Origin of the sequence: Ornatilinea apprima, assembly GCF_001306115.1 — a bacterium.
GTDB classification, from domain to species: Bacteria; Chloroflexota; Anaerolineae; order Anaerolineales; family Anaerolineaceae; genus Ornatilinea; species Ornatilinea apprima.
On sequence record NZ_LGCL01000023.1, the window covers coordinates 57,672 to 115,342 of the forward strand.

The 57,671-nt window shown below is 52.2% G+C and carries 47 protein-coding genes (2 of these 47 cut by a window edge); 12 read left to right on the top strand and 35 right to left on the bottom strand.

What is annotated here, in order from left to right; translation table 11 throughout:
* Positions 1–698: the 3' portion of a pyruvate, water dikinase regulatory protein gene (locus ADN00_RS09220; RefSeq protein WP_082390017.1), read on the top strand. 166 nt of this gene lie to the left of the window's left edge; only the last 698 of its 864 coding nucleotides appear in the window; its start codon lies beyond the left edge, outside the window; its stop codon occupies positions 696–698.
* A gap of 26 nt (positions 699–724) precedes the next feature.
* Here ADN00_RS09220 and ADN00_RS09225 read toward each other — a convergent pair whose 3' ends face one another.
* The 10 genes from ADN00_RS09225 to ADN00_RS09270 all read right to left on the bottom strand — a co-directional run bounded on the left by ADN00_RS09225 (position 725) and on the right by ADN00_RS09270 (position 13,767).
* Positions 725–2,329 (bottom strand): glycoside hydrolase family 3 protein, encoded by a 1,605-nt coding sequence (locus ADN00_RS09225; protein WP_082390018.1) that lies wholly within the window; start codon positions 2,327–2,329, stop codon positions 725–727.
* An 18-nt stretch (positions 2,330–2,347) separates the two neighbouring features.
* On the bottom strand, positions 2,348–3,190 hold the full coding sequence (locus ADN00_RS09230) for a carbohydrate ABC transporter permease (RefSeq protein ID WP_075062684.1): 843 nt from the start codon (positions 3,188–3,190) through the stop codon (positions 2,348–2,350).
* Between the two features lie 9 nt (positions 3,191–3,199).
* Complete coding sequence (locus ADN00_RS09235; protein ID WP_075062685.1) at positions 3,200–4,354, bottom strand: carbohydrate ABC transporter permease; 1,155 nt, start codon at positions 4,352–4,354, stop codon at positions 3,200–3,202.
* An 80-nt stretch (positions 4,355–4,434) separates the two neighbouring features.
* A complete protein-coding gene (locus ADN00_RS09240; protein WP_075062686.1) occupies positions 4,435–5,820 on the bottom strand; it encodes an ABC transporter substrate-binding protein in 1,386 nt (461 codons plus the stop codon).
* Between the two features lie 138 nt (positions 5,821–5,958).
* Positions 5,959–6,804 carry a PIG-L deacetylase family protein gene (locus ADN00_RS09245; RefSeq protein WP_075062687.1) on the bottom strand — a complete coding sequence of 282 codons (846 nt, stop codon included), beginning with the start codon at positions 6,802–6,804 and terminating at the stop codon, positions 5,959–5,961.
* A 12-nt stretch (positions 6,805–6,816) separates the two neighbouring features.
* Positions 6,817–8,211, bottom strand: a complete 1,395-nt coding sequence (locus ADN00_RS09250; RefSeq protein WP_075062688.1) for an ROK family protein — start codon at positions 8,209–8,211, stop codon at positions 6,817–6,819.
* A gap of 13 nt (positions 8,212–8,224) precedes the next feature.
* Positions 8,225–9,430: an ROK family transcriptional regulator gene (locus ADN00_RS09255; RefSeq protein WP_075062689.1), complete on the bottom strand. Its 1,206-nt coding sequence runs from the start codon at positions 9,428–9,430 to the stop codon at positions 8,225–8,227.
* 248 nt (positions 9,431–9,678) lie between these two features.
* A complete protein-coding gene (locus ADN00_RS09260) occupies positions 9,679–11,070 on the bottom strand; it encodes a DUF3828 domain-containing protein (protein ID WP_075062690.1) in 1,392 nt (463 codons plus the stop codon).
* Positions 11,071–11,200: 130 nt separating this feature from the next.
* A complete protein-coding gene (locus ADN00_RS09265) occupies positions 11,201–12,715 on the bottom strand; it encodes a phytoene desaturase family protein (RefSeq protein ID WP_075062691.1) in 1,515 nt (504 codons plus the stop codon).
* Between the two features lie 14 nt (positions 12,716–12,729).
* Entirely contained in the window at positions 12,730–13,767 is a 1,038-nt protein-coding gene (locus tag ADN00_RS09270) for an SIS domain-containing protein (protein ID WP_075062692.1), read from the bottom strand.
* Between the two features lie 212 nt (positions 13,768–13,979).
* On the opposite strand from ADN00_RS09270, the gene ADN00_RS09275 reads away from it, so the two are divergent.
* The 6 genes from ADN00_RS09275 (at position 13,980) to ADN00_RS09300 (ending at position 22,464) form a co-directional block, all read left to right on the top strand.
* Entirely contained in the window at positions 13,980–14,723 is a 744-nt protein-coding gene (locus tag ADN00_RS09275) for a TetR/AcrR family transcriptional regulator (RefSeq protein ID WP_075062693.1), read from the top strand.
* 27 nt (positions 14,724–14,750) lie between these two features.
* Positions 14,751–15,980 carry an ABC transporter permease gene (locus tag ADN00_RS09280; protein ID WP_075062694.1) on the top strand — a complete coding sequence of 410 codons (1,230 nt, stop codon included), beginning with the start codon at positions 14,751–14,753 and terminating at the stop codon, positions 15,978–15,980.
* Positions 15,981–15,988: 8 nt separating this feature from the next.
* Positions 15,989–17,206 carry an ABC transporter permease gene (locus tag ADN00_RS09285; RefSeq protein ID WP_160317501.1) on the top strand — a complete coding sequence of 406 codons (1,218 nt, stop codon included), beginning with the start codon at positions 15,989–15,991 and terminating at the stop codon, positions 17,204–17,206.
* Positions 17,207–17,256: 50 nt separating this feature from the next.
* Positions 17,257–17,979 carry an ABC transporter ATP-binding protein gene (locus tag ADN00_RS09290; RefSeq protein WP_075062696.1) on the top strand — a complete coding sequence of 241 codons (723 nt, stop codon included), beginning with the start codon at positions 17,257–17,259 and terminating at the stop codon, positions 17,977–17,979.
* A 44-nt stretch (positions 17,980–18,023) separates the two neighbouring features.
* A complete protein-coding gene (locus tag ADN00_RS09295; RefSeq protein ID WP_075062697.1) occupies positions 18,024–19,250 on the top strand; it encodes an HlyD family secretion protein in 1,227 nt (408 codons plus the stop codon).
* Positions 19,251–19,719: 469 nt separating this feature from the next.
* Positions 19,720–22,464, top strand: coding sequence for an SBBP repeat-containing protein (locus tag ADN00_RS09300; protein ID WP_075062698.1), 2,745 nt, complete (start codon positions 19,720–19,722; stop codon positions 22,462–22,464).
* A gap of 240 nt (positions 22,465–22,704) precedes the next feature.
* Here ADN00_RS09300 and mglC read toward each other — a convergent pair whose 3' ends face one another.
* The 9 genes from mglC to pflB form a co-directional block, all read right to left on the bottom strand.
* Positions 22,705–23,718 (bottom strand): galactose/methyl galactoside ABC transporter permease MglC, encoded by a 1,014-nt coding sequence (gene mglC, locus ADN00_RS09305; RefSeq protein ID WP_075062772.1) that lies wholly within the window; start codon positions 23,716–23,718, stop codon positions 22,705–22,707.
* Positions 23,719–23,751: 33 nt separating this feature from the next.
* Positions 23,752–25,254 (bottom strand): galactose/methyl galactoside ABC transporter ATP-binding protein MglA, encoded by a 1,503-nt coding sequence (mglA, locus tag ADN00_RS09310; protein ID WP_075062699.1) that lies wholly within the window; start codon positions 25,252–25,254, stop codon positions 23,752–23,754.
* Between the two features lie 119 nt (positions 25,255–25,373).
* Complete coding sequence (gene mglB / locus ADN00_RS09315; protein ID WP_075062700.1) at positions 25,374–26,498, bottom strand: galactose/glucose ABC transporter substrate-binding protein MglB; 1,125 nt, start codon at positions 26,496–26,498, stop codon at positions 25,374–25,376.
* A gap of 184 nt (positions 26,499–26,682) precedes the next feature.
* Positions 26,683–27,720: a LacI family DNA-binding transcriptional regulator gene (locus ADN00_RS09320; protein ID WP_075062701.1), complete on the bottom strand. Its 1,038-nt coding sequence runs from the start codon at positions 27,718–27,720 to the stop codon at positions 26,683–26,685.
* 413 nt (positions 27,721–28,133) lie between these two features.
* Positions 28,134–28,634, bottom strand: a complete 501-nt coding sequence (locus tag ADN00_RS09325; RefSeq protein ID WP_075062702.1) for a gluconokinase — start codon at positions 28,632–28,634, stop codon at positions 28,134–28,136.
* A 97-nt stretch (positions 28,635–28,731) separates the two neighbouring features.
* On the bottom strand, positions 28,732–29,544 hold the full coding sequence (locus ADN00_RS09330; protein WP_201781174.1) for an SDR family oxidoreductase: 813 nt from the start codon (positions 29,542–29,544) through the stop codon (positions 28,732–28,734).
* A 26-nt stretch (positions 29,545–29,570) separates the two neighbouring features.
* Positions 29,571–30,974, bottom strand: coding sequence for a glucuronate isomerase (gene uxaC, locus ADN00_RS09335; protein ID WP_075062704.1), 1,404 nt, complete (start codon positions 30,972–30,974; stop codon positions 29,571–29,573).
* A gap of 312 nt (positions 30,975–31,286) precedes the next feature.
* Positions 31,287–32,027 (bottom strand): pyruvate formate-lyase-activating protein, encoded by a 741-nt coding sequence (gene pflA, locus ADN00_RS09340; protein WP_075062705.1) that lies wholly within the window; start codon positions 32,025–32,027, stop codon positions 31,287–31,289.
* Positions 32,028–32,044: 17 nt separating this feature from the next.
* Complete coding sequence (gene pflB / locus ADN00_RS09345) at positions 32,045–34,273, bottom strand: formate C-acetyltransferase (protein WP_075062706.1); 2,229 nt, start codon at positions 34,271–34,273, stop codon at positions 32,045–32,047.
* A 528-nt stretch (positions 34,274–34,801) separates the two neighbouring features.
* Here pflB and istA (ADN00_RS09350) point away from each other — a divergent pair.
* From istA (ADN00_RS09350) to ADN00_RS09360, 3 genes are all read left to right on the top strand, one after another.
* Positions 34,802–36,307 carry an IS21 family transposase gene (istA, locus tag ADN00_RS09350; RefSeq protein ID WP_152966317.1) on the top strand — a complete coding sequence of 502 codons (1,506 nt, stop codon included), beginning with the start codon at positions 34,802–34,804 and terminating at the stop codon, positions 36,305–36,307.
* A 134-nt stretch (positions 36,308–36,441) separates the two neighbouring features.
* Positions 36,442–37,062 (top strand): IS21-like element helper ATPase IstB, encoded by a 621-nt coding sequence (gene istB / locus ADN00_RS09355; protein WP_236691502.1) that lies wholly within the window; start codon positions 36,442–36,444, stop codon positions 37,060–37,062.
* Between the two features lie 77 nt (positions 37,063–37,139).
* Positions 37,140–37,553 (top strand): VanZ family protein, encoded by a 414-nt coding sequence (locus ADN00_RS09360; protein ID WP_152966312.1) that lies wholly within the window; start codon positions 37,140–37,142, stop codon positions 37,551–37,553.
* A 133-nt stretch (positions 37,554–37,686) separates the two neighbouring features.
* Here the strand turns inward: ADN00_RS09360 and ADN00_RS09365 are convergent, their stop codons facing one another.
* Positions 37,687–38,679 carry an LCP family protein gene (locus ADN00_RS09365; RefSeq protein WP_075062709.1) on the bottom strand — a complete coding sequence of 331 codons (993 nt, stop codon included), beginning with the start codon at positions 38,677–38,679 and terminating at the stop codon, positions 37,687–37,689.
* A gap of 33 nt (positions 38,680–38,712) precedes the next feature.
* Positions 38,713–40,176, bottom strand: a complete 1,464-nt coding sequence (gene wbaP / locus ADN00_RS09370) for an undecaprenyl-phosphate galactose phosphotransferase WbaP (RefSeq protein ID WP_082390020.1) — start codon at positions 40,174–40,176, stop codon at positions 38,713–38,715.
* A 215-nt stretch (positions 40,177–40,391) separates the two neighbouring features.
* Here wbaP and istA (ADN00_RS09375) point away from each other — a divergent pair, with 215 nt between their 5' ends.
* Together istA (ADN00_RS09375) and istB (ADN00_RS09380) are read left to right on the top strand one after the other, a co-directional pair.
* Positions 40,392–41,564, top strand: a complete 1,173-nt coding sequence (istA, locus tag ADN00_RS09375) for an IS21 family transposase (RefSeq protein WP_075062710.1) — start codon at positions 40,392–40,394, stop codon at positions 41,562–41,564.
* Positions 41,561–42,346, top strand: coding sequence for an IS21-like element helper ATPase IstB (istB, locus tag ADN00_RS09380; RefSeq protein ID WP_075062711.1), 786 nt, complete (start codon positions 41,561–41,563; stop codon positions 42,344–42,346). The genes istA (ADN00_RS09375) and istB (ADN00_RS09380) overlap by 4 nt, the downstream gene beginning before the upstream one ends.
* Positions 42,347–42,640: 294 nt before the next feature.
* Here istB (ADN00_RS09380) and ADN00_RS09385 read toward each other — a convergent pair whose 3' ends face one another.
* From ADN00_RS09385 to ADN00_RS09455, 14 genes are all read right to left on the bottom strand, one after another.
* Positions 42,641–43,735, bottom strand: a complete 1,095-nt coding sequence (locus ADN00_RS09385; protein WP_160317503.1) for a glycosyltransferase family 4 protein — start codon at positions 43,733–43,735, stop codon at positions 42,641–42,643.
* Between the two features lie 19 nt (positions 43,736–43,754).
* Positions 43,755–44,435: a class I SAM-dependent methyltransferase gene (locus ADN00_RS09390; protein ID WP_075062713.1), complete on the bottom strand. Its 681-nt coding sequence runs from the start codon at positions 44,433–44,435 to the stop codon at positions 43,755–43,757.
* A 22-nt stretch (positions 44,436–44,457) separates the two neighbouring features.
* Complete coding sequence (locus ADN00_RS09395) at positions 44,458–45,717, bottom strand: glycosyltransferase family 4 protein (RefSeq protein WP_075062714.1); 1,260 nt, start codon at positions 45,715–45,717, stop codon at positions 44,458–44,460.
* Positions 45,717–46,610 carry an ATP-grasp fold amidoligase family protein gene (locus ADN00_RS09400; RefSeq protein ID WP_075062715.1) on the bottom strand — a complete coding sequence of 298 codons (894 nt, stop codon included), beginning with the start codon at positions 46,608–46,610 and terminating at the stop codon, positions 45,717–45,719. Before ADN00_RS09400 ends, ADN00_RS09395 begins: the two co-directional genes overlap by 1 nt.
* Positions 46,607–47,953, bottom strand: coding sequence for an O-antigen ligase family protein (locus ADN00_RS09405; RefSeq protein ID WP_160317504.1), 1,347 nt, complete (start codon positions 47,951–47,953; stop codon positions 46,607–46,609). The genes ADN00_RS09400 and ADN00_RS09405 overlap by 4 nt, the downstream gene beginning before the upstream one ends.
* A 108-nt stretch (positions 47,954–48,061) precedes the next feature.
* Positions 48,062–49,150, bottom strand: coding sequence for a CapA family protein (locus ADN00_RS09415; RefSeq protein ID WP_075062718.1), 1,089 nt, complete (start codon positions 49,148–49,150; stop codon positions 48,062–48,064).
* A complete protein-coding gene (locus ADN00_RS09420) occupies positions 49,147–50,673 on the bottom strand; it encodes a lipopolysaccharide biosynthesis protein (protein WP_075062719.1) in 1,527 nt (508 codons plus the stop codon). The genes ADN00_RS09415 and ADN00_RS09420 overlap by 4 nt, the downstream gene beginning before the upstream one ends.
* Positions 50,664–51,446, bottom strand: coding sequence for a BUD32 family EKC/KEOPS complex subunit (locus ADN00_RS09425; RefSeq protein ID WP_075062720.1), 783 nt, complete (start codon positions 51,444–51,446; stop codon positions 50,664–50,666). The genes ADN00_RS09420 and ADN00_RS09425 overlap by 10 nt, the downstream gene beginning before the upstream one ends.
* The gene (locus ADN00_RS09430) at positions 51,443–52,186 is read right to left on the bottom strand and encodes a class I SAM-dependent DNA methyltransferase (protein ID WP_075062721.1); all 744 of its coding nucleotides are present in this window, start codon (positions 52,184–52,186) and stop codon (positions 51,443–51,445) included. The genes ADN00_RS09425 and ADN00_RS09430 overlap by 4 nt, the downstream gene beginning before the upstream one ends.
* 33 nt (positions 52,187–52,219) lie before the next feature.
* Positions 52,220–53,101, bottom strand: coding sequence for a LysM peptidoglycan-binding domain-containing protein (locus ADN00_RS09435; protein ID WP_075062722.1), 882 nt, complete (start codon positions 53,099–53,101; stop codon positions 52,220–52,222).
* On the bottom strand, positions 53,086–54,741 hold the full coding sequence (locus tag ADN00_RS09440; RefSeq protein WP_075062723.1) for a polysaccharide biosynthesis tyrosine autokinase: 1,656 nt from the start codon (positions 54,739–54,741) through the stop codon (positions 53,086–53,088). The genes ADN00_RS09435 and ADN00_RS09440 overlap by 16 nt, the downstream gene beginning before the upstream one ends.
* A gap of 39 nt (positions 54,742–54,780) precedes the next feature.
* Positions 54,781–55,002 carry a hypothetical protein gene (locus ADN00_RS09445; RefSeq protein ID WP_075062724.1) on the bottom strand — a complete coding sequence of 74 codons (222 nt, stop codon included), beginning with the start codon at positions 55,000–55,002 and terminating at the stop codon, positions 54,781–54,783.
* Positions 55,003–55,959: 957 nt separating this feature from the next.
* Entirely contained in the window at positions 55,960–57,363 is a 1,404-nt protein-coding gene (locus ADN00_RS09450; protein ID WP_075062725.1) for a sensor histidine kinase, read from the bottom strand.
* Between the two features lie 2 nt (positions 57,364–57,365).
* On the bottom strand, positions 57,366–57,671 hold the 3' end of the coding sequence (locus ADN00_RS09455; RefSeq protein WP_075062726.1) for a response regulator transcription factor. Its footprint extends 384 nt past the window's final position; 306 of the gene's 690 nt are visible here — the last part of the coding sequence; the start codon falls outside the window, past its right edge — the gene reads right to left on this strand; it ends in the stop codon at positions 57,366–57,368.

A 57,671-nucleotide genomic window follows, 5' to 3' on the forward strand; every position in this document is an offset into this window, starting at 1 on the left:
GCCAGTCAGAGCAAATTGATGAAGTGCTGCAAAAAGCCCTGCTGTCAGATGGGTTGATCGTCTCCACCCTGGTCGATTCTCATCTTAATAACCATCTCAACCGTGAAGCCGCCCGTTTAAACGTGGCATCTTTCGATCTGATGGGGCCTCTCATTCAATGGGTTTCACAAAAGACGGGAACGGAGCCGCTCGGCCAGCCGGGGCTATACCGCAAACTTCACCGCGTTTACTATGACCGTGTGGCAGCCATCGATTTTGCCATGGCGCATGACGATGGAAAAAACCCGGAGGACTGGCCGCAAGCGGAAGCAGTCATTGTGGGCGTATCGCGGGTGGGCAAAACACCTCTGAGCCTGTATCTGGCGGTTTTGGGTTGGAAGGTGGCGAACTACCCGCTTGTTCCCCAATTAGCCATCCCGTCCACTCTGTTCAGTCTGGAACCCCACCGCGTTTTTGGGCTTACTATCGATCCTCACGCTTTGGTCAATTTTCGCCTGCGGCGTCAGAGACACATCGGCGCGCCCGGTTCTTCTTCGTACACCGACCCGGTCGCTGTGTATGAAGAAATCCAAGACGCGCTGAAATTGTTCCGGCAAAATGGATTTACCGTGATTAACATGACCAACAAAACCATCGAATTGGGGGCGGACGAAATCATCCACCATCTCAGCCAGTCATCCGGCCAAACATCCACCTGACCAAGACAGACCAGATAAATAGGCCTCTATTCAGGCCTGGTTGCCGGATTCTCTCCCATGCCCCACCCCACCGGGTAGAGCCCCTCAATGGAAACGGGTAAGCGCCCGCTGATTTTGATGATCCCAAACAATGCTTTTGCCAGCGCCCGCATGGAAGGCTCTTGAATACCGTAAGTGCATACAAACACAGGCGCTTCGGGGAAAGCGGTGAGATCGTATGGCAGGCGCAGCGCCGCGACCACGGTTGGTAATTCCAGTTTTAATGCCTGGCGCACCAATTCCGATTGCCCCTCAGAAGCAAACGCGTTCAGCGTGCCTATCACCAGCACATCATACGGCCGCAGTCGTTCCAACAAGTCCGTGATTTCGCGCTCATCCGGATTCATCGGCACAATCCACTCATCCACCGCCGGGTGGTACAAGCGCAGCGCGGCGGCCAGACCAGGGGTGATATAAGATGAAGTATCCGCGGGGGTCAGATCGGCCGGTTTGAACTGCATCACCGCCACACGCTGATCAGGTCGCAGCCGCAACGGCAGCAGACGGTGCTGGTCACGAACCAGGGTAATGGATTTTTCCGCGATTGCATCCGCCACTGCCAGGTGATCCGCGCAGCCCACCACGCTCAAGTCGGGCTGCGAAAAACCCGCCAGCCAGCGCTTGAGTGAGAGGATGCGGTCAATGGATTTCATTGTCTCTTCAGCGTCCAGCGCGCCCTCTTGCGCTGCCGTTTGCAGGCTGGTGAACACGCGGCGCTGATCCGCTGGATCGGACGTAAGCAACAACAAATCCACTCCCGCGGCAACCGCGCGCAGCGCGTCTTCGCCCAGCGCCTCGCCCTGGCGGATCGCCTTCATGTCCATCGCGTCGGTTACAATCACACCGTCAAAACCCAACTCTTCGCGGAGAAGCCCCCGCAAAATGCGCTGGGAAAGCGTGGCGGGGGGCGCGTCTGGCCCGTCGAGCGCTGGCAGCGCCAGGTGCGCGCTCATGACCATCTGCACACCGCCCGCGATCGCATTCTTAAAGGGAAGAAACTCAACCCGTCTGAGGCGGTCAAGCGCGTGCGGAACGGAAGAAAGCCCATGATGTGAATCGCTGGCCGTATCACCGTGACCGGGGAAATGCTTGGCGGTGGCGGCAACCCCCTGTGATTGGATGCCGCGAATCATGGCGCTGGCCAGCCGGCCCACCTCTTCCGGGTTTTCCCCAAAAGAGCGGATGCCAATCACCGGGTTGCGCGGGTTAATGTTGACATCGCACACCGGCGCGTAATTAACATTCACACCCATCGCCAGCAGTTCCCGGCCCAGCACTTCACCAGCCTGAACCGCCAGCGCTTCCGATCCACCTCCCCCCAGCGCCATATTGCCCGGCAGCGGGGTGCATTCCCCGCCAATCGCCATTAGCTGGCCGCCTTCCTGGTCTGCCGCGATCAGCAGCGGCGGCAGCCCCCGCGCTCGCGCGATGGATTGCAGTGCGGCGGTCAGCTCGCGCAGTTGAGCAGGGCTATCCACATTCAATGAGCGAAAAAGCGTCAGCCCGGCGGGAGCGTACTCTCGTATCGCTGTTTCCACTTGCGACGTCATGCTCTTGCCTGTGAACGCCAGCAGCAGTTTTTGTCCGATCAATGAAGAAGCTTCCACGCCTTAACCTTTCAATCCAGAAACGACCACCCCTTCCAGAATGAAGCGCTGGGCAAAGAAGAAGACCACCATCAGCGGTACCGTGGTGAGCACCGCGGCGGCCATAATGGTGGGCCACTGCTGGACGGTCAAATTGATGTTATACAGCGTGGATACATACACAGGCAGCGTATACAGGTCCACGGTTTGCAAATACATTAATGGCGCCAGCAGGCTGTTCCACAACCCGACGAACAGAAAAGTAGCCACGGTTGCCAGCGGCGCTTTCACCAGCGGCATCACCACTTCCCAGAAAATCTGGATGTGATTGGCCCCATCCACAAAAGCGGATTCATCCAGCTCTTTGGGAATCTGCGACATGGATTGGCGCAACAAAAAGACCATTGCCGCGCCGCCCGCGAAATAACCGGGGATGATAATCGGGTTGAAGGTTCCGATCCAATCCAGCTTGTTGAAGAAAACATACTGCGGAACGATCAGCGCCTGAGGTGGGATCATCATGGTAGCCAGCATCAGGAAGAAGACAAAATTACGGCCCGGCCAATCAATGCGGCTGAAAGCGTACGCCACCACCGCAATGGAAAAGAGCGTACCCACCAGCGCCAGGGTGACAAAAAAAACGGTGTTAAAGTAGGCGCGCAGAAAGTCGCTGTTTTGGAAGATTGCCAGGTAAGTGTTTAACGAAGGATTCTCAGGCAGCCAGACAATCCCCGCCGCGTTGGTCTCTTCCAGTGTCTTTAAGGAAGAAGAGATCATCCAAAACAGCGGGAAGCTCATAACCAGGGTAGCACCAGTTAGAAGAAAGTAAAGCAAGATTTTTTTAATAATTTCCCAAGACTCACGCATGAGAATCTCCTAATACAAGTCGTAAGTGACCCAGCGGTCTTGCATTTTGAATTGAATGGCGGTGACGATAAGAATGATGATCAGGATCAGCCAGGAGATGGCCGAACCATAGCCAATCTCAAAATGGCGGAAGCTGGCCTGCCACAGGTAATACACCATTGAAATTGCCGAAGGCACCAACGGCTGATTATCCCGGTACAGCACAAAAATCGGCTCAAAGATTTGCAGGGAATTGATCAACCCCACCACCAGGTTATAGAAAATATAAGGGGTGAGCAGCGGAAAAGAAATTTTCCAAAAGCGACGCCAGGCGGTGGCGCCGTCAACTTCGGCGGCCTCATGCAGTTCGCGGGGAATATTCTTTAACCCCGCCAGGAAGATCAACATCATCGCGCCGCAACCCCAGATCATCAACAACACCACCGACATTTTTGACCATAACGGACTTTGCACCCATAGCGGAACGCGATTGGCCGCCGGGAAGCCGGTTTCCCAAACTTTGGTCAGCAAATTGAACTTTCCGTTGCTGATCCCCAGGAAGAACGCGCTGGAGAGTTCAACCACAAAAACCAGGGCGCGATTGACATATCCAAGGGCGGGTATAGCGGTGGTGATGGCGCGGATCAACTGGTTGATAATACCTGTGCCGGTGTTCAACATCAAACGCCAGGCCAGCAGCACAGCCGTGTTGAAGCCCAAAATCACCGGTAAATAGAAAGCCATTCGGAAGACCTTCTGACCGGGCAGTTTCTCGTTCAACAGCACCGCCAGCAGCAAGGCAAAACCCATCTGAAGCGGCAAGCCGATGAAGGTCAAATACAGGGTATTGACAATCGAAGCGCGGAAACCGGAATCTTTTAAGATCAACTGGGCATAATTTTCCAGGCCAATCCAATTGGCCGGCTCGTTGGAGACCACGCGGTAATCGGTGAAACTCCAATAAATTGAGAAACCCAGCGGAATAATCACAAAAATCAGGAAGCCAACGATCCAGGGCGCGGCAAACAAGTAGCCGGCGAAGGTGTTTTGCTGTTTTCTTTGCGAAGCCCCAAACAATTTGGCAACCAAACGCGCCAGCGCACCCAGGCCAAAGCTGGAAATAATAATGAAGATGATTGCTGCTACAGCCGTAAGTAGCGCGTCAAGATATGGATTCTCAATCATGCTTACTCCAAACTGGTAAGGATGAAGAAGTTGGATGGGAGTTTCCCCCCATCCAACTTTCCTTTTATTTCGTGCGAGTGTTATTTGCCCAACGCGGTGGTGTATTCTTCTTGAATCTTAGCCACTACATCTTCGGGAGTCAATTCTTCGGTGATGAGTTTGCCCAACGCGTCCTGCATGATCGTGGAGAGCTTGGCAGCTTCCTCGATACCGGCAAAACCAACACCATACTGGGAAGCCAATTCGGCTTCTCGTGCAAGCTGCGGAGAGTCTGCCACGTAGCCATACTGAGCGTCGTTGCGCGCCGGGATCAGGCTCATGGTCTCATTCCATTTGTGGTTGGCTTCTTTGCTGAAGGCCATCTTCAGCCATTCGGCGGCCAGCTCTTTGTTGGGGCTGTAATCGGCAACGGCCAGCCAGTCATTGAAGGCCAACACAACCGGTTTGCTGTTGGGGAAGTTCGCGGGATCGCCAAAGAACGGATCGATGCTGACGTTCTCCCACACGGGGCGGTCGAAGGCCGGGGCAGCCCAACCAGAGTGAGCCAGGCAGACCGCGCCGTTATCCACACCGGTTTCGTCGTTCACATCAATGACCGAACCCTGTCCGGTGGGCAGAGCACCAACCGCGTCCGCGGCCGGGCCGTAGATCGCCTGGCGCATGTCCAGCATGAACTGGGTGGTCGCCAGCGCTTCGGGTGAGTCAAAGTTGGGGGTTCCGTCGGCTTTGTAAAGCTCGCCGCCCAGGGAGTAGTACACCAACAGCCACCACTGCCAGTCCGCCATCGAACCAGCATCCACCGGCACTAAAGCCTGCTGCACCAGCGAGTTGGTTGCAGGGTCAATTTTAGAGGCCTTGCCAGCAAAGTCTACCCACTCAGCGAAGTTTTGGGGGGTGCCAGTGGTCCAACCCGAAGCTTCCATCAAGTCGGTGCGGCAGAAAACGTAGCGAGGCGCGGTGAAAATGGGCAGACCGCGCAGTTTGCCATCGTATTTGGCGTTTTCAAGCGCCGGACCAAAATTGGCAATATCCGGCCAGGCTGCTTCGCCCAGGTACTCTTCCATATCCGCCAAGCTCTCGCCGTAGAGGGTGTTCATTTCAGAGCCGAGGTTGATGATGTCGGGGCCTTCACCAGCGGCGAAGAAACCGCTGAAGGTAGTGTCCCAACCGCTCCAGGTGCCTTCGGTGATTTCAACGGTTACGCCGGGATGGGCGGCTTCAAAAGCGGGGTTGATATCGCTCTTCAGCCAGGCGATCGTATCGGGGGTGTAATCCAGAAGGTAAACCTTCAAGGTTTTCGCTTCCGCGGCAGCCGGGGCTTCTACAGCAGCCGGTGCTTCCGTCGCGGCAGGGGCTTCAGCAGCAGGGGCCTCAGGGACAGCTGCTTCCTGGGTCGCCGCCGGGGCAGCGCAGGCGCTCAAGACAATGCTGAGCAGCATCAACACAACAAACAACTTAGTACGCATGGATTCTTCTCCTTCTCAGAGTTTTGATCAAATTGAACAACCATTGATTCAGCCGATGAATAACTTCCGATTTTCTATTTTTTGATCCAGAGATACTCCTTTCTTTCAGAGATCCAATGGCTTCTCATTGGGATTGGATTAACTCATTCGCTGTATCCTTTGGGATACATCGCTCGAAAAGCGTTGGATGTAGGTTTCCACATAGGCTGCCGGGGACAAATGAAGGTCGGTGAGCAGCGGGCTCAGATCCATAGCGAAGGACAAGCCGGTGGATACATCTACTCCGTGCGATTCTGAATAGGTGGCATTGGCCCGGCGGCGGGCCAGCGAGGCCAGGTCGTAGCGTTTTCCGCCGCTGATTTGCGAGTCAAACACGCCCAACAATGCCGCTTGCAGGTTCTCTTGCTCCGAAAGCTCAAAATTGACTTTGTCGCTGTCCAGCATCCAGTCCAGTGAGCGCCAGACCTCACAGCCGTACAGCTTGCGCGGCCGCTCCTCGGAGGGCAGGCTGCGCAGCGCGGCAATCAGCTTCAGGGCCACACCCACGTGCGTGTCGTGCTTGTCGGCCAGGTTGTGGGTGTAGACCACGTCCGGCCGCGTCAATTGGACCAGCTTCACCATATCCTCAACTGGACTTTGGTTCGCGCCATCTTTGACCGCCCGGCTGGGATAATCCAGCATGATCTGCGCGGCGTACTCGCCCACCATCGCGGCCTTGCGCTGTTCTTTGAAGCGCACCAGGCGCATCTCTTCGTCATCGTACTTTTCGTAGATTCCATTGCGCGGCGAGCCGCGTCCGTCGGTCACGACCACACCCGTGAACCAGCGGTCTTCGCGCTGGAAGCATTCCAAAATCGGGCGGGCAGCCATAATCTCAATATCGTCCTGGTGAGCCGCCACACACAGGTGCGTGGTGCGCGCCAGCGCTATTTCGACGGGTAATTGATCGGGGATATATATTTCCGCGGTTGGTTGATGGAACATCTTCAATACTCCTTATCGTTTCAAGGCCGGCAAGCTTGCCGCCGCAATCGACTGGCCCACCCGGCGGCTCTTTTCATCGGGCAGTTGAATTTGCAGCCGCTCATACAGACCGGGGAACTCAACTTCCAGGACCTTCTTCGCCCCTTCCAGAAGCAAGTCGCCCCCCCGCCCGGAGGTGCAGCGTCCCAAAATCAGCACATGCTTGATATCGTAGAAATCGGCGTAATGCGCCAGGCCGTACCCCAGATAAATTCCCATAGTTTGCCAGATCTGCTCCGCGCCCGCATGACCGCTTTCCAATTTTTCCTGAACGAATTTCAATTGATCAGCCATCGTCAAGCCGGCCGGAATTTCAATCCCTGCGCGGGGAGCCAGGCGAAAAACGCACTGCTGCGAGAAGTAGGACGATCCGCAGCCAATGTCTCCCGACCACTCTTCCACCGCCGCATTGGGGTTGTAATCAATCGGCGCGAAAGACAATTCGTTCAGCCAGCCGGTGATATGGCCATTCATATCCACATAGCCGGCCGCCTCGCTGGATCCGAGCGCGATGCCCAGGATACCGTTGTCTTCCAGCGACATCGAACCGGCCAGCGCGGTTACATCGCCGTCATTGATGATCTCTAGCGGAACGCCCATTTCGGATTGGATGCGTTGGAAAAGGCTTTTCACCTCGCCGAAATGCTCGCCGGGAATATTGCGGAAGAGCGAAGCCACCTTGGGGCAGTTGTCTATGTAGATTCCAGCCGAACTGCCGCCGATGGCATCCACGCGCGGCATGTGCCCCGCGGCAGTTTTCAGCGCGGAAAGGATTTCTTGATAATGGTAGTGCGGGTTGGCGTGCTCGCGCGGCTCCCAGACCACCTCTTCGCTGTAAACCACTTTACCGTCCACCACCGCGCTGACCTTGCGGTCCGAAGCCCCCAGATCAAAGCCAATCCGGCAGCCGTCGAGATGGCGTCCCAAAGGCTTGCTCGATTCGCGGGCCGGCGGCACATCTTCCGGGCGACAAGAAACAATTTCAAAAGCCTGTTCGTACACCTGGCTGCCCATGAAATGCACATCAAATTTGCGCTCGCCAGTGGGTGAATATACCTCGCGCAGGTAAGCGCCGATGCTGGCTGGGCCGCCGATGTACACGCGAAAACCACCGCGCTGCCAGAGCAAGAACTTGACCAGGCGCTCAACATAGGCGTAATTTGCCACTGCCTGAGGATGGTCTTCGGGGAAGATGTTCGTCTCGAAGCGGGAAATTTCACCCCCGCTGCGCTCCAGACCGATCACCAGCGGGACAGCATATTGAGCCGCCTGCGCTTCAAAGGCGCGGTTGGCTAACACGGCCGGGCGGAAATGCTCGTCCAGCGGCGGAATCATCTTGGGCGCAATCAGATCAAAGGAAGACACCATACGTTCAAACTTTCTATTCAGCAGGGTTGAGAAACAGTAAAGAATAACTCTCGAGCAGCATATAGGCGGACGCACCCAATATGCAGGCCTTAAAATTCAACGTGCCAAATTCCAAAATTGTTTCTTGTGCCATGCGCGCCAGCGCATGGGCGGTCATTGACTCGCCCACCGCCTGCAACCAACGCTTGCCAAAGCATTCCATATCCCCCGTGATGACAATGCGGTGAATATTCAATACGCTGATCAAACCAGCCAGCGAGGCGCCCAGGTAACGCGCCGAGTCGAGCACCACCTGTTCAGCCAGAGGATCTTGGGCGTCCCAGGCCTGTCGGACTGTATCCAGCGTGATCGCGGACGAAGAAGCCGCCAGGCTGGAGCCGGGGTAGTCACCGGCCAGCGCGCGGGCGCGCCTCACCACGGCGCTGGCGCTGGCAAGAGTTTCCAGGCAGCCGTGTTTGCCGCAGCGGCATAACGAGCCATTTTCCTGAACAACCACATGGCCAATTTCACCCGCGCCGCCTCCATCACCCTGGAAGAGCCGGCCGCTAATGAGAATACCCGCACCGATGCCGTGCCGGGCCGTTATGACAATCAGGCTGCCATCGGAAGAAAGCGTTCTACCATAGACAAATTCACCAATCGCGGTGGCCTGGCTGTCATTCAGAATTGAGACCGGCAGGTTGTAACGCGCTTCCAAAAGGCTGGCCAGCGGCAGGTCCCGCCAGTCCAGGTTCACCGCATTCACCACCACCCCTTCTTGCGTGTTCACCAGGCCCGGCGTGCCAATTCCAATGCCAACCAGGGGCTGCCAGCCTTTGCCGGTGAGCTGATCGAGAATATGGTAGACCAGTTGCAGCGCTTCCTCGCCGTCAATGCCATCTACCGGCATCTCAATCGTCTCTTTGATCTCGCCGCGCAGGTTGACCACAGCCCCAATAAACTTGTCCTGCCCCAGATTGAGTCCGATGAGATAGCGCGAATCGGCAACCAGGCGCAAGAGAATGGGCGCCTTGCCGCCAATGGAAGAGCCAAATCCAATCTCTTCCACCAGGCCTTCCCCAATCAGGCTGGCGACCATATCGGAAACGGTAGCGCGGGTCAGCTTGGTCAACCGGGCAACTTCGGCCCGGCTGATCTCATCGTGCTCAAAAATCATCTTCAGCACCAGATCGCGGTTGAGCAGCTTGGTTTGTTGATGGGTGGCTTTTGTATGGGGCATAAGTCTTCTTGGGGAAACAATTTACTTTGTATGTTTATTGAATTTACAAAGTCATTGTACAACCACTTTTTTCAAATTTCAAGAGGATATTAATATTGGGTGAGATTCTTTAAGATTGGGTTAAGAAGGAGCATTCCATAATGGCGTGGGCAACGAATGGCCTCCTAAAACCGTTGGAACAAAACAAACTACCCATCGGCGGCCTGCGATAGCCACCCATGGGTAATTTTTTGAGACTGCATTTTCAATTAATCAAACGTCACCGTCCGCAGCAGCGGCGCCATGATCTGCTCCAGCTCCTCAGCATACCGCTCGCGGCCGGGCATGGAGGAGCAGGTATCTCCAATCACCAGCCAAACATTCGCTTGCCGTGGGTGTTGAAACACAAACCGCGTTTCACATTGATCGCGATCCACCCATACGGCATTCCCACCCAGGTCAATTACCTGATGGCTCTCGACAGGATAGTACTGGCTGACCTGTTCCTCGGTTCCTTCCAGCACATTCAGCCACAGCACGGGCAAATCAGGGTCAGCCCAATCTGCCAGGAAGAACACACCCTTCTTTACTGCGTTATCCGCCGGCATCGCAGACAAATCGGCTGCTTCGGTTGTCCAATGGCTGGGGATTCGCATGGAAAAGCCATAAGCTTCATCCCGGTATTCTTGCCAATCTTCTGTGCCAACCTCCAAATTTGCCTGTGGGTCAAACACCGGCACCTCAACCTGCTCAATTTTGTCAACCAACCAGTACAAGCGCTCGGACGGCACAAGATGAACGACGGAATAACGAGAGCTTTGCGGGCCATACGTCAAACGAACCTGAATATCGCTCCCCTCCTGACCTGGTTCCACCCAGAAGGCCAATGGAATCGCCTGCGCGTTGAGGATCGGATCGTAAGCACCGCCGGTCTCGCGCATCTCCCGCAATTCGGTTTCAATGCCATCGATGAGAGCCGGGCTGGCCAAATAGAAACCTTCAAGCAGCCCTTCTGCGATGGGATTACGCGGCTCAATGGCAGAAGACTGGGCATCCGTGCCCTGATAAATCGTTCCCAGATACCAGGTATAGAACGCCATCACCGTTGTTTGTGGGTCAAAGGGACAGTGAACCGCATCGATTTTCCATTCCCCCTCACCCTGGCCCAGCTGCACAACAAAATAATGCTGAACGGCGCCGTTCGAGATCACATTACCTACAATATAGGCGTCACCGGCGCTGATGAAGACAGGGTCAAAGCTGAGCGAGGGAAGACGGTTTTGCGCGCAAGTGAAGGGGTCATACCCGGCCTGATTTTCAAAACTGTCCAGCAAATATCCCAGGTCACTTTTCCAAATCTCGCTCAGGTAGGGGCTGCTGGCATACGAGCGATCTGTCAGCACTTCACCAGACGGTTGAGCGAAATACCAGTCATAAAAAGATTCAGCCACGGCAAGTGGGCCATTTTCAACCCTCGCGAGGGTTGGTGTGATTTGAGATGACGGTGTTTCCGCAATGGCTGGCGGCAACGTGGCCAGCGGCGGCGTTTCTGCCAGCGGATTTTCATCGGGAATATCCAGGTTTTGCGTCTGGACCGGCGCGCAGCTTTGCAGAACTACCGCCATGAATAAGAACAATGCAAGCAGTTTCGATTTCTTCATTGTTTTGTCTCCCTAAACATGAATATGGATATGTCCTAGACGAAAAGCGCGGAGAGGAAGTTCCCGAATCAAAAACCGCCCCGTGTAGACGGGACGGTTTGGAATCGATGAAACTGAAGGTGGATTTGAATCAGGCTTGCGTGGTGATGAACTTTCTGCCATCCTCTTTACATACCGCTTTCAGCAGCCGGCGGGCAGACATCACGCCCGTTGGCAAACCACCGCCCGGTTCTACCCATTGGCCGCACAAATAGAAATTGCTCAGCCCGGGCAGGGTTTGCTTCATGGGAGACATGATCGAACCCGCGTTCTGGGGCGTGATCAGCCAGCCCTCAAAGCTGCCCTGCCAGTTGCCGGTATAGCGCTCAAAGGTCAGCGGTGTGGCTACATCCACCATTTCAACCTGCGACCCGATCCCCGGGAAGCGCTGCTCCAGCATGGCCACTACCTGGCGGGCGATTTGTTCTTTCTTCTCCTCATACTCCACCGGGTCTTTTGCCATTTCTTTCCAGTACGCGTAGCTGGAGGGGATCATTACCGTCAGGGACGTTTTTCCATCCGGTGCGAGGGTTGGGTCCTGGTTATAGACATGCACAGAGAGGCGCTCCAGGGTCTGATCGGCAATTTCCACCGGCTGCTTCAATGCGAAGCTAATCCCGGAAACTGTCTTGGGCTCATTTTCAAAACGGTTGTTCACGCCCAACCCCACATACACCAGGGGCGGAAAGATCGGCCACTTTTCGTAAGGCTCTTTGATTTTTTCGTCTGCGTATTTACCATCGAGCATTTTGAAAATGGTGGCGTGTCCATCAGCCGCGGAGACCACCCGCCCGGCGCGGTGCTGGCTGCCATCCGCCAATTCAATTCCCACCGCCCGGTCATTCTCAACCAGAACTTTCTCCACCTTCTTCCCATAATGGATTTGCCCGCCCAGCTCCAGATAGCGCTTCTCCAGAGCGCGGGAGAGCGGCATGGAACCGCCAATTGGATAGCCCGCATTGTGATTGTGCAGGTAAGAGAAGGTGAACATAATAAAGAAGATAGAAAATTCTGGGTACCAGATTTCTTTGAACGCTTCGCGCAGAAGCGGGTCCTGGAAGCGGTTGGCAAATTGCTCGGCCGTTGTATCCATCCAACGGCGCATGTCTTTACCGCGCGTCAGGAACAGCCAGCCCATTTTGATGCCTTTGATCAGTTTAGTGATCCCCGAATCGCGCTCGGTGGGCTGTTGGTCGAAACGGATTCCCATACGAATGCCGCTGATAAACTCACGGATCACGGGTTCGTCTTTAGGCGAGAGGTCCAGCAAATGCTTTTCCAACCGGTCAACATCCGAATAGAAAACGACTGTCCGGCCATCGCTGCCCTCATAGCGCAGAAATTCATCCAGGTTGATAAACTCGCGCCCCTGCGCCAGGCCCACTTCACGCCAGAATTGATTCATGGCGCTCTCTGGAGAAGACCCAACCAGCCAGTGAATGCAGCCGTCGACGGTATAGCCCTTGCGCTTCCAGGCGGTGCATAACCCGCCAGGCAGAGTGTGCAGCTCAAAAATTTGGGTCGAATAGCCGTTCATCTGGGCGTAGATACCCGCTGAAAGCCCAGCGAACCCCGCGCCAATGATGATCATGGAATTCTTTTGCATAGAGTCTCACTTGTTTAGTGCGTTTCGGTTACTTTTCGAATGCTGCGCGGCGTCTCGGTATCAAAGCCTTTGACCTTGGTGAGGTGAAAAGCAAACAATTGCGCCGGAATAATGCTGACAAGCGGGGTCAGCCATTCGGGGATGCCCGCCGGAAGTTCCACCGGCACATGCGCCAGTTCCAGGGCGTCTTTGCGGTCAGAGATCACCACCAGCTCAGCCTGCATGTCTTTGCGCAAATGCACCAGAAGTTCTTTCAGGGTGTCAAACACTTCGCCGTTTGGCGCAACCGCCAAAACCGGGAAGCCCTGCTCCACCATAGCAATTGGACCGTGGCGGAAATCGGCGGAAGAGTAAGGCTCGGCCACCACATAGGTCAGCTCTTTCATTTTCAACGACCATTCAAACGCGGTAGAGTAGTTATACCCCCGCCCCAAGACCACGCACTGTTCCATGTAGCGGTAGCGCTGAGCGAAGTTTTCAATGTAGCCATCCAGCTCCAGCGTTTTGGCCACCCATTCCGGAACCCGCGCCAGTTCCGCTTTGCGCTGTTCGTCGCCCGCCAGGCACACCGAGAGCATGGCAATCACCATCAGCTCAGCCGTGTACGATTTTGTGGCGGCAACCGCCTTTTCCGGTCCGGCCATGATGTCAATCACAAAATCCGCCTGGTCGGCCAGCGGAGATTGGACCGCGTTGGTAATCGCCATCGTTTTACAGCCCTGGCGCCGCCCCTCTTCCAAAACACTGACAATATCCGGTGATTTTCCTGACTGTGAGATTCCCATGACCAGCGCCTGCTTCAATTTCGGAGGGCGATGGTAATAAGTAAACAGAGAGGGAGTGGCCAGCGCCAGCGGCAGCTGGTTGTGCGCGCCGAACAGATAATTGGCATAACGCCCGGCGTTATCCGAAGTTCCCCTGGCGGCCACAAACACAAAGTTGGGGTCCCACTGCTTGATCTGGTCTGCAATCGCGGCAATCGCGTCAAACTGCGTGGAAAGCAAACGGCTCAGAACCTGCGGTTGTTCGTTAATTTCTTCAATCAGACTCATTGTTTCCCTCGATAAACAGTTTTAATTTATTGCTAATCTATTATATGCATGAATTTGACGATTTAATCGATTCGAAGTTAAAAATCGTCCGTTCAATCGCCCGCGCCGTATGTTAAATCGCCTCCAACGCCATTGACACCTGCAGGAAATCTCTATATAATCAGCGTGATTATAAACCGACGGTCGGTTTATTTATAAACAAGAAGGCCCTTATGCCGCGCGTGATCAAACCAGAAGAGCACCAGCAAAAACATGACGAGATACTGGACGTTGCCCAGAGGCTCGTATACACGATTGGCTACGAACAGATGTCCATCCAAAATATCATCCAGGAATTAGGCATCTCTAAAGGCGCTTTCTATCACTATTTCGATTCAAAACAGGCCTTGCTGGAAGCTATGGTGGATCGGATCATGGCTGAGATGGAAAAATTTCTGATACCCATTGTCAACGATCCGCAAATTCCGGCATTGGAAAAAATTGAACGGTTTTTTGACTCGGCGGCGCGCTGGAAATCCGCCCGCAAGGAATTCCTCACCAGCCTGTTAAAAACATGGTACGCCGATGAAAACGCGATTGTGCGGCAGAAGTTAACGGCTGCCAGCACTCGGTGGCTCACGCCGTTTCTGGTGCAAATTTTCAATCAGGGGGTTGATGAAGGTGTTTTTGATATTGAGTTCTGTGATCAGACCGCCAGAGCTTGTATTACGATCATGACGAGCCTGGGGGAAGACATAGCCGCAGGTTTGCTCAATATGCGGCCTGACGACACGCTTGAACGCCAGATGGAAGCGCTGAAAGCCATGGAAAAATCAATTCTGGCTTACCGCGTGGCCATTGAAAGGGTGCTGGGTGCGCCCCGCGACTCAATCACCCTGTTTAATCTCGATCTTTTACGCGAGTGGGTGCTAACCGTAGACCCGCCGTCTGCCTCAACAATTCCATCCATCGATTAATCATCATTTTTTGAAAGGAAAGAGTATATGAATCTATATCTACGCCTGGCCTGGCGTAATGTCTGGCGGCACCGTCGCCGCACGCTCATCATCATGCTCGCGATTGGCCTGGGCATGTCGATGATGATGATGTATGACGGGTTAGTCGCTGGTTTCGAGCAGGCCATTTACGGGAATGCAGTTCAGGTTCTGGGTGGCAACATCCAGATTCACGCCGAGGGCTACCGGGAAAAAACCGGCCAGTCACCTCTATTGCCGCTGGTCAATGACCAGGAGTTGATCATTGCCGCTGAAGCACAGCCCGAGGTGGTGATGGCGTCCCGCCGGATTAAAACCACCGGCATGGCCACCAGCACCGAGGGCGCGTTTGGCGTCAGTATCATCGGTATTGAGCCCGATAAGGAAGAAAGCATCAGCCTGGAAGCCAGAAACGTGGTTGACGGGCGCTATCTGACGGCTGGTGACACCGACCAGATCTTTATTGGCAAGGGGCTGGCCGATACCATGGATATTGTGGTGGGAGATCGCATCACTGTGGTGGGCAAAGACATCAACAAGCAGATGCGCAAGCGCACCATGACGGTTGTTGGTATTTATGACATCAACATGCCCGACGTGGAAAAGCAGTCCATTTATATCTCACTTGCCGAAGCGCAAGACCTGTACGGGCTGACCGGTCAATCCACAGAAATTGCCATTATGCTGGAGAAAATTGGCCAGGAGAACGCGGTGATCCGCGCGCTGGAACCCGTTTTGGGAAGCGGCGAAATTGAAACCTGGGCCACCACATTCCCTGAACTGCGCCAGGCGCTGGAAACCAAAGGCGCGGTGATGGACGTCTTCAGCGTGATCATTCTGATTATTGCCGGAATTGGCATTTTGAATATGCTCTTGATGGCTATTTTTGAGCGCACGCGCGAGATTGGCGTTTTAGGCGCGCTGGGCATGAAACCACGCCAAATTTCCACCCTCTTCCTGCTGGAAGGGTGCATGATGGGCCTGCTGGGATTACTCTCGGGGGTGCTGTTGGGAGTGGCTTTCAACGCCGTGCTCATGACGGTTGGCTTTGATTACAGCGCGTTTGCGGGTGTAACGGAATATACCGCATTAATCAGCGGGAAAGTATACTCCACTCTGGGTCTGGAGAAGATCGTCCAGCGCAGCCTGACGGTGATCATTATCTCCATTCTGTGTTCCTTCTATCCAGCTCATGAAGCCTCGCAATCTGAACCGGCTCATGCCCTGCATTATGTATGAGGTTCACTATGATTCAATTAATTAAGATGGCATATCGCGATCTCGGCCGCAACCGGAGGCGCTCTTTCTTCTCCGCGTTGGCCTTGGGGATTGGTCTGGCGCTGTTATTGTTGATGGCCGCTGTCATGCAGGGAGAAATGCGCAGTTCAATGGACATGAGCATCAAATTGCAGAGCGGGCATTTACAGGTGCGCTCGATCAATTACAACCCTGATAAGAACAGCCTGGCCTGGCAAGACCTGGTGGAAAACCCTGAGCAGGTTGCCGCTCAAATCGCCACGCTTGCCCCGGTAAAAGCCGCCACGCCGCGCCTGATCGCGAGCGGAATCGTGTCAGTATCGGATGAAACCGCCGGTGTCACCATCATGGGCATCGACCCGGCCTCTGAGGCCAGTGCCCCCTACCGTGACAGCCTGGTAGGCGGCGAATACCTGACTGCGGACGACCGTGGCGGGGTCCTGATGGGGAAGAAACTGGCGGACGTTTTGGGCCTGAAAGTCGGTGATACCATCAACCTGATGGCCAACACCTCCAATGGGGATGTTGAAGAGCAAAACTTCACCGTGCGCGGGTTGTACGCCACCGGTTCGCCCTACTATGACCAGACAACCCTCCTCCTGCCGCTTTCCAAAGCGCAGGCGATCACCCAAACGGAAAACCGCGCCAGTCACATTTTCGTGCTGCTCACCGATCGTGATATGACCGAACCGGTGGTTGCCGCCCTCCAATCGGACCAGCTGGAGGTGGTTACCTGGCGAACCATGAATGCAATGATCACCCAGATAGAGCAAATGTCTTCGGGTTTTATGGTGCTCATCTACCTGATCGTGCTGGGAATCACCGCCACGGTGATTGTGAATACGCTGGTGATGGCGGTCTTCGAGCGCACCCGCGAGATCGGCATTCTGGCCGCCATTGGCATGCGCGGCAGCCGCATTATGGCCATGTTCTTCGCTGAATCCACACTGCTGGCCGTAGGCGGAATTCTTATCGGCATGGTTTTAGGCGGAATCATGGTCGCTTACGCCACCTATGTAGGATTCTATATCGGTGATTTCGGCATCGAAGGCCTGCTGATTGGCGACCGCATCTACGCCTACCTCACCGTAACCGACGCGGTATCGCTCGTCATTACCGCCTTTGTCGTCAGCCTGTTGGCCGCGCTGTACCCGGCCTTGCTGGCGTCCCGCATGGAGCCGGTTGTCGCTCTGCACACCGGTGAATAGTATCTAGTATTTTTTACAGATCCATTTTGGATTTTACAGGAGTCATGACCATGGAAGTCGCAAAGATTGAAAATATCAGTCGCATTTATAAAATCGGCCAGGTAGAAACCCAGGCCTTGCGCAATGTAAACCTGACCATTGAGAGCGGAGAATTCACCGCGCTGGTCGGCCCGTCGGGTTCGGGCAAAACCACCCTGCTGCAGTTGATTGGCTGCCTGGACCAGCCCACCAGCGGCAAGCTGACCATCAACGGCAAAGATGTGAGCCAGTTGGATCGAAACCAGCGCGCCGATATGCGCCGCGGGACGATCGGGTTCATTTTCCAGTTCTTCGCCCTTATTCCCACCCTGACGGCGTATGAGAACATTGAGATGCCGCTGTTATTGAACGGAAAAAGCCCGGCCGAACGCCAGCAGCGCGTTAACCAGCTTTTGAAAGCCATTGACCTGGAAGATCATTCCCACCACCGCCCTGACCAGCTCAGCGGTGGGCAGCAGCAGCGTGTGGCCATCGCCCGTGCGCTGGTCACCCAACCGGCGCTCATTCTGGCCGATGAGCCTACCGCCAACCTGGATACTCCCAACGGTAAGCTGGTAATGGAGACCATGGTGCGCCTTAACCAGGAGACGGGCGTTACGTTTGTGTTCGCCACCCACGACCCGCGTGTGATCCAATACGCCCGCCGGATTGTTACCCTGCGCGATGGAATGATCGTCTCGGATGAGGCCGGCGAGGGCCAGCTTGTTGAATCGGCTGCGCCAGTCTTGGCATAATGATACTGACTACGATATGGGTAGCTCCTGAAGGAGTTATTGCAATGAAAAAGATTTATTTCTGGATTGTTTTCGTCGCTTTTCTGCTGGCTGGCTGCAGTTCCGGCGGCCCGTCGACAGAAGTTCTCCCCACCGTTGTGCTCGATTCGGGATCAGCCAACCCTGCCAGCCCGGCAGAAACCCTCACCCCGTCGGGTGAAGCCCCGGCGAGTGGCGATGTGTCCGCTTCGGGCGTGGTTACATCCGTCCGGCAGGCGCAAATCGCTTCCCTACAGGGCGGAAGAGTGGAAGCCGTGCTGGTGCAATCGGGTGAAACGGTGAAAACCGGGCAAGTTCTGGTGCGCCTGGCGGGCAGCGAACAGCAAGCCGCGGCGGTGGAAGCCGCGCGCACTGAACTGATGGCCGCCGAGCAAGCCCTAAAAGATATTCAACTGAACGCCGAACAAAGCCGCGCCGCCGCGCTGCTGCGCCTGGCCAATGCCGGTAAAGCCCTGGATGACGCCAAAAAGGTGCGCGGCTACCGCGAATACCGCAACGGCTCAGACAGCATGGTTGCTTCCGCCCAGGCTGATCTCATCCTGGCCACGGACACATTGGATAAAGCGCAGGAAGCCTATAATTATGTATCCAAGTATGACGACAAAAACCTGCTGAAAGCCGGCGCGCTCAGCGCGCTGTCGAACGCCCAAAAAGCATACGACCGCGCCGTGGCTAATCTGAACTATGTATCCTCCATGCCCAGTCAGGTCGATGTGGACCTGGCTGAGGCGCAGCTTCAATCGGCGCAGGCCGAGTACGACATCGCCAAACGCGAATATGAAGAGCTGGCCGAGGGAATTGACCCGGACGTGCTGGCGATGGCCGAGCAGCGTGTTAAAAACGGCAAAGCACAGCTGGCTGCCAGCCTGTCTGCCCTGGCGGATGTGGAATTGGTGGCTCCCTTTGACGGAATAGCCGCTAATGTGAAAGTGGATTCGGGCAGCTGGGTTTCTCCCGGTCAAACCATGTTGATTGTGGCCGATCTGGAACATCTGCAGGTGGAAACAAGCGACCTGAGCGAGCGCGACGTTCCCTCGGTGCGGGTTGGTCAACCTGTGCGGGTATTCATCAAAGCGCTCGGCCAAACCCTGGAAGGCAAAGTGAGTGAAATTTCTCCCATCGCGGAGACACTCGGCGGAGATGTGGTTTATACCACTGTCATCAGTCTGGAGGAAATTCCCGCCAGTTTATTGATCGGCATGAGCGCGGAGGTTAATTACCTGGCTGAATAATCTTGTATCGCCTTGTATCGCATCGTCAACAATAGCACAGCCTCCGCCCATAACCCCGGCAGAGGCTGTGTTTGCATTCGCGCCATGTTTAAGCCACCCAAATCAATCGGCACGCAGCCAACATCCTCAATTCCGGTTCGCTTAAGAAAGAAAATGACAGGGCATCAAGCGACAACACCAGAAGTTACCGGCAACCCCTCTTCCGCAGCCAGAAAGCGAGGTTTCATATTCAACCGATGTGCGCGCCAAATATGACAAAGCGCGCAATTTTGAGTGATCTCTTATTCTATTTTAATCTTTATGAATTTTCCTATAATCATACTGAATTCAGTATATCAGGGGGATGAAGAAAAACCACTCTGCCAGCTCATCAACCATCCAACATTTACCCTGCACCACCCAGCGCGTGATCGTGGTGTCTACAATTTGTTAACCATCCATATCAACCACCCAAAGGAGCGATACCATCGTGAAAACATACAAGCATTGGTTCTGGTTGGGGCTACAAGCCCTGTTTGCTTTTGCTCTGCTTTTCGGGCTGACCAGCCCGGCGTATGCTGATATTCCGGATCCCAAACTGGTTTGGGCAAAAGGCATGGGCGGTTCAGAAGGTGACAGCGGGTCATCCATCGCTGTCGACAGCGCCGGGAACGTGTACACCCTCGGCACCTTCACTGGCACAGTCGACTTTGACCCCGGGCCAGGCACAGTCAACCTTACCAGCAAAGGCCAAAAAGACTTTTTCGTTAGCAAACTAGACACCAAGGGAAACCTTCTGTGGGCGAAAGCCGTGGGCGGCACATCCGATGAGTGGGATGGAGACATCGCGTTGGACGGCGCAGGCAACGTCTATATCACCGGGTATTTTTCGGGCGTTGTAGACTTTGACCCTGGAGCCGGCGAACTTAAACTAACAAGTTTTGGAAATAACGACATTTTTGTCAGCAAATTAAACAGCAGTGGGAATTTTGTGTGGGCCAAGCAAATGGGGGGCGATTCTGATGACCGCAGTTTTTCCATCGATATAGACAACAACGGTAATGTCTACACGACGGGTTTCTTCTCCGAAACTGCCGATTTTGACCCCGGCGCAGGCACATTCGACCTGAACGCAAACCTGGAATCTATCTTCATCAGCAAATTGGATAATAATGGGAACTTTGTGTGGGCAAAAGCCGTGGGCGGCCCATCCTTTAGCAGAGCTCTATCAATTCAAGTGGACAATGCTGGCGCTATTTATTTTGCCGGATGCTTCTGGGGCACAGTGGACTTCGACCCCGGGGAAGACACTTACAATCTGACCAGTAATGGAAATGAAGACATTGTTGTTGGCAAGCTGGATAGCAGCGGCGCGCTGGAATGGGCAAGAGCGATGGGCAGTTCAATGTTTGACGATGCTCTTTCTATTGCGGTGGATAACGATGGGAATGTGTATACAACCGGTGTTTTCATGGAAACGGTTGATTTTGACCCTGAAGAGAATGTATACAACCTGGTCGGTTCAGGGGGGTATGACGCTTTTATCAGCAAACTCAACAGCAGTGGGAATTTCGTGTGGGCTAAAGCCTTCAGTGGTTCCGACAATGAGCTGGGAAATCAAATCATTGTGGATGGCGCTGGGAATACATACACGATCGGATACTTCGAAGAGACGGTGGACTTTGATTCAGGAGCAGACACCTTTAACCTGACCAGCGCGGGAGATTATGACGGCTTTGTCAGCAAGCTGGACAGCGGCGGGAACTTCCTATGGGCCAAGAACATCGGCGGCCCATCGGGCGACAGCGTTGCATCATTTGCGCAGGGCAGCGATGGAAGTCTCTATATCACCGGGAGTTTTTCGGGCACAGCAGATTTTGACCCCGGAGCAGATACCAGCAATCTGACCAGCGCAGGTGGGGGAGACATCTTCATCAGCAAGCTGGGCAACCCGGATAACATCGAAGTGTACGTCAACCAGCAGCTGCGCGGCAGTTACGTCGTGCCAGTGGATGGGCGCATCACCCCGCGCTATTGGGAGAACGGCGGGTTCACCGGCCCTGGTTTGCAGGCTGGTCCGGTGAAGGTCACCAGCCCAACCCACGACACCTTCTTCACCAGCGAGCGGGTGCACTTCCCCGGCACGAATTCCGCCAATTGGACCGCCTTCAACGAGGTGATGGGCCTGCCCACCGAGCGCCTTTCCACCGAGTACTATTTCACCTGGTATGATAACAAGACCATGTACACCTGGGTGCTGGTCGGCAATCCCAGCACCACCGAAACTGCCGAGGTGGACATCTACATTGGCGGCACGCTGCGCGGGCATTACAGCATTCAGCCCGGCCAGCGCGTTACCCCGCGCTACTGGGAGAACGGCGGCACCACCGGCCCCGGCTTGCAGGCCGGACCGGTGCGCGTGGTCTCCACCAACGGCGTCAATATCTTCGCCAGCGAGCGCACCCACTTCACCACCCCACCCTGGACCGGGTTCAACGAGGTGATCGGCTACCCGGTGGAAGACCTGGACAGCGAGTACTGGTTCCCCTGGTACGACAACGACTCGATGCTCACCTGGGTATTAGTCGGCAACCCCAGCGAGACCGAAACCGCCGAGGTGGATATCTACATTGGTGACATGACCACCCCCAAAGGCCATTATGAAATCGAGCCGCGGGGCAAGGTCACCCCGCGCTATTGGGAAAACGGCGGCTACACCGGCCCCGGCCTGGTGACCGGACCCGTGCGCGTGGTCTGCACCAACGGCGTGGACATCTTCGCCAGCGAACGCGTGCACTTCCCCACCGGAACCTGGAAAGACTTCAACGAAGTGATGGGCGTGCCGCTCAGCCGCATCAGCAACAGCTACATGTTCACCTGGTACGACAACAAGACCATGCAGGCCAGTGTGTTGGTCACCAACACCAGCGCGACTGAGACCGCCAGTGTGCGCATCTCCATCGCCGGTGTGGATCAAGAGACCTTCGATCTCGGCCCCCGGCAGACGGTCACCAAAACCTACGCGGACGTGCAAAACGGACCGGTCAAGGTAGTCAGTACCAACCTGGTTCCGATCATTACCAGCGAGCGGGTGAAGTACAAAAATTCCACCGCTGTCAGCTACACCGGTTTCAACGAGCTGATGGGCTTCCCCGAAAGCGACCTGAGCGACGAGTACTGGTTCACCTGGTACGACAACAGCACCATGGTGAACTGGGTGCTGGTCGGAAGATAATTTCATCTCAAGAGCAAAGAAGCCAGGGGCTGCCCTTTTTCATTCGGGGCAGCCCCTGGCTTTCTCACAGAAAGTGATCATGTTCATCTCAAACAGAGAGAATGCGTCCGCCTGAACATTCCACATACCATGCTTGCGGCCACCAGCAGGCGCAGCCAATGCCCCATGCTTACGAAAACCAAAACCAGGCCGATCGGGCCTGGTTTTGGCAACACTAAGAAGGATTGAACATGTTGAGGATTATTTCTTGCGGTATTTGGCAGAGTCAATCGCAACGGCAATCACGATAATCAAACCTTTGATGATGTACTGCAGGTACGGGTTGACGCCAATGAACGACAGACCGTAGGCGATGACCTGGAAGATCAGCGTGCCAAAAATGATGCCTCCCACCGTGCCAATGCCGCCGTTGAAGGAAAGCCCACCCACAATACAGGCGGAAATGGCGTCCAGCTCGTAGCCGTTACCGGTATTGTTGGTCGCGCTGCCGATGCGGGCCGCTTCCAACGCGCCGCCCAAACCGTAGAGCATACCGGCCAGCATGTAGACGAACATCAGGTTGCGGAAGACGTTCACGCCGGAAACGATGGCCGCGTCAATATTGCCGCCGATGGCGTACATATTTTTCCCAAATTTTGTCTTGTTCCATAAGACGAAAATCAGGGTGGTGACCAGCGCGGCATAGATAATCAAGTAAGGGATCGAGAAGGTACCAATATTTACGGAACCCTGCGCGAAATTGGCAAATTTGGGGCTGAGACCGCCAATGGGCTGGGCGCCGTACGGGGGGCGGTCAAAGTAAATGGAGGTTACGCCATATACGATGATCATCATACCCAGGGTGGCCACAAATGGATCAACTTTCAATTTGGCGATGACAAAACCATTAATCGCGCTGAACAAGGTGGTAATCAGCATCACCAGGATAATCGGCACGATAATGGGCAGCTCAGGCAGATCGGGGTACATGCGGTAGGTGTAGTCCACGCCCTGCAGCAAAGAAGCCGAGATAACCGCCGCGAGGCCCACCTGGCGACCGAGAGACAAGTCGGTGCCCTTGGCGATGATGATGCCGCCCACGCCCAGAGCGAAAATGAGCCGTGTGGACGCCTGGGAAAGGATGTTCCTGAAATTGCGGATGGAGATGAATGAGGGCTCAACCACAATGATGACCACCAGCAAAATCAAGAGAACAAAAATAATGGCGTTGTCTACAATGTAGTCAACAAATTTCTTCCCCTTGGGAAGAGCAATCGGATTAGCTGTTTTCTCCACGTTCAACCTTCCTTAAATATATTTTGCAGCGAGAGTGAGAATTTCTTCCTGGTTCGTATTGGCGGTTTCCACAATTCCCGCGACCCTACCGTTACTCATCACTAAAATCCGGTCGGTAATTCCCAACAATTCCGGCATTTCTGAAGAGACCATAATAATCGCCTTGCCGTTGTTTGCCAGGTCCAGCATGAGCTGGTAAATTTCAAATTTCGCGCCAACGTCAATACCGCGGGTGGGTTCATCCATCAGCAGAACTTCCGGCCCGGTGAGCAGCCAGCGTCCCAAAATCACTTTTTGCTGGTTGCCGCCGGAGAGCGATTCAATGCGTGTCTTTTGAGAAGGCGTTTTAATCCGCAGGCTGTCGATGGCCCATTTGGTGTCTTTGGTGCGGGCGCGGTCATTCAAGAGGCGGTATCGGGTTACGTAAGTTTCAATATTGGCGATGGTGCTGTTGAAACGAATGTTGGCAACATGGAAAATGCCAGTCGCCCGTCTTTCCTCGGTAACCAGCGCAAATCCCTTTTTAATCGCCTGATGCGGATTACTGATTTTGATATCTTTCCCGTTCAGGTTCAAGCTGCCAGATTGCAAATTATGCAGGCCAAAAATCGATTCGACCAGCTCAGTGCGCTTGGAGCCAACCAGGCCTGCCACACCCAGAATTTCACCTTTGCGCAGATCAAAAGACACTTCTTTAATCGATCTTGGATCGGTGGCAGTAAAGTCTCTGACTTCCAGAATGGTGTCAGAAGGCCGGTTGGTTTTGGGCGGGAAGCGGTTGGTCAGGTCACGCCCTACCATTAACCGGATAATCTCCTCGATGGTTACTTCTGTAGCGGGGATGGTGCGGATCCAATGACCGTCGCGCATCACGGTAACATCATCGGCAATCTTCAAGATTTCTTCCATTTTGTGCGAGATGTAAATAATGCCCGCGCCTCTCGCCCGCAAAGCGGAAATAATCTTGAACAGGTGATTCACTTCTTTCTCGGTCAGAGAAGAAGTCGGTTCGTCCATGACAATAATTTTTGCGTTATATGAAACCGCCTTGGCAATTTCAACCATCTGGCTTTCAGAGACGGAAAGCGTGTCCACTTTTCTGCGCGGATCCAGCTCAATTTCCAGGTCTTTGAAAATCGCCAGGGTATCGGCATACATTTTATCTTCGTCGATGAAGAGCCCCTTTTCGGGGAAGCGGCCCAGCCAGATGTTATCCATGATGCGGGTCTGGCGCACCTGGTTTAACTCCTGGTGCACCATCGAAACCCCGTGATCCAGGGCTTGTTTGGCATTGGTGAATTGAACTGGTTTACCCTCGAGGAGAATATCTCCCTCATCCTTGTGATAAATCCCGAACAGGCATTTCATTAGGGTCGATTTTCCGGCGCCGTTTTCACCCACCAGGGCATGCACGCTCCCCCGGCGAATATGTAACTTCACGTTATCCAGCGCTTGAACACCGGGGAAGGATTTTGAGATATTATTCATTTCCAACAAGTAAGTTGCTTCAGTCATAACCTTTCCTTCAAATCCTCCATGGCTTACCAGATCATTTCACAGCGAGTTGCAGGTTGTGGAGATGCACTTGCGTGCATCTCCACATATTTCTTTATTATATGCCTATTTCAGGCAGATTATTTGTAGCTTTCTTCGGCTACGGTGATGTTGTCGAGGGTGATGCCCAGGTACGGAACGCGGACAGCCTTCACCTCGTCCAGCGTCCAGTTGGTGCCGTCCAACGGATCCTTGCCCATGGCAACGTTCAGCGCCAGGTCAACGGTGGCCTTACCCTGATTGGCGGCGTCGTTCAAAACAGAGCCAACCAACGTACCGGCTTTGATCTGGACCAGCGCGTCCGGGATGGCATCCACACCCACGACGGGCATGAATTTGTCGCCGGTGAAGTAGCCTTCAGCCTGCAGAGAAGCGATGGCGCCGAGGGCCATGGCATCGTTGTTCGCGATCACGTATTCAATCGCGTCGCCGTGTTTGGCCAACCAGGCATCCATCAGTTCCTTGCCTTTGACGCTGTCCCACATACCGGTTTGCAGTTCGAGTTCTTCGACCTGAATGCCAGCGTTGACAACGGTCTCAACAGCGTATTTGGTGCGGGCTTCCGCATCCGGGTGTCCGGGCTCGCCTTTGAGCAGAACGTACTGCATCACGCCGTCGCCGTTCTTGTCCCAAGCGGGATTGGCTTTCCAGCTATCGACAATGATCTGGCCCTGCATTTCGCCGGATTCGGCCGAGCGGGTGCCAACGTACCAGCATTTGTCATAAGAAGCCATATCTTCAGCAGATGGTTCTTTGTTGAAGAACACCACCGGCAAGCCAGCTTCTTTGGCCTTGGCGATGATCGCGGAAGCGCCCTGGGGATTGACCAGGTTGATGGCCAGAGCCTGAACACCCTTGGAGATCATGGTGTCGACCTGTTCGTTCTGTTTGGCCTGATCGTTCTGCGAGTCATTCAGAATGAGTTCAGCTTTGCCTTCCATGCCGGTCTCGATCGCGCGGCGAACGAAGGACATGAAGTTGTCGTCAAACTTGTAGATGGTCGCGCCAATCTTCGGCAGAGCGGCCTCTTCGGCGGGGGCGGCAGCTTCAGCGGGGGCTTCGGTGGGGGCAGCGGCCTGCTCGGCAGGAGCGGCAGCTTCAGCGGGGGCGGCTTCTTCAGCAGCCGGGGCGGCAGGAGCGCAGGCAGCGAAAAGCATGCCAAAGACCAAAACGGCGCTCACAATGATCCATAATTTTTTACTCATCTCATTCTCCTATTACGATTCTTCAAATGGTTGTTTTGAAACACACGAACTGCAGTCTAAAGAGCGAACTTGATCTTGTTTCTATTCCTTGTATAACTCCTTTCCGACGGGTCTTATCTCACTCAAGTCTTCAAGGGCAGACTTTCCCCGCACGTAATTTTTCTTGATCGGCTTCTCGAAGACGTTAAGCCAGGGACTGATCTTTTCTTAATGAACTTTCACGAACAACCAGTTGGGGTTTGACCCAGATAACGCTTCCCTTTTCCGCTTTTGGATTCTTCAACAACTCCATCAGGCGGGTAACCGCACCGGCTCCCAAATCCCAACAATTTTGATTGACGCTGGAGAGCGGCGGGGTAAAAAAGGCGGCTTCTGGAATATTATCAAACCCGATCAAGCCAATATCTGAGGGAATATCCATCCCCCTTTTTTGTGCGGCCCGGTAAGCGCCCAGGGCCATCTGATCATTGCATGCAAACACCGCGTTAATCTGTGGGTTCTTTTCGATCAGGTTGTTGAAAGCCTTCTCTCCACTTTGAGAAGACCAATCACCTTCTTCCACCAAATCCGCGGGTACAGACCAAGGATCGGCGTATCCCAACGCTTCCCGCCAACCTTTGGCACGTTCTTCCGATTCCCACCACCCCGAAGGCCCGGTAATAATACCCACCTGCCGGTAACCTTCATCCAATAAATGTTGGGTCGCAATCTTCCCGCCGTAGCAGTTATCCAGACAGACAAAATTGTGGCGCTCGTCTGGGTTATGATTCAAGATCACAACCGGAATGGGCAGCTCGCGGGTTTTTTGCATGATGAAATTGGCTTCATCGAGTTTACCAGGGACCGTCCAAATCAACCCATCTACCTGGCGGGAGACCAGGTTCTCCAGAATAAAGTCGACATCCAGGTCATCAATCTCATTCAAAAGGGTGAGCAGCATGGAGAAACCCAGCTCACGCGCTTTTCGCTCCACGGCCATTAAGACGCTGCTGGAACCAAAAAAGTCCAGCCGAAAACCCACAATTCCCAGAGTGTTGGTTTTTCCACGGCTTAAGCTTCTGGCAATAATATTGGGGGAATATCCAAGGTCGTTAATAATATCCTGGATTTTCAAGCGCGTTTCATCCGAGACATCCGGGTGATCATTGATCACCCGCGACACCGTCTGGGTGGATACTCCTGCTATTTTTGCAACATCGCGTAAGGTCGTTTTTTTGTACATTGCTGCGGCTGGAGTCCTGTGAACGCTATCGGGAGCGTTACCGTTATCGGTAACAATTTCTATAACTTTATCAAATTTCCAGATGAATGTCAACAGATCATTATGATTGGATTAAGATCGTTAACAATTACCTATCCCCCTTTTTCTTGTTCATCGCGCTCATGCTTAAAAAAGCCGCTTTCTTTCCCCCGACCAGCCTGTCAATTTCATCGCGATGAGCTGATGGAAACTTGCCCAATGGACCGGTCTCCACGTAATAACCCAAAACGGCCTGGAGCTCAGGCCGCTTGTTTGATTTGTGAGCAGCTTTTCTCACCTATGCGAAACACACTTTTATACCACAGTAAGCCCGTACTTCTGTTGGAAAATGCCAGCAAACGGACGTGACCATCATCCCGGCCAGAAAACCTGGCCTACTCCACTCCGCTGTGCCAGGCAAGGATGCGCTCCACAATCTCCTCCACCGGCAAAGAAATATCCACCACCAGCGCGTCAGCCGGTTCTTCCAGAGCCTCAAACTGACTTCGCAGCATATGCGGTTTCATGTAATGAGCTGCCCGCGCGTTCATGCGCGACCAGATCAATTCATAGCTGCCCTTAAGATGCACAAGTTGAACCCCGGGGTTACCCGCCAGCAGTACCCGCCGGTAACGCTCTTTCAGTGCCGAACAGGCCAGCACACCCGGGCGGCCCTGCGCCAGGCTGCCCGCGATCAGCTTATGCAGCTCTCGCAGCCAGGGGGCGCGGTCATCATCATTCAAAGGGATTCCGCTGGCCATCTTGGCCACATTTTCAGCAGGGTGATAATCGTCCGCATCGTAGAAATCCCATCCCAGGCGCTCAGCCAGCGCCTTTCCGACCGAGGTCTTGCCGCAGCCAGATACGCCCATAATAATGAAGAAGTTCGTTTTCATTCAATACGCTGGTACTGCCAGATGATCATTTACAGGTGTTTTCAGCCAGGCTGAACGCCCGCTCGCGGCTAGGTTTGTTCCCGCCTTTCCCTTGCGACTAGACGCCGCTGAATGCCGAAAAACCACCGTCAATGGGAATAACCACCCCGGTAACAAACGCGGAAGCCGGTGAAACCAGCCACAGAACCGCGCCCAGCAAGTCTTCCGGAGAACCAAACCGCCCCTGCGGGGTGTGCGCCAGGATCGTCTTTCCGCGCGGGGTAAGCTCTCCGCTGTCTCTATCCATCAGCAGATAGCGATTTTGCTCGGTGAGGAAAAAACCAGGGGCGATCGCGTTCACGCGAATGGCGGGCGAATATTCCTGGGCCATGTGCACCGCCAGCCACTGCGTGAAGTTGCTGACGCCCGCCTTGGCTGCCGAATAGGCCGGAATGCGCGTCAGCGGGCGGAATGCGTTCATGGAAGAAATGTTCAAAATGACCCCCTGCCGCTGCGCTGCCATGATCTTGCCAAATGCCTGGCTGGGCAATATAGCGCCTAACAGATTTAATTGAAAAACCCAACTCAGCGCGTCGGGCGGCAGATCAAAGAATGACAGCTCCGGGCTGGTGGTGGCTTGCGGCTTGTTGCCGCCCGCGCCGTTGATCAGAATATCCACCCGGCCATAGACTTCAACAACCCGCCGGGCGGCCGATTCAACGCCGTCCTTCTCCAGCACGTTGCACCCCACCCCCACCGCGCCATTCCCAATCTCCGCGGCCAGGGCTTGCGCTGCTTCCTCACGCAAATCCAGAACAGCCACTTTCGCTCCAGCGCGCGCCAGCGCGCGGCACATCGCCGCGCACAACACCCCCGCCCCGCCAGTCACAACGGCGACCTGGTTTTGAAGATCAAATGTGTCTGGAGTCATTATTAAATCTTTTTTCCCCATATTACTTACAGATGATAGGCGCGTTTCGCCAGATTGACCGCCAGATCCGCCATCATTTGCCGGGCGTCTTCCAGATCAATGATATGGCGCGCGACCAATCCGGCCACCCAGTTGGCGGAGGAGCGCCGCCACACATCGTGGCGCGCCGGAATGGAGCAAAACGCGCGGGTATCGTCATTGAATCCAACGGTGTTGTACAGGCCCGCGGTCTCCATCACCTGATCAAAATAGCGTGCCATGCCGTTCAGGCTGTCGTGGAACCACCAGGGCGGCCCCAGTTTAACAGCCGGATAATGCCCGGCCAGCGGGGCCAGCTCACGCGAATAGGTGGATTCATCCAGAGTAAATAAGACCAGAGTCAGGCGCGGATCGTTGCCGTACTTATGAAGCAAAGGTAGCAAGCTGCGCGTGTATTCCGTCTGCATGGGAATGTCACTGCCCCGGTCCGCGCCAAAGCGCTTGTGAATCAACGCGTTATGGTTGCGCAATGATCCGGGGTGCAGCTGCATCACCAGACCGTCTTCAATGCTCATGCGCGCCATTTCAATGAGCATGTGGGCGGTAAACCGGACCGCGTCTTCGGGGTTGAACTGCCCTTTGAGCGCGCGCTGGAAGATCGCTTCCGCATCCGTGCGGGGCAGCTCGCGGGTAAAGGGGGTTAATGCGGCATGGTCCGCGGCAACCGCGCCCATTTTTTTGAAGAACGCCCGCCGCTGCTCCAAAGCCTGCAGAAACGAGGAGTAGTCAATCACGTTCACTCCGCTGACCTCGCTGAGCTGTTCAATCTGCTGGCGCCAGTCCGGTGTGTCCAGGTTGATCACCGCGTCTGGGCGGAAAGTGGGCCGGATGCGACCACCCCAACCCAGCGCTTGAAGCGCCTGGTGCGCCTCGAGGGTGTCGGTGGCGGCGTCGGTTGTGCACAGCACCTCAATATGAAAGCGGTTGAACAAAGCGCGGGGAGTGTATTCGGGGGTGGCCAGCTTCTGGCTGATCGCGTTGTAAAGCTGGTCTGCGTTGGCCAAAGTGGGCTTCTCTTGAATGCCAAACTCTTCGCTCAAGGCGTGCTGGATCCAGATACCCGTCGGCGTACCCCGGAACAGGCAAAAATTTTCGCAGAACAGCCGCCAGATGCTTCGATGATCGGTTTCCGTGCTACCACCATCCACACGTGGCACGCCCAGGCTTTCCAGGGCAATCCCTTGAGAATACAACATGCGGATAACGTAATGGTCAGGAATGATGAAAAGATCGACCGGTGAGCCAAACGTCGCCCGCGGATCGCTGAACAGGCGCGGGTCAATATGCCCATGCGGGCAAACCAGAGGCAGGGCAGCCACCGAATCGTACAGTTCGCGCGCCAATTTTGTCAATTGCGGTTCGGGGGAAAAAAGCCGGTTTGGATTCATCATCACCTGATCTCCACGTCATTTTGCATTTTCTTTACTAACCTAACCCGTCAAAACCCTGTCTCCCGCCGCTGATCAAAACTAGAAATCGCTTAACGGGAAATACGCTATCTACACCAATAGGCCAAGCAGCAGAAGGAGAATAAAACTCAAGTGCCAATTGCCGCACAAATTTGCAACAAGCCTTAAGTAGTATAACTGAAATATTCCGGGTGCATTCAAAAAAGCACAAAAGTAGGCAAAAAAACAGCGTTTCCCGGCAAGAGCATCGGAAAACGCCGTCAAACAACCAAATATGGTATCTGCCGTGCGTAACTAATGGACAACCACGTTGGAAAAATATTCTTTGAAGATCTGCGCGGCCTTTTCCACCTGCTCATTGGTGGGTGTATCAACGCCAACCAATGGATAATCTCGCCCCATTTCGGTGTACTTGTGCACACCCAGGGTGTGGTACGGCAAGATCTCCACGCGCTCCACTGATTTGTAATCGCCAAAGACCTTGCCCCACTGCTCCAGATACTGCGGTTGGTCTGTATAGCCCGGCACCAATACATAGCGCAGCCACATGGGTTTACCCGTCTGCTCGCGATAAGCCGCGTTCTTCAACACCGGGTCAATCGGGCTGCCGGTAATACGCCGGTGCCAATCGGGGTCAATGTGTTTTACATCCAAAATGATCAGGTCCGAATGATCATAGAGCTGGTTCACCCGGCGGTTATAGATCGCCCCACAGGTATCGAGGGCAATGTGATAGCCAGCCTCTCGCACAGCGGGTAGATATTCCAACAGCGCGCCGGCCTGAACGGTTGGCTCGCCGCCCGAAAAGGTTACTCCGCCTTTGTTCTTGAAGTACGGGCGCTGTTTTTCCAGGCGCTCCAGCAAATCCTCCAGGGGTAAATCGGTGGCAAATTTGCTGGTGAGAGCCTGCGAATCAGGATTGTGGCAATACAGACAGCGCAGAGGACAACCCTGGATAAAGATGACCAACCGGATTCCCGGCCCATCACTGGTGCCAAAAGTTTCTATCGAATGAATGCGAAGCACAGCGCCCATACTCTCCAAATCGAAGGTTACATTTTCTCATGGAACGTGCGGGCAATTACTTCGCGCTGCTGTTCCAAAGTCAGTTTAGTGAAGTTCACCGCGTAGCCAGAGACGCGCACGGTCAGGTGCGGGTAGTTCTCAGGGTGTTCAATGGCCTCCAGCAGAGTCTCACGGTTGAGCACATTGATATTCAAATGGTGGGCGTTCTTGCTGAAATAACCGTCCAGCACATCCACTAGATTGGAGATCTGGTCTTCCAACGTCGCGCCCAGCGACTTGGGAACAATCGAAAACGTGTTCGAAATCCCATCGGGCGCCGTGGAATAATCCAGCTTGGCCACCGAATTGAGCGAAGCAATCGCGCCAGCCGAATCGCGACCGTGCATGGGGTTAGCGCCCGGAGCGAACGCGTCGCCTATTTTACGGCCGTCGGGTGTGACACCGGTTTTTTTGCCGTACACCACATTGGAGGTGATTGTCAAAACTGAAAGAGTGGGGATGGCGTCCCGGTAAATATGGTGTTTGTGCAGCTCAGCGTAGAAATCGGCCACACACTGCTTGGCGATCAGATCCACAGCGTCATCATCATTCCCATATTTCGGAAAATCACCATCCACCTTGAAACCAACCGTCAGCCCCTCCGCGTTGCGCTCCGGGGAAACCGAGGCGTACTTAATCGCGGAGAGTGAATCGGCCACCACGCTCAAGCCGGCCACCCCGAAAGCCATATTGCGCTTGACTTCCGAGTCCATAAACGCCATTTGCGCGCGCTCATAGTAATATTTGTCATGCATGTAGTGAATCACATTCATGGTGTTCACATACTGCTCGGAGATGTATTGCATGGCCTGTGTATAACGGCGCATCACTTCGTCATACTCCAGCTTGCCCGCGGGCAGCGGCTCAATGCCGGGAACGATCAGCGTGCCGCTCATCTCGTCGCGGCCTTCATTCAGCGCCAGCAGCAAAGTCTTTGCCAGGTTGCAGCGCGCGCCAAAGAACTGCATTTCTTTGCCAATGCCCATCATCGACACACAGCAGGCAATGCCGTAGTCATCCGTGCAGCCAAAGTCGGACATCAGGTTGTCATTTTCATACTGCAGTGAAGAAGTGTCGATGGAAACCTTGGCCGCAAATTTCTTGAAGTTCTCCGGCAGTTTATCGGACCACAGGATGGTGAGATTGGGTTCCGGCGCCGGGCCCAGGTTGTAAAGAGTCTGCAAAAAGCGGTACGCGGTTTTGGTGATTTTGTGCTGCCCATTGTGCCACATTCCGCCGATGGCTTCGGTAACCCAAGTGGGGTCGCCAGAGAATAACTGGTTGTACTCATCCATGCGCAGGTGGCGCACCAGGCGCAGCTTCATCACAAAATGATCGATCAGCTCCTGCGCTTCGGATTCAGTCAGCACACCGGCCGCCAGGTCGCGCTCGAGGTACACATCAAAGAAGCTGCTCACGTTCCCCAGGCTCATCGCCGCGCCGTCTTGCTCTTTAATCGCGGCCAGGTAGGCAAAATAGGTCCATTGAATGGCCTCGCGGGCGTTCTTCACCGGGCGGCTGACATCAAAACCATAACCAGCGGCCATTTCATAAATAGCATGCAGCGCCTTGATTTGCTCGCTGATCTCTTCCCGCAGTTGAATAACATCGTTGGTCATCGCGCCGTTCAGCGCTTTTTTATCCGCTTCTTTAGCGGCAATCAGCGCGTCTGTGCCGTATAAAGCCAGGCGGCGGTAGTCACCAATAATGCGTCCGCGCGCGTAATTATCTGGCAAGCCGGTGATCATGCCCGTCTTGCGCAGCGTGCGCATCTCAGGCGTGTAAACATCGAAGACCGCTTCGTTATGCGTTTTACGGTACTTGCTGAAGATCTCAACCACACTCGCGTCCAACTCCACGCCGTTTTCCTCACAGGCCTGCTTGACCATGCGCCAGCCGCCAGTGGGTTTAATGGCGCGTTTGAGCGGCTGATCGGTTTGAAAACCCACAATGGTTTCCAGTGATTCATCAATGAAGCCAGGAGCATGGCTGGTGATGGTGGAAACGTTAATCGGGTCTATGGCAAGCACCCCACCGCGATCTCGCTCTTGTTTCAACAGATGTGTAACCGCCGCCCAGAGTTTCAGCGTGCGCTCTGTGGGGCCCTGCAGAAAACTGGCGTCCCCATCGTAAGGGGTCATGTTGTTGAAAACGAAATCACGCACATTAATCTGTGTATCCCAAAGCGGTTTGTGGTAATTGGTGTTTGTTGACATTATTTATCCTATCTGGCAAGATTAAACTGATTATACCCTTGGTTTGCCTGCTTGCCATCATCATTTTGGACTATTTTGAGATGTTTTGTTACCTATAATGAGGACGCTCGGAAGCGGACTGTTTCTCAGCATCGGAAAACCGTACTCGCAAACACAACTGCGCCCGGCGCATCAACAAGTATAAAAAAAGAGCGTTCAACTGTCAATAATATCGTGAAATATATAACGGTTAAAGTTTGTTAATCTTGCCCGGCGGGTTTGGTTACTGGCAAATTGGCGAGGTGTTATAATTCCGGAAGATTTGATGGGGGGAGGTTATCTTGCACGCACCCAAATGGCTGCAAAAAACGGTGGAAGGTGAACACCTTAAACGGTCCAAGCCGCACAGGTTAAACGGAGCAAGCCGCACACCTTAAACGGTGCATGTCGCACACTCGGCTGGGGGAAACGAAGCGCTGACAATCCCAAAATCGGGTATTCTGTCTCTTCAACATAGAGGAGGACAAAATGCCCCAAGAGAGATTGCCAGTGAGAAAAATACGTGAAGTCATTCGATTACATTTCGAAGCAGGGTTGTCCAACCGCGCCGCAGCGCGAGCCAGTCAGGTGTCCAATAGCACCGTGGGGGAGTACCTGGAACGAGCTAAGAAGGCTGGGCTGAGCTGGCCATTGCCGGAAGGTCTTAGTGACGAAGAACTCTACCGCCGGTTGTATCCCGAAGAAAGCCTCTCTAGACGCGAAACCGAGCGTCCTATGCCAAATTGGGAGGAAGTTCACCGTGAGCTGTCTAAGCGTGGGGTGACCCTGACGCTGCTCTGGCAGGAATACCGTGAAAAGCATCCCGACGGGTATGGTTTCACCCAGTTTCGAGTGTATTATCAGCGCTGGAACAAAGCCCACACCAACACAATGCGCCTACCACACAAGGCCGGTGAGGAGATGCAGGTGGACTACGCCGGGATGATGGTTGCTATTACCAACCCAGAAACTGGAGAGATCAGCCGGGCCGTGGTCTTTGTGGCAACCCTGCCTGCCAGCAGTTACACGTACGCCGAAATCCAACCATCGCAGGAACTTCAATATTGGTTGGGTGGGCACGTGCGCGCATTCAGCTTCTTCGGTGGCATTCCCCAAACCATTTGTCCCGACAATCTCAAGTCAGGGGTGAAAACGCCAAACCGCTACGAACCGGAGCTTAACCCCAGCTACCAGGAATTGGCCGAGTATTACCATGTGGCGGTCCTGCCTGCGCGAGTGAGAAAACCCCGCGACAAAGCGCATGTAGAAAATGGTGTCCAAAATGTGGAGCGCTGGGTGTTGGCGCCGCTCCGAAACCGCACTTTCTTCAGTGTCGGAGAAGCTAACCGAGCTATTACACCACTGCTTCAAGCGCTCAACCAGAAGGAAATGCAGCACCTGGGAAAATCCAGGAAAGAATTATTCGAGGAACTGGACCAACCCGCCTTACGCCCGCTACCAGTGCATCCTTACGAATATGCTGCCTGGAAAACTGCGAAGGTGAATATTGACTACCACGTTGCGTTTGAAGGGCATTATTACAGTGTCCCTTACACACTGGTACGTCGGGAAGTACGCATTCGTGCCACCGAGCGCCTGATTGCCGTTTTCCACAAGGGGCAGCAGGTTGCCGTACATCCGCGCAGCCAGGTGCAGGGTCGCTTTACCACCCGTTCTGAACATATGCCCGCCAACCACCAGTTTGTTTCTGGGATGGGAGCAGACTGGCTCCTGAAGGAAGCGGAAAATATCGGCCCACACACGAGCGCTTACTTCTCCGCTATGCTCAAATCCCGCCAGTACCCGCAGCACGCCTACCGTTCCTGCCTGGGCATCCTCGACCTGGCTCGCCGCTATACCCGCCCGCAAGTTGAGACCGCCTGCCAGGACTTGTTGACGGCCAAACTCTTATCCTACCGCGATCTCAAATCCGAACTCGAACGCCTGACTAGCCAGACGACCGATACCGTCCTGCCTGCACACGAAAATGTGCGTGGCAGCTCTTACTACCAGTAAAGGAGCCACCATGAGCTTTCAGACCCTTGACGACCAGCTGCACGAACTGCGCCTATCCGCCTTTCGTACTGCACTGCGGGAGCAGCAGTCCAACCCCCAATATTCCGACCTATCCTTTGAGGACCGCCTTGCTGGTGGATGCGGAATGCAGCCAGAGACAAGAAAACCGTGTCAAACGCAACATACGCATCGCTGGTTTCCCAATGCAAGCCGCCCTCGAAGATCTCGATTTTTCACCAGGCCGTGGACTGGACAGGCGCTTCATCCTCGAACTGGGACAATGTACCTGGATTACCAGTCGCCAGAATATTTTGATCTTTGGTTCCACCGGCTCCGGAAAATCCTTTTTAGCCACAGCCTACGGCGTTGCTGCCGCTCGCCAGGGCTTCTCTGTGCGTTACCACCGTACTTCCCGCTTACTGCATGCCCTTACCATTGCCCGGCAGGATGGTTCGCTCACCCATTTGATGCGTTCTCTAGCGAAAACCAACCTGCTTGTTCTGGATGATTGGATGCGTGATCCAATTTCCGTCCAAAATGCCCAAGATATCTTGGAAGTTCTGGATGACCGCTTTGGCCACTCAGCGACGCTGATTGCCAGCCAGGTGCCAGTAGCTGATTGGCATGTGCGTATCCCAGATCCGACCCTTGCAGACGCAATCCTTGACCGCCTGGTTCACAACGCCCAGAGGGTCCACCTCGAAGGAGAGTCCCAAAGAAAGATCCGGGCTCAGCGGTCCATGTCGCACACTTGATGTAAAATATTCCTGTCAGCCTTCATCCCTCAAATAGTGTGCGGCATCCGCCGTTTAAGCTGTGCGATTTCACCGATATGCGCAAATGGCAGACCATTCTCAATCGCTGGGGACCCGTTCTCCTGGTGATGGCCGCGATCTTTGCCTTTTCTTCGCTGCCCGGAGAGAAGGCAGAAGCCGTGCTGGTTGGCCTGGTGGGAACCACCGAGAGCGCGCCGATTGAGGCGCTGCCCCAAATGGTAATCGACTGGTACAAGGTGGGCCATGTGATCGGGTACGCCCTGCTGGGGGCGGCTGCCGCCCGCGCGCTGGCACTGAGCGGACGCGCCGGCTTCTGGCCCGCCCTGCTGATCTGCGCCGCCTACGCCGTAACAGATGAGTTCCACCAGCATTTTACGCCCAACCGCAGCGGACGGGCACTGGACGTGCTGATCGACGCGGGGGCGGCGGCGGTGGCTATTTACCTGTACCTGTTCTTTCGCAAGAAATAAGCACAAACCAAATTAACACACAAAGCAGCGAGCCGGTTGGTTCGCTGCTTGTGCGCCTGCACGCAGGCATGGGGATATGAGGATCTTCGAGGAAAGTTCGGTGGATGGCGATGCGCCCTACTTGTCGGGCGGATTAGTGGGTGAAGAGCTCCTGCAGATAGGCTTTGATGTCGCCGGTGTAGGGGTAACGAACGCCTTTGCTGTCCATGATTTGCTGGTCTTTGTCCATCTCGTAGACGGTGATGGCTTCGGGGGAGACTTCTTTGAGCATACAGGAGAGCTGGGCGATTTCCTCTGGGCTGAGATCGGTGACGATAAGCTGTTCAAAGTGGGCGTAAAGTTCGGGGATTTTGGTGAGGACGTCGAAGGTGAGGAGCTTGCTGCGCAGAGCATCGAGGACAAGGTTCTGGCGGAGGATGCGTGCGGGGTCTCCGCCGGGCTGAAGTGAGCGAAGGAAATCGGCTGAGGCTTTGCCGTCGAGGTGGAGCACACCCTCCTGGAAGGTGGTGCCACGCTCGTTGGTGAAGACTTCGGGGTTGCGCACGTCGATGCCGCCGATCAGGTCGATCATGGGGATGAACTCGTCGAGGGTGATGGTGAAGTAGTGGTCGGGCTGCAGCCCGTAAGTGTCGAGCATGAGCTGGGCGACTTTGCAGGAGGCGTTGGTCGTTTTGATGCGCGGATCGCCGTTGGTGCATTCGCACGCGTGCTTGAAGAACTGGCAGAGATTTAGGGTTTCACCATCTTCGAGGGTAACTTCGAGATCGCGCGAGAAGGCCATGGAGGTTACTTTGGCGTTGTCAAAATCCACCCGGACGAGGCGAATGGCGTCTGCGCCGTGGGGGGGCACGCCAATGGAGGCGTCGACGCCCAGCATCAACAGATTGATCGCGCCGGTGCGCCCGCAGGTTCCGGGGGGTGTGGCGGTGGGGACGGCGGTGGGGCCGGTTTGTTGGGGCTGCTGGTCGGCCATGAGGACGGTTGGCTCCGGCAGCGGCTGCTCGTTTTGGACGAGGGCCAGCGGCTCGCCAAGCGGGGCGCGGTAAATGCGCGGCACGGCGATGATGCCGACAACCAGGACAGCCAGGATGAGCGTGGGGATCACAAACTTGAGGAAGGTTTTCATAAGGGTCGCTCCTTTGAGGGTGAAGGCGATAGGCTAGCAAGCTCCGTCGTGTTTGAGGACGACGAAGACGGTTTTGGCGAGGATGTAAATATCCAGCCAGACGGACCAGTTCATGACATAGTGATGGTCGAAGGTGGCGCGCTGCGAAAAGGTGGCCTGGTTGCGCCCGGAGATCTGCCACAGACCGGTCATGCCGGGCAGCACGCGCTGGTAGTGCTTGAGCGTGGGGCCGTAGATTCCGGCCTGGTTGAGCATAATCGGGCGCGGACCCACCAGGCTCATCTCGCCGGTGAGCACGTTCCACAGCTGCGGCAGCTCGTCGATCGAGAAGCGCCGCAGACAGCCGCCAATGGGGGTGATGCGCGGATCGCCGCGCAGTTTCTGGTAGCGGTCCCATTCTTCGCGCATGTGCGGGTTGTTTTCCAGAAAAGACTTGAGCACCTGGTCGGCGTTGACGTGCATGGTGCGAAACTTGAGCATCTGGATGACGCGGCCATCTTTGCCCAACCGCTGCTGGCGGTAGAAGACCGGGCCGGGCGAGGTGATCTTGATCAGCAGGGCCACCAGGGCCAGCAGGGGCGAGATGAGGATGAGTCCGAGACCAGAGCCGAGCAGGTCGATGAGGCGCTTTTCGGTCTGCGCGGCGCGGTCGAGCAGATTGTGGTGAATCTCAAAGCTGAGCAGCCCGCCGTATTCGCGCACAGACATGCCGCACAGATTGAGCCCATTGTCGCCATCGCGGATGAGAATGACGCGCTGGAAGGTATCCTGGTAGCGCTCGCGCAGTTGGGGCAGTTCCTCCAGCGATTGGTAAAGAATGAGGGCGGTGTGGATGTGGGCGAGCTGCGGGACGCGGTGCATGTCCCGCAGGGCATAGACGGGCAGGTCGTCGTCGGGCGGGGAGGAGGGGTCGAGGGGGGTGAAGATCAACGCGGGGCGCAGGCCGATCTTGGGGCTGGCGCGATAGCGTTCGGCGGCGCGCAGGGCTTGCTGGTAGGGGCCGATGATGGCGGCCGGTTCGCCCCACCAACCCAGGCGGGCCAGCAGGGTGCGGGTGAACACCCGCCCGGCGGGGACGAAGGCCAGGCTGGCAAACCAGGTAAGGACGAAGATGAGCCGCGAAAGCCCGCTGGTGGTGCGGGTGAGGAAGGACAGCGAAGCCAGGATGAGCGTGACGAGGGTGGTGGTGAGGGTGAGGCTGCGAAACTCGGCGATGAGGCCGAGGCCGACGGCGGGGTAGAGGCGGCGCGCGGCGTAGACCAGCAAATAGACGGCGATGTAGGGCGGCAGCCAGTGCTGCAGGCCCGAATCGAGCGGACCGAGTGCCAGGCGGCGGACCAGCAGGGCGGCCAGGGCGGCGGCGGTGAGCATGAGCGCGTCGGAGAGAATCAGGCTGAGGCTCATGATGGCGCGCGCGTGACAGGCGTAGAAGCTGGCACAGTCGGCGGGGCGGGCGTGGGTAAGTATGAGATGGTATTCGGCGCGGGTTTGCTGCATGGTGTCTTCCCCCTTAGAAGAACAGATTGAAATGCAAACAGCGATTCGGGTAAAGATCCGAATCGATACGAGACGATCGATTGTGGGGCAGGGTCAGGGTTTTTTCTGGTGCGCTTGTCAGTGTCGGTGATATAAGTCCATAAAATAGCGGAATAAAATGTCCACTTTTTGGCGGCGAAGGATGTACCTTAATAAGAAAAAGCAGGAGGTACATCATGCTGAGAAAGGAGGACTACCGAATGATCGACCTATTGAAACAAAAGGGGTTGTATCTAAAAGACATTGCGGATGGATTAGGAGTCAGTTCACGCACAGTACGAAGAGCACTCAAGCGGGGTGGGCCACCGCCAAGAGAACGAAAGAGGGCACGCAGCAAGCTGGATGCGTATAAGCAGACTGTAGATCGTCTCCTGTCAGAAGGGGTTTGGAACGCGCAAGTCATCTTGCGAGAGATCCAGAACGAGGGCTATGTTGGTGGTTACACTATCCTGCGTGAATACATCCAGCCGAAACGTCCATTACGAGCCAGTCGAGCAACAGTGCGTTTTGAAACCACACCTGGACAACAAATGCAGAGCGATTGGGGTGAAGTTATTGTACAAATAGCCAATCAACCGACAAAGGTCTATTTCTGTGTGAACGAACTGAGCTATTCTCGGCGGTTTCATTTCTGGTGTACTAACAGCCAGGATTCTGAGCACACTTATGAAGGCATTATTCGCAGCCTTGAGTATTTTGGTGGAACAACGGAAGAAGTCCTGGTTGACAACCAAAAAGCGACCGTGTTAGAACACCCCGCGAATGGAAAGCCGTATTTCAACGCTCGGTTTCTCGATATGGCTGATCATTATGGTCTCACGCCGAAAGCGTGCAAACCCTATCGTGCGCGAACAAAGGGGAAAGACGAGAGAATGGTAGGATATATCAAGGGCAACTTCTTTGTTCGTTACCGCGCATTTGAAAGTTGGGCACACCTCAATCAACTAGCGGAGTTATGGCTTGCTCAAGAAGCCGATCAGAGAGTACAGGGAACGGTCAAAGAGGTAGTGGCAGAGCGCTTCCAACGCGAAAAACCAGCTCTAAAGCCATTGCCATCCTTGCGGTACGACACATCATACTATGAATTCCGGCGGGTGGCTTGGGATGGCTACATAGACGTGCGCGGCAATCGCTATAGCGTACCGGCGGAACTGGTAGGACAGGGGGTGGCAGTACGAATTGGTCTGGATGGAAACCTGCGCGTTTTTCAGGCAGAGACACTGGTAGCTCAGCATCTCCTGCGAAGTAAGCAGGCGGGATGGAGTACCGTCATGAGCCACCACCGAGAATTGTGGGAAGCTGTCAAAGTTGAACAGCGCTCGCTGGAAGCCTATGAGGAGGTGGTGTGATGGAACTGGATCGACTTCTTGAAAAGCTGCGAATGGACCACCTCGAGGCTCAGATTGATGCAGTTTGTGAACAAGCCGCAAAAGCGCAATTGGACTATAAAGCCTTTCTGGCACAGGCACTGGAAACTGAGTGGCAGGGACGTTATCAACGAGGTATTGAAGCTCGCTTGCGGCAGGCACGCTTCCCCTGGCTAAAAACGCTTGATCAATTCGATTTTGACTTTCAGCCATCATTAGATCGGCGACAGCTGCGTGAATTGGCCGGAATGAGCTTCGTTGAGCGCGCCCATAACGTGATTATTCTGGGGCCGCCAGGGGTAGGAAAAACGCACTTGGCGATTGGGTTGGGAGTAAAAGCCGTGGAAGCTGGGTATTCAGTCCTTTTCTTGACACTCGAAGAATTAATGGTCCGCTTGGCTAAAGCTTTCCATGAAAACCGCCTCGAGCGCAGTCTTCAACAGCTTGTTTACCCCAAGGTGTTAATCATCGATGAAATTGGCTATTTGCCTCTTTCCAATCTTGAAGCCAGCCTATTCTTCCGCCTGGTGGTTCGTCGTTATGAACGTGCCAGTCTTATCATCACATCCAATAAAAGTTTTCTGGATTGGGGAGAGATCTTTAACGATCCTGTTCTGGCCACAGCCATTCTGGACCGCCTTTTACATTACTCAACCACCCTCAACATAAAGGGAGAAAGCTATCGATTGAAGGAAAAACGCAAAGCAGGCTTATTGGGTCGAACAAACCTGATTGCATCAGAGGAACAGGAGGTGACTACGTGATGATGAAGGGCTGTTGTTGCCTTAAAGATGAGTTTATCGCTTTCGACGGCCTCCGGCTGGATTGCTATCAGAAAAGGGCAGAAAGCCAGTGCTCTCTGCCCAGCCGTATGGCCACCTGGCACGGTGCTCAGGTCGCTCTCCAGCGTTGCCCTATCCTCCGCGCAGGTATTCTCAGTGTATCACAACACAACTCATACTATTTTGGCAACCTGTCTGAAGTAAATGTTAAAAAATCCTGGCGGACACTGCCGCCGCCAAAAAGCGGACAAATTAAACCGCGATTTTGTGGACATTTCATCCCGCCATTGACAGCGCTAATGAGGAATAGATTTCGAGGTACTGATCGGTGACTTTTTCCCAATCATATCGGGCGCGGACAGACTGCCCGGCTTTGCGACGGTATTCGCGCACAAGTGGTTCATCCAACATGAGTTGTGTCAATTTGGCGGAAAGGTCATCCACTGAATTGGTCCTAAATGAAAAGCCAGCATCAGCGATAACTTCAAGATTTTCCTCAATATCGCTGACCAAAACGCAATTCTCGTAGTTCATGGCATCCAGCAGACCGGTGGAAAGGCCCTCAATTTCAGACGGAAGGACATAGAGATAGGCATTGCTTAACAGTTCTTCAAGCAACCGACCACGAACAAAGCCGGGGAAAATAATTCTATCGCAGGCAGATTGTTTCAGCTTTTCGGCGTAAAGATCGCCATAGCTGCCATCACCGGCGATGACCAGTTTCTTGGTCGGGTAGGGAATCCGGCAATACGCCTCAATGAGATGGTGAGCGCATTTCTCCGGTACCAGGCGGGCGGCAAAAAGAATGTAATCATCACCCCACAGGCCCAGTCTGTGGATTTCATCTGGCTCAACCCGCTCAACCGGTTTCACCCCGTTTGGAATGTATTTCACCGAACGGCCGAAATGATCCTGATAGTAATGCTGCATTTTCTGGCTGACCGCGGTAGCGGCGTTGGGAAAGCGCGCGGTGGTGAAATCGGTGAAGCGCAGGTAGGCTTTAGCCAACCGGCCCCATTTAGCTCGCTGCCAGTCGAGGCCGTGGCTGGTGACCACGGTGGACAGCCCGCGCGCGCGCAGCGGAAGGGCGAAAATTGAATTGCCAGTGGAGTGAATATGCACCACATCCGGCTTCTCGCCTGGCACGGCCATTGCCGCGTTGAAACTATGCGTGATGGCATCGAAGTTTTTGGAAGGAATGGACGGCAAATGCACCAGGCGCATGCCGCGATACTCATGCTGCTCGCGGGGTGTGTAGTGCGGGCGCACATACACCACCACCTCGTGACCGCGCGCGGCCAGACGGCTGCCAACTTCTTCCACGACATATTCAGCCCCGGCAGGCACCGGGACGCCTTTTACACCAAACATGGCGATTTTCATAGTTGTTTTATTCTGACTGTTTTTGTGGACTGAAAGCAGCAATCAGTGAAACCGGCCAACCAAAAAACTTTTGCCTTTTAATTTGCCAAGTCTTTTTGGGCCTAACACTATAAATCAAATTTTTCAGACTACGAATCGTAAATATTGTGGCAAGGTATTCTTTAGAGGCCCAATTTTTTTCCCCGACTAGTCGAAAGACTTCTCTCCAATTGGGCAACCAGTGAAGAAATGGAATCCTACTGTGAACTTCAACTGGAAAAGCACGGTCAGGAACAGCAAATATCGCAACTCGCTTTACTATCCTTGTTATTTCAAAAACAAAATCCTTATGTCCTTCCATGGGAACATGTTCCAAGACGGCGTTGGAAATGGCAATATCGACTGCGCCATCTTTGAAGGGAAGCGCCATGCCATTCGCTTGAACACAAATAACCTCGGGGTATTTTTTCTGAAAAGCTTGCATACTGTCCAGCCCAACTGCAATTAATTTTCCTGAACCGGGAGCTTGCTTTTCCAACCAGTTTTCATTTACGTTTGGCTCTGGCATTTTGCACCAAACACCAATATCTACTACTGTTGCTCCAGCTTGAAGTTCTTGAAGCACAGACTGGTATTTCCCTCTTCGCATTTCACCCATATTTTTCTGTACCACATGGTGAATGGTTTTTCTTACAATTCCGAATTTCATTTTTCCCCTTTTGATTTAAGCTTCAGCTTGTCAGCAAACTTAAGAATAATTCTTCTAATTGAAGTACGTGTAGCTCTTCAGAATTTTTATTCGTGTAAGAAATGCAATTTTTCGAAAATTTTTGACGATCAAATTTCATGATACTTAAGATCTTCAGTGCCAGGTCTTTTGAGTCTGCTGGATTGAATAACAAACCAGTCTCATTTTGCATAACGAACTCAGGAAGAGATCCAATATTTGCAGCTATCACAGGTGTTCCATTTGCATAACTTTCTAAAAGTGAATTCGGTAAATTCTCATACCACAAGGACGGGATGATGGTACAGATTGATGATTGCATCAATTTATTAATTTCCGACTTGCTTATTTGCCCTAAAAATAATACATGATCTTGCAATCCGTATTTTTCTGCCGAGAGCTTGAGGAGATTTGTATACTCAGGAGTTCCTTCACCAGCAATGTAGCAAACGGGCAAATGATCAGGATGATCTTGGCGAATTATATTTAACGCCTCAATTAGAATATGAACTCCTTTTGGCCTATCAAGCCTGCCAACGTAGCAAATAATTAACTCTTCTTTTTTGATATATTCATGAGTAACCGGTTTTGTGTATGTAGGAATAATTTTCAATCTCGATTCATCAATTCCCGCTTCAATCATTTTATTTTTCATAAAATGATTGGTAACCACAAAAGTATCAACTAAATTAAAGTACCCCATTAGAGAATGAAATTGAGTCGCCGAAAAATTCATTAATGACAGGAAGGTGCTATTTTGAACACACTTATGAATAACGCTCTGCCATCTGGATTTTTTCAGGCACAGCTCGCATGGTTTGTCGTCTCTAAGAAAATGTAAACCGGGACAGGCCATTTCATAATCTGAAAGACGCACCACAATGGGAATTTTTTTCTTTTTCAAAGCCACCAAAATGGCAGGGGAGATTTTTCGCAAATACTTTAAAATATACGCAACATCAGGTTGTGATTCCTCTATCAAAAGCGTGGTCCTTCTTTCAACTTCAGGGTCAAAAAACAATCTTTTCATTGCCCGGAAATTTGTGGAAAGTTGGTTTGAGTGTTCTCTGAAATATACCTGGTCTTCAGTACCGATAGGGTCCAGGAAATATTTGGAATATGAAGAATTTTGGTTCTTTGAATAGCGGATTGAAAAGGGGATTACTGTATGTCCTCTCTTTTCAAGGATCTCAGATATGTTGAAAAGATAACGCTCTGGACCGCTAGACACAAAATATCTATAATTTGCGAGAAGAATTTTCATTATATATGTAGCATTTCGCCAAATTTCGTGTCCCAAATTGCCGGATAGAAACGTTCAAAACCAGCACCTGGAAAGAAAGTTAATTCACCAAATTTAATCTTTTTGTTTTGTAAATAATAAAGATCCACACGTAGGAATGGAAAACCCTTTGACAATGTTTCAGCAACATTTATCATTTCATCCAGCTTTTCTGGAGCAGGGATATTGATCCCCGAGTACGGATATTCATATGAGAATGTCTGCAATTCCCAATCTCGGGAATATACATTTCTTGAATGCCTGTGAAAACGATCCAAATCCACATGAATGTATTCAACTCTTCCATCGAAGCAATAAAATTTAAAGTCTCGTAAATCTCCATTTCCATCATCTAAAAATTCTTCTACAATCACTCCTGGCCTTAAATTTTTATACACACATTCGAACCATTGGAAATAATAGTCCAATTCATACCATGTATTTATTAATTGCTTCAACTGCTCTGAATTAACCAAGGATTTTTCTCGGCATATGAAAACATCTCCGCTTGTATGGGTGGGTTTTATTACAAAATGATCCGGCAAGTTAGAAAGAATTATTCCTTGGTTAACATCAATATATTGTTTATTTTCAATTGTGTAATGTGAGCCAACAGTTTTTTTTACAAATTCTTTTACCGCAAGCTTATCTACAAATTGAGAATATCTATCATAACCTCCATATAGTTTCAACCATTGGATTTTTTCGTTAAATGTTACTGGTGAGTTTAAGTTAACAGGTTTTTTAAACCTGTGTAAATACCAAGACCTGATAAAGTATTTTGGGTAACTAGGTATTAAATAATTGAATAATTTTTGAATTCTCTCAAATCTTATTCTTTTCTTATTTAGGAGAATTTGGTGTGTAATATTCATGCTTTGTCTTCGAAGTGTTGTGCTTTTCTAATTCTAACCCCCGCAAAAAACACACCGATAAGCGCAAATAAGTACCAGCTGCTCATAACATTCCCATAAAATGCACCTGGAATTCCAGCTAATAACATCAATGTCACTATGATCGTTGTGTGGCGGGACAATGACTTGATTTGAGGATTCTCACTTTGATTGTTTTTTAACGAATAAATTGTTACTGAAATAAGAATTGCAAAATAAAGAATTAGTGTGATAATTCCTGCTTCAACAAGATAAGCAATATAATCGTTATGAGGAGGAAGATAAGTTCCAATAACTGTGTCTGTAATTTGATTTGGGTCCCCATAACCCATACCAAACAACCAGTGAATAGGATCGGCGTTCGCAAATTCACGAAGATAGAGTGTATAGAGTAGGAACCTGCTACTTGAAATTCGGTTTATGTCCTCTAAAGATGAGGGGGTTATAAACCGTAAAATGATGTTTATTAATTCATCATGGAAAATGATAGCGGCTATAGAACCGCCAAATAGAATCACCCAATATAACCTTTCTTTCCTGAAAAGTATTGCGCCCATTATTATTGAAATAAATAGGATCAACCATGAGGTGCGATGATAAGTCAGGAATAGAATTATAGAAAGTGATGAAAGCCCAATAGATAATGGTAAAGTTAGCTTCCTCTTAATTGTGGTGAAATATAAGAGCAGTATTTCAATATTCAGAGCAACGAATTTCGCGAATTGTTGCACAAATAATCCACTTCCAGTAATTCGCTGAATTCCACTTAATACTACCGTTGGTACACCTTGAAAAAGGCTTAATCCCATCGTTGTTAACGTTGCAATGGTGACTAAACTCATATATTTCAATGTGATTTCAATGTGTCTTTGAGAGCGTACAAGTTGATACATTGAAAAAAGAATGATCAAAGGGCTGATGATACGGATATATTGACCCACACCACTGATCATACTTCTAGACCAGAAAATTGCAGGTATGCAAGAAGCCATAAAAATTAATGAAATATTCCTCAAAATTCTGACGGCTTTAATCTCAATCGGGAAAAATAAGTACCTTGAATAAAAAACTACAATCACCCCACATACAATCACGGGGGTATTTATTCTCATGATACTTATTGGTATGTACAATGCATCAGAAATTGACCAAATTAAAGGCCCAAAAATGAAGAAAATTAATAATGAAAGAAGAGGTTTTTTAATTAAACAAATTCCAATAAGGATGATTAATGGAATTACTAACGACAATTTTTCTTGTATTAATACTAATAATCCGCAGATTATGGAAGCAATTATAATGAAAACTGCTTTATCTTTTTTCAATATTCTTAAAGTTAGTATTGACGTATTGTACATAAATTATATAAAGTTTAAATTTTTAGACGAAACTTTCTTTACTTATCGATTTATAAATTTTTAATAACCAACTAACTATCGAAGTAATTCCAATAATAGCTCTCGATGAGATTCACACTCTATCAGGTTTCTTAAAAAGCGGAGTTTTTTAGCATAATATTTTTCCTTTAGTACATCAAGCCGAAATAGTAATTTTTCACATCTACTATTAGCAATTAACGTAGATATATAGTATTTTCTTTTCTCATAGCAATGGTCTTTCCATCTCCGTTGTAATTTATGAGTATCAAGCAGTTCATCACAAAGATGCTCTAAATCGGATGTAAAATTCGATAACTCAGTTCCTGCCAAAAAACTGATTTTTTGCAGGTCAAATTTATATGGAATAATTCTTGACGATATTTTGTTTTTCTGTAATTCCAATGACACAAGATACCCTGTATACCAATCAGAAAACGTATGCTTTTTATGAGGAAAGTAAAAATTTCCTGTTCCATAAAAAATATGGGTCCCGTTATATATCTCATATCCACAAGGAACATGAGAATGATGCCATATTATTGCATCAGCACCTATATCCGAATAATATCGACTTAAGGAAATCATTCCAGGCCTTGGAAATTTGAATAATTCATTGCCACCATGACAAATAAGAATTAGATAATCTAATTTTTCCCTTATCTCTTTAATCGAATAATAATTTGCTACAGGGTCTATCGGAGCAGCACCTGCACAAGCTTCTGAAGCGATTGAAAATTCATTTTCAGTGAACGCGAGAAATCCGATCCTTGCTCCATTCATATCCATTATCAATGGTTTACGAGCGTCACTAATATTTTTCCCGGCTCCTACATGGCCAATCCCTGATTGATCGCAATGGTGAATGGTTTCAATCAAGCCCTTTTCACCCATATCCAAAATATGATTATTTGCTAAAGTGACAACATTAAATCCACTTGCGGCTATAACCGAAGCCCAACATGGATCTATTCGCAGGTTCGGGCCAATTTTTAAAATTGGATTATGGTTATCCGTCAGCGGGCCTTCTAAATTTAAAATTCTAATATCATGATCTTGAAATATCTGTTGATCAAGTATCCAGTTTTCAAGCAGATTGCGATCTTGCAATGGACAAAAATCGCCAGCCACAAGTACCTTAATCATTCAATCTCCATTCTGGAAAAGTTCATTAATCTCAACCGGACTTTTGTATTGGGAACTGCAAATATAAGATTTCTTATGAACCATCGTAAATCATCACCAAAAAATCTTGGAAAAACCTGACATATCACCCAAAACACAACCATCAGAACTATCATTTCAATAATCAAAGTAATTATTGCGTATTCAATGAACATCCTAAGCATTAGCAAAGAGAATCCGCAAACCACGAAGACTATCAATGAATAATGCAAACCCTCTTTAAAAGTAACCAATATTTTTATTGCTTTTCCTCCAATTAATGTTTCTCCCAAATAAGACATTAATAGAAAATGAACAATTACGGCAAAATTAACTCCCCAAGCCACTCCAACCAGGCCATATCTTTTTCCAAAAAAACTACCTAAAGTGATAACAAAAAGGTATATAAGTTTCTGTAATGCATTCTGAGACAAAGCGCCTTTTGCTCTAGCCAAAGAATCACACATCCTGGAAGAAGATCTCAGTGGTATGACCAAAAATAGAACTTGTAAAGGATTGACAAGCCCCATCCATGGTTTTCCCAAGAGAATCTTTATAATTTCAGGTGCGTTTAGAACCAAAAAAATACTGAGCGGCATGAGGATAATGTTGACCAAGCTTAGGCTTCGATAATATGCATTTTTTAATCTTTCTGGTTGGTTTTGTACAATTGACATTGAAGGAAACATAGTGCCATCCAAAACATTGCCAATGAGCATTCCTGGATAAGACATTATCTGAAAAGCTCGATCGTAAAGCCCTAAAGTATCAACTCCTAGATATCTCCCCACAACAAAATTGTCTGCCTTTTGGGCAAAATAGTTAATCACCCTCAGAAGAGAATACATACCGCCAAAAGAAAACAGTTCTAAAAATTCTCTTTTTCTAATAATGAATTTCAATCGGGTTTTAGCTGAATAAAGCAGATATATACTTCGGATAAATGTAGAAATGATGGTTCCCCCCACTAATGACCATTCTCCAAATCCCTTTATCGCCAAGAATATACTAACAATGGTATAAGCAAATATTCTTGAAAAAAGATCTGCAAAGAATAATTTCTTAAAATCTAGTTTTCGAATTAATAATGCCTCGGCCACAGAACTAATACTTGAAATTGGAAATGCAAGTGATAAGCAGCGAATGAGACCAGTTGATATATCAATATTTAATACTTGTGAAAATAATGGCGCGCCAAACCAAATAGTTGCACCAACCGCTAATCCCAAACAAATTGAAGTGGTAAACCCCACTGAGATGTGATTTGTAGATAAATCTCTTTTTTGGACAATTGCTGATGATACACCGACATCAGAAAACATTGCAATGAATCCTGTAATTATTTGTGCAGCAGCAACAAGTCCAAATTGGTTAGGCAACAGCAACCTGGACAAAATTGCAAGTGTTAACAAATTTGATGATGCCAAAGCAATTACCGAAATTAATTTCCAGTAAGACGCTTTAATTGTTGATGATGTCAAGTTATGCGTATCAATTATTTGCATAGTAAAGAGTTCACTTCTTTTCCTAGAGAAAGCGAAAACTTCTCGAACATAAAACGATTAGGTAACTGGACAATTTGGTGTAGGAAATCTGTACGTTGCTGAAACTTCTTAAGGAACAATTCAAAAACATTTTGACAGTATAAGGAAAAGGCTTTTTTATCAATTACATTAGAAGAATTTTGTTGATAACCCAGCAGAAAGCTTTCAGCTAGCATTTTTCGATATAAATAATCGTTGGTAAGGTAGGGTGGTGAACAGAATATTGAATTAATCATCCAAGCAATATCCCAAAAATGAGTTCCCCAATTTGCTGATTTTTTAAGAAGTGGCGTAAGAGACCAATCAAGAATAACTATATGATCTCTTAATAAATCGTATTGAACATTGATTAGGTTGAAATCTCCATGCAAAAATGTTTTCCACCCCTCAAAATCAATGCTCTTCGGGATTAAGTACCTTCCACAGTCAGGTTCTAAAGATAAGTGAATATATCGTAATATTTGACCGACCCGAAAAAAAATTTCTGCCAGTTTCTCATCACCCAAATGATGAAGTAAACTTCCAACAGGTGATATATTTTGGATATACTCAAACACAATTTCATTAGCCTCTAGATCAAACTCAAGGACTTCCGGAACAGAAAATAGTCCTGATCTTTTAGCCAAACTGTATGCACTTATTGAAGAAGCTATTTCTAAACTAGCCCCATTGTTCACAGGAGATTTTTTTATATATCCTTTGTCCAACTCGAATTTGATATTATCCTTGATCACAAATTTTCCTTTTTCTTGCAAACATAAATTATGTTTTGTGAGAAGATTCTTGCAATCGGGATCGAAGAGAATAACCTTTCTATTTTGTCGATGAGCCTATATGGTAATAACGAATTCTCTCTGACTATAGGTATTACTCCATAATGGTATGTATCTACAATTTCTAAACCTGCAAATTGAACCAAATTGTTTACCTCAGAAAAACTCATCATATTTGATTTTTCGATATTCCTAACTAATTGATAAATTCTCGTGACAATTGCTAGAAAAGAAGTTCTGTTCATGTGAATATTAAAGACTAATATTCCATTATCAGATAGAAGCATAGATAGCTTTGCTATCGCTTCTTTTTTTAGTGAAACTTGGGCGTTTAGGAAAAATCGAAAAGCAGTAATTAGGTCAAATCTGACATCTCCAATTATGTTTTTTTCGGTTATATCAGCTTTAATAAATTTCACATTCTTCAAGTTCTTTTTACTTTTGGCTACATCAAGCATAGAATCGGAAATATCCACACCCAATGCATTCAGGGCAAAAGGTGATAAATGCTCGATGATCCTTCCGGTACCACAAGCGAAATCTAAGTAATTTTCTGGCCTATCCGTAAAATATTTATTTACAATTTTTATGAGAATCTCTTTTTCCCAATCCCAAATATATTTTCTACTAATGTTTTTATGAAATGAATTTTCATAAGAGGCGCCTTTTCCACTTGATAAATGAGAAAGTCGATAATCCATATATTCTCCAAATAATGTTTTCTTTTCTTTCCTCTACTCCCCCACCACCCATCTATTTCCCTCGACCCAATCGCCCTGCAGGTCGTTCCACACGCGCAGGCTGTCTGCGCTTACGCCCAGGTCGCGCGCCAGGTCGGCCAGGGGCAGGGCGCTCTCCACCCAGAAGGCGCGCAGGGGCTGGGCCAGGGCCGGGTCGGTGAGGTTGGCGGCAATCACCAGCGGCTCGCCGGTCCACAGGCTGGCGCGCCCGCCGCGCGGGTTGAGGGCCAGCAGCACGTCTACGCTGGTGTTGTGGCGCTCGGCCAGGCTCTCCAGTGTCTCGCCCTCCAGCACCACATGCACCAGCAGCTTGCTGCCGGGGCCAAAAGGCGTCTCGGCCAGGGGGCCGGGGGTGGGCGGTTCGGTGGGCAGCAGGGTAAAGGTGGGCGTGGGCTCGATCACCGTGTAGGTGGGCAGCGGATTGAAGGGCGTGGAAGGTTCGGCGGGCGCGGCCATCAGCGCCGACTGGACGGTAGGCGCGGGCGGCTGCGGGGGCAGGGGCTGATCTGCGCGCGGGGTGCTGTTGAGCAGGGCCGCCGCCGCTCCGCTGAGGATAACCAGTCCGCCGGCGGGGAGGGCGAAGCGGCGCAGCAGCCGGCGCAGGGAAGGCGTTTTGCGGGGCGGCCTGGTCGCCGCGAAGGTGCAGGTGGATGACCCGCCCTCAAAGCACAGTCTGAGCTGCGCGGAAGGTACGCGGCGCGGCGGCTGGCAGTGATAGCAGTAGTTGGGCACCTCGGCCGTCAGCGAGTGCGTGAGCGGGTCGTTCTTCAGGCCGAGGTACGGGCACACGTTAAAGGAAGTGAGCGTATCCATAGCGAGGGCGGGAGTGTCTGCGGTGGGGATGGGTTTGGCCGGTTCGATCAACGTTTTGCCCACAATTGAAGCTGTTTTTTCGAGCTGTGGCCATTCTTATTCGGGGCGGGCGTGGCGTAGCCGTCGTAGTGCGAATGGTAGGTATAGTAGCCGGGGTAGTAGTAGGTGGAGCGGGTGCGTCCCGGCTGGACTTCGTTGAGCACCACACCGATCACCTTGGCGCCCACGCGGTTGAGCTGCTCCACGGATTGTTTGAGGGCGCGGATGTTGGTCTTTTCGGGTTTGACCACCAGGATCACCGCGTCTACGTGCGGGGCGATGACCACCGCGTCGGTCACCGAGAGCACCGGCGGCGTGTCGATCACCACCAGGTCGGCCTCCGCGGTGAGGCTGTTGAGCAGCGACTGCATCTTCTTGGAGCCGAGCAGCTCCGAGGGGTTGGGCACAATCGGTCCCGAGCCGACCAGTTTCAGGTCGAGGGTTTTGGTATCCTGCTGCACGGCGGGGATATCGACGCTGGTCTGCACGAGGAGCGAGGAGAGGCCGTTGCGGTTGCCAGTGTTGAAGACCTTGTGGATGCGCGGGCGGTGCAGGTCGGCGTCGAGCAGGGTCACGCGCCGTCCGCCCTGCGCCGAGACCACGGCCAGGTTGGCGGCCACGGTGGTTTTGCCGTCGGCGGGGGTGGGGCTGGTCACCAGAATGGAGCGGATGGGCTCGTCCACGGCGGTGTACTGCACGTTGGTGCGCAGCACGCGGAAGGCCTCGGCCTCAAAAGAGCGCGGGTGCAATTGCGAAACGGGTCCCTCGTTGGGGTATTCGTAGGTGCCAATCATCGCCAGAATGGGCAGCTTGAGGCGGCGGGTGATCTCGTCGGGGTCTTTGATTACATCGTTGAGCGTCTCCACCAGGAAGACCGCGCCCAGGGCCAGCATCATGCCCACCACGGCGGCCAGGGCGGTGTTCTGCAGCACCTTGGGGCGGATGGGCGTCTCAGGCGGGGCGGCCTGCTCCACCTGCACGACAGACGAGATGGTCTGCGCTTCGGTGAGGCGCACCTGCTCGTAGGACAGCGCCAGGTTATTGTACGACTGCTCGTAGCGCGAGATTTTATCTTCCAGGCGGTTGATGGTGTTGGCGTTGGACGTATCGGCGATCTGCGCCCGCAGCAGGCTGATCTGGTAGTCCAGGTCCGACATCTGCTTCTCCAGCGACTGCTTGGAGGCGGCGTAGCGGCTGGTCTGCGTGGCCTGGATCTGCTGCGAGAAAACCTCGACCAGCGTATTGGCGATCAGCGCGCCCATCTCGGGGTCGGTGTTTTCCACTTTAATGACGATGAGCTGTGTGTCGCGCACGGGGGTAACGGTGATGGTGGCGGCCAGGTCGGTGGCCGAGATGGGCAGCGCGAGCTGTTCGATAATGCCCTCCATCACCGGGCGCTTGGTGAGCATCTCGGAGTAGGTGCGGGCGATGCGCTCAGAGGCCATCACCGCGGTGTAGTCGGTGGCTTTGGTGGAAGGGGCTTCGTTGATGAGAACGGTGGTGGTGGCCTCGTAGACGGGGGTCATCTGCTTGCTGACGATGAACGCCGCCAAACCGGCCAGCAGCGCGCTGAGAACGATGACCCAGGCCCAGCGGCGCAGGATATTGAGGATCATCTGGAGGTCGATGGTTGATTCTTCTTGCAGTTCGAATTCTGTTTCCATTTGGTCTTTCACTTATATGGGTGTAAGGTGGGCTGGCGGTCAGTCGGCTTTGGCGTGGCGCACCAGTTTGAGCACGTCCAGGCTCTGCTGAACGACCAGCCAGCGCAGGCGCCCGCGCTCGACCACCAGGCGCACTTCGCCAAAGGGGCAGACTTTGCGCAGGGCTTCTTCAATGGCGGCGACTTCTTCCTGGCCGAGCATACAGTCGCCGATGGTGCCATCGTCTGCGGTAGAGGATTTGAATTCAAAACGATTTTCCATGTTCAATCTCTCCTGGAATGGATATTGGGGGCGATTCCTTCACCAGGGCGCAAGGGATGAGTTAACAAGTCCGCAGATGTAACAAGCGCGCAGGTGTAGAAATAAAAATGTTAAGGTTGTTGTGGGAATGCGGTTGACCGCACAGGTAAATACCCCGGAATTTCCCGCCTTGTGGGGTTTTGCACCACTGCAAGGTTTATATAAACCAGCAGACCTGAGGGCCTGGGAATGTCACCTCGCCGTGGAGGGCTTCCCATGGGATTTCAGGCGTTCTGAAACAACAATAAATCCACCCTGAATTGTTTCCGCCTAAAGAACGATAAGACTATCGTTAATAATCGAGTTGTACCATTGCTCCGCCCCTCCGACATTGCGTGCAGAAAGAGCGCAATTCGAATGGCATTCGAGAGAATGACAGGACTGTCTGACCCCAGCCTTGCCGGGCAGGGTCAGAAAGCGGTGTTGGATTGATTCAGCAGTATAGCGGGCTGGCGCTTTGCGCCGGTCCGCAGGTGAGCTGCGTTAAGAAATTAACGCACTCAATGAGGATTGTGTGGGAAACAATACTGGCTGAAGTGCACAGTCCCCCTTCCCAACCACTAACAAAACGCTGCTGTCAATTCTCTTGCCACTCAAGATAAACAGTCTCCTTTGTGCAAACACAAGCTCTGCGTCCTCCCGTCTAAAGCGGGGTGACGTCTGAGGTGAACACCAACTGCGTGTTCAAATCAAAACCAGATAAAGTGTGCTTGCTCCCCCGTACAGAAGAGCAGTCTACAGATAAATCGTTTCCGAATTTGGGTGTAAGTAGTTTTGCTATCCCCCTCCAACGGAACTTACGATACTCATTCTACTTCCACAAACCGATGATGTCAATAAAAAAATCGGACATTAACATCACATTAAAGAAAATCATTATTAAACTCACCCATTTAAGACTCAATTGTCATCATTCGGTCACAATTGGGGCGCAACTGGAAAAACAATCCGGAAAGTTGTGCCTTCCCCAACCACCGATTCCACTGCCACCCTGCCGCCCTGGGCCTCGACCAGGGCTTTCACAATCGCCAACCCAAGGCCCGAGCCACCGCCCGCGTCCTGGCGGGAACGGTCCACGCGGTAAAATCGGTCAAACACGAGGTTGAGTTCTTCCGGCGGGATACCCTGGCCGGTATCGCTGACCGAGAAGCAAACGGCGCCATCCTTAAGCTCCGCGCTCATGGTAATTTGGCCCCCGGCAGGAGTGAACTGGAATGCGTTGATAATCAGATTCGACAGGACCTGCATCATGCGCGCCTCATCCAGATTCAAGTCCGGCAGACCCTCGGGCGCGTGAAGCTGAATGGCAATCTGATTCTGTTCAGCCCGGTGCTGGAAAGGCAGCGCGGCGCGTTCCAGAATGGTTTGGGGAGAAATCGATTGGGGATGAATGGGCAGCTCGCCGGCATCCACCTGGGATAAGAGGCGCAGGTCGTTGACCAGAGCCTCCAGACGCTCAATCTCATTGTAGATGAGAGAAAGGCGCTGCGGGGTGGGTTTGAGCACGCCGTCGCGCATCGATTCAATGTAACCGGCAATCACGGTCAGCGGTGTGCGCAAGTCGTGCGCGATGTCAGCCGTCATCTGGCGGCGCTGTTTGTTCGCGCGCGAGACTTCCAGGCTCATCTGGTTGAAGGCAGCTGCCAGTTCTCCCAATTCATCTTTTGAGCGCACCTCCACCTCCTGCTCCAGGTCACCGGAGGCCATATTCTGAGCGGCGCGGGTCAGCTGGCGCAGCGGCCGGGCCATCGTCCGCGAAAGAATAACCGCCAGCACAACGGCAATGGCCACAGCAATTAGGGTCGCTTCCAGCACAGCGCGGTTGGAGCGTTCAATAAATCGGGTTTCTTCCGGGGTCAGTTGCGGGTCGCGCGGCAATGGGAGCATGGTGCCAATCACCTGCCCTTCATACTGGATGGATGTGCCGCTGGCAATCAGCTCCTCTGAAACACGCATGCCCAGGGGGTAATCCGGTTCGGCTGCCAAAACCACAAATCCATTCGTATCGATCAGCGCAAAGAAGTTGCGGCGGTCTTCAGGGTGTCGGACTTCTCCCTCGCGGTTCTCCGGCGGCGGCCCACCCCCCGGATTCATAAACGAATAGCGGGCGGTTTGCCAATATTCCTGCACGCCCTCCCAGGAGGAATTGGCCGCGTAATACTGGGTCAGGCCTTCCTGCACGTCGCTGGTTAACTGATCGATCACAAAGCGGTTGAAGCGGTCCAGGTTGGTGGCGCGCAGCACGATCATGATGGTAAAGGTGGAAATCACCGCCACCAGAACAAAAGCTACCGTCAATTTGAAGAATATCGATCTATGCATGCTTAACTAATCTCTTTTGAAAACCGGTATCCTACCCCAAAAACCGATTCAATATACTGCGGTTCGGCCGGATTGGGTTCAATCTTCTTCCGTAGATTGCGGATATGGACATTCAGGGTGCGCTCCAAGCCGGTGAAGCCGCTCTCGAAGAGAGAATCGACCAGTTGGCTGCGGGTAAACACACGCCCAGGGGACTTCATCAAGCTGGCCAGCAAATCAAACTCGATGGGAGTCAATGAAACCGGCCTGTCATTGAGCGAAACTTCGTGCGTCGTCAGATTCATGCGCAGACCGGCATGCTGAAGGCA

Bases quoted from the DNA above. Each gene is read 5' to 3' on its own strand.
- ADN00_RS09230 (WP_075062684.1), bottom strand. From the start codon at position 3,190: ATGCGTGAGTCTTGGGAAATTATTAAAAAAATCTTGCTTTACTTTCTT.
- ADN00_RS09235 (WP_075062685.1), bottom strand. From the start codon at position 4,354: ATGATTGAGAATCCATATCTTGACGCGCTACTTACGGCTGTAGCAGCA.
- ADN00_RS09240 (WP_075062686.1), bottom strand. From the start codon at position 5,820: ATGCGTACTAAGTTGTTTGTTGTGTTGATGCTGCTCAGCATTGTCTTG.
- ADN00_RS09245 (WP_075062687.1), bottom strand. From the start codon at position 6,804: ATGTTCCATCAACCAACCGCGGAAATATATATCCCCGATCAATTACCC.
- ADN00_RS09250 (WP_075062688.1), bottom strand. From the start codon at position 8,211: ATGGTGTCTTCCTTTGATCTGATTGCGCCCAAGATGATTCCGCCGCTG.
- ADN00_RS09255 (WP_075062689.1), bottom strand. From the start codon at position 9,430: ATGCCCCATACAAAAGCCACCCATCAACAAACCAAGCTGCTCAACCGC.
- ADN00_RS09260 (WP_075062690.1), bottom strand. From the start codon at position 11,070: ATGAAGAAATCGAAACTGCTTGCATTGTTCTTATTCATGGCGGTAGTT.
- ADN00_RS09265 (WP_075062691.1), bottom strand. From the start codon at position 12,715: ATGCAAAAGAATTCCATGATCATCATTGGCGCGGGGTTCGCTGGGCTT.
- ADN00_RS09270 (WP_075062692.1), bottom strand. From the start codon at position 13,767: ATGAGTCTGATTGAAGAAATTAACGAACAACCGCAGGTTCTGAGCCGT.
- ADN00_RS09275 (WP_075062693.1), top strand. From the start codon at position 13,980: ATGCCGCGCGTGATCAAACCAGAAGAGCACCAGCAAAAACATGACGAG.
- ADN00_RS09280 (WP_075062694.1), top strand. From the start codon at position 14,751: ATGAATCTATATCTACGCCTGGCCTGGCGTAATGTCTGGCGGCACCGT.
- ADN00_RS09285 (WP_160317501.1), top strand. From the start codon at position 15,989: ATGATTCAATTAATTAAGATGGCATATCGCGATCTCGGCCGCAACCGG.
- ADN00_RS09290 (WP_075062696.1), top strand. From the start codon at position 17,257: ATGGAAGTCGCAAAGATTGAAAATATCAGTCGCATTTATAAAATCGGC.
- ADN00_RS09295 (WP_075062697.1), top strand. From the start codon at position 18,024: ATGAAAAAGATTTATTTCTGGATTGTTTTCGTCGCTTTTCTGCTGGCT.
- mglA (WP_075062699.1), bottom strand. From the start codon at position 25,254: ATGACTGAAGCAACTTACTTGTTGGAAATGAATAATATCTCAAAATCC.
- mglB (WP_075062700.1), bottom strand. From the start codon at position 26,498: ATGAGTAAAAAATTATGGATCATTGTGAGCGCCGTTTTGGTCTTTGGC.
- ADN00_RS09320 (WP_075062701.1), bottom strand. From the start codon at position 27,720: ATGTACAAAAAAACGACCTTACGCGATGTTGCAAAAATAGCAGGAGTA.
- ADN00_RS09325 (WP_075062702.1), bottom strand. From the start codon at position 28,634: ATGAAAACGAACTTCTTCATTATTATGGGCGTATCTGGCTGCGGCAAG.
- ADN00_RS09330 (WP_201781174.1), bottom strand. From the start codon at position 29,544: ATGACTCCAGACACATTTGATCTTCAAAACCAGGTCGCCGTTGTGACT.
- uxaC (WP_075062704.1), bottom strand. From the start codon at position 30,974: ATGATGAATCCAAACCGGCTTTTTTCCCCCGAACCGCAATTGACAAAA.
- pflA (WP_075062705.1), bottom strand. From the start codon at position 32,027: ATGGGCGCTGTGCTTCGCATTCATTCGATAGAAACTTTTGGCACCAGT.
- pflB (WP_075062706.1), bottom strand. From the start codon at position 34,273: ATGTCAACAAACACCAATTACCACAAACCGCTTTGGGATACACAGATT.
- ADN00_RS09360 (WP_152966312.1), top strand. From the start codon at position 37,140: ATGCGCAAATGGCAGACCATTCTCAATCGCTGGGGACCCGTTCTCCTG.
- ADN00_RS09365 (WP_075062709.1), bottom strand. From the start codon at position 38,679: ATGAAAACCTTCCTCAAGTTTGTGATCCCCACGCTCATCCTGGCTGTC.
- wbaP (WP_082390020.1), bottom strand. From the start codon at position 40,176: ATGCAGCAAACCCGCGCCGAATACCATCTCATACTTACCCACGCCCGC.
- istA (WP_075062710.1), top strand. From the start codon at position 40,392: ATGCTGAGAAAGGAGGACTACCGAATGATCGACCTATTGAAACAAAAG.
- ADN00_RS09385 (WP_160317503.1), bottom strand. From the start codon at position 43,735: ATGTTTGGTGTAAAAGGCGTCCCGGTGCCTGCCGGGGCTGAATATGTC.
- ADN00_RS09390 (WP_075062713.1), bottom strand. From the start codon at position 44,435: ATGAAATTCGGAATTGTAAGAAAAACCATTCACCATGTGGTACAGAAA.
- ADN00_RS09395 (WP_075062714.1), bottom strand. From the start codon at position 45,717: ATGAAAATTCTTCTCGCAAATTATAGATATTTTGTGTCTAGCGGTCCA.
- ADN00_RS09400 (WP_075062715.1), bottom strand. From the start codon at position 46,610: ATGAATATTACACACCAAATTCTCCTAAATAAGAAAAGAATAAGATTT.
- ADN00_RS09415 (WP_075062718.1), bottom strand. From the start codon at position 49,150: ATGATTAAGGTACTTGTGGCTGGCGATTTTTGTCCATTGCAAGATCGC.
- ADN00_RS09420 (WP_075062719.1), bottom strand. From the start codon at position 50,673: ATGCAAATAATTGATACGCATAACTTGACATCATCAACAATTAAAGCG.
- ADN00_RS09430 (WP_075062721.1), bottom strand. From the start codon at position 52,186: ATGGATTATCGACTTTCTCATTTATCAAGTGGAAAAGGCGCCTCTTAT.
- ADN00_RS09440 (WP_075062723.1), bottom strand. From the start codon at position 54,741: ATGGAAACAGAATTCGAACTGCAAGAAGAATCAACCATCGACCTCCAG.
- ADN00_RS09445 (WP_075062724.1), bottom strand. From the start codon at position 55,002: ATGGAAAATCGTTTTGAATTCAAATCCTCTACCGCAGACGATGGCACC.
- ADN00_RS09450 (WP_075062725.1), bottom strand. From the start codon at position 57,363: ATGCATAGATCGATATTCTTCAAATTGACGGTAGCTTTTGTTCTGGTG.